This window comes from Kitasatospora sp. MAA19, assembly GCF_029894125.1.
GTDB lineage: Bacteria > Actinomycetota > Actinomycetes > Streptomycetales > Streptomycetaceae > Kitasatospora.
Genome location: NZ_JARXYZ010000003.1, coordinates 394,046 through 451,043, shown reverse-complemented (window position 1 = coordinate 451,043; position 56,998 = coordinate 394,046). Strand labels below are relative to the sequence as shown.

At 71.7% G+C, this 56,998-nt stretch carries 50 protein-coding genes and 1 tRNA gene (1 of these 51 only partly in view); 26 read left to right on the top strand and 25 right to left on the bottom strand.

The features are described 5' to 3' along the window. Positions 1–553, bottom strand: the 5' end (the start) of a protein-coding gene (locus P3T27_RS07700; RefSeq protein WP_280675598.1) for an MFS transporter. The gene continues 770 nt to the left of window position 1, outside the view; the window shows 553 of its 1,323 coding nt (coding positions 1–553); the start codon lies at positions 551–553; its stop codon lies beyond the left edge, outside the window. A gap of 149 nt (positions 554–702) precedes the next feature. Between P3T27_RS07700 and P3T27_RS07695 the strand changes: the two genes are divergently transcribed. Both P3T27_RS07695 and P3T27_RS07690 read left to right on the top strand, forming a co-directional pair. Then, positions 703–1,461: a phosphoglyceromutase gene (locus P3T27_RS07695; protein WP_280675596.1), complete on the top strand. Its 759-nt coding sequence runs from the start codon at positions 703–705 to the stop codon at positions 1,459–1,461. Positions 1,462–1,734: 273 nt separating this feature from the next. Continuing rightward, entirely contained in the window at positions 1,735–2,322 is a 588-nt protein-coding gene (locus P3T27_RS07690; protein WP_280675594.1) for a lytic polysaccharide monooxygenase, read from the top strand. 109 nt (positions 2,323–2,431) lie between these two features. On the opposite strand, the gene P3T27_RS07685 is transcribed toward P3T27_RS07690, so the two are convergent. Further along, positions 2,432–2,611, bottom strand: coding sequence for a hypothetical protein (locus P3T27_RS07685; protein ID WP_280675592.1), 180 nt, complete (start codon positions 2,609–2,611; stop codon positions 2,432–2,434). 277 nt (positions 2,612–2,888) lie between these two features. Further along, positions 2,889–3,569, bottom strand: coding sequence for a phosphate signaling complex protein PhoU (gene phoU, locus P3T27_RS07680; protein ID WP_280675590.1), 681 nt, complete (start codon positions 3,567–3,569; stop codon positions 2,889–2,891). Positions 3,570–3,876: 307 nt separating this feature from the next. Here phoU and P3T27_RS07675 point away from each other — a divergent pair, with 307 nt between their 5' ends. Both P3T27_RS07675 and P3T27_RS07670 read left to right on the top strand, forming a co-directional pair. Then, positions 3,877–5,250, top strand: a complete 1,374-nt coding sequence (locus tag P3T27_RS07675; protein WP_280675588.1) for an ATP-binding protein — start codon at positions 3,877–3,879, stop codon at positions 5,248–5,250. Between the two features lie 2 nt (positions 5,251–5,252). Continuing rightward, the gene (locus P3T27_RS07670) at positions 5,253–5,948 is read left to right on the top strand and encodes a response regulator transcription factor (protein ID WP_031069385.1); all 696 of its coding nucleotides are present in this window, start codon (positions 5,253–5,255) and stop codon (positions 5,946–5,948) included. A gap of 109 nt (positions 5,949–6,057) precedes the next feature. Here the strand turns inward: P3T27_RS07670 and P3T27_RS07665 are convergent, their stop codons facing one another. Then, a complete protein-coding gene (locus P3T27_RS07665; protein WP_280675584.1) occupies positions 6,058–6,732 on the bottom strand; it encodes a DUF461 domain-containing protein in 675 nt (224 codons plus the stop codon). Between the two features lie 427 nt (positions 6,733–7,159). On the opposite strand from P3T27_RS07665, the gene P3T27_RS07660 reads away from it, so the two are divergent. From P3T27_RS07660 to P3T27_RS07630, 7 genes are all read left to right on the top strand, one after another. Further along, positions 7,160–7,642, top strand: coding sequence for a CarD family transcriptional regulator (locus P3T27_RS07660; protein ID WP_030244332.1), 483 nt, complete (start codon positions 7,160–7,162; stop codon positions 7,640–7,642). Positions 7,643–7,930: 288 nt separating this feature from the next. Then, on the top strand, positions 7,931–8,686 hold the full coding sequence (gene ispD, locus P3T27_RS07655) for a 2-C-methyl-D-erythritol 4-phosphate cytidylyltransferase (protein ID WP_280675805.1): 756 nt from the start codon (positions 7,931–7,933) through the stop codon (positions 8,684–8,686). Beyond that, positions 8,676–9,221 (top strand): 2-C-methyl-D-erythritol 2,4-cyclodiphosphate synthase, encoded by a 546-nt coding sequence (gene ispF / locus P3T27_RS07650; RefSeq protein WP_280675582.1) that lies wholly within the window; start codon positions 8,676–8,678, stop codon positions 9,219–9,221. Before ispD ends, ispF begins: the two co-directional genes overlap by 11 nt. 213 nt (positions 9,222–9,434) lie before the next feature. Next, positions 9,435–9,830, top strand: coding sequence for a PPOX class F420-dependent oxidoreductase (locus P3T27_RS07645; RefSeq protein ID WP_280675580.1), 396 nt, complete (start codon positions 9,435–9,437; stop codon positions 9,828–9,830). Between the two features lie 112 nt (positions 9,831–9,942). Continuing rightward, the gene (gene cysS / locus P3T27_RS07640) at positions 9,943–11,352 is read left to right on the top strand and encodes a cysteine--tRNA ligase (RefSeq protein WP_280675578.1); all 1,410 of its coding nucleotides are present in this window, start codon (positions 9,943–9,945) and stop codon (positions 11,350–11,352) included. Between the two features lie 135 nt (positions 11,353–11,487). Beyond that, on the top strand, positions 11,488–12,480 hold the full coding sequence (rlmB, locus tag P3T27_RS07635) for a 23S rRNA (guanosine(2251)-2'-O)-methyltransferase RlmB (protein WP_280675576.1): 993 nt from the start codon (positions 11,488–11,490) through the stop codon (positions 12,478–12,480). Between the two features lie 351 nt (positions 12,481–12,831). Further along, entirely contained in the window at positions 12,832–14,427 is a 1,596-nt protein-coding gene (locus P3T27_RS07630; protein ID WP_280675574.1) for a DoxX family membrane protein, read from the top strand. A gap of 137 nt (positions 14,428–14,564) precedes the next feature. On the opposite strand, the gene P3T27_RS07625 is transcribed toward P3T27_RS07630, so the two are convergent. The 3 genes from P3T27_RS07625 to ugpC form a co-directional block, all read right to left on the bottom strand. Beyond that, entirely contained in the window at positions 14,565–15,347 is a 783-nt protein-coding gene (locus tag P3T27_RS07625) for a nucleotidyltransferase family protein (RefSeq protein ID WP_280675572.1), read from the bottom strand. 136 nt (positions 15,348–15,483) lie between these two features. Beyond that, a complete protein-coding gene (locus P3T27_RS07620) occupies positions 15,484–15,963 on the bottom strand; it encodes a hypothetical protein (RefSeq protein ID WP_280675570.1) in 480 nt (159 codons plus the stop codon). A gap of 182 nt (positions 15,964–16,145) precedes the next feature. After that, positions 16,146–17,237 carry a sn-glycerol-3-phosphate ABC transporter ATP-binding protein UgpC gene (gene ugpC / locus P3T27_RS07615; protein ID WP_280675568.1) on the bottom strand — a complete coding sequence of 364 codons (1,092 nt, stop codon included), beginning with the start codon at positions 17,235–17,237 and terminating at the stop codon, positions 16,146–16,148. A 284-nt stretch (positions 17,238–17,521) separates the two neighbouring features. Here ugpC and P3T27_RS07610 point away from each other — a divergent pair. Continuing rightward, positions 17,522–17,595, top strand: a tRNA-Thr gene (locus P3T27_RS07610). Positions 17,596–17,829: 234 nt separating this feature from the next. On the opposite strand, the gene P3T27_RS07605 is transcribed toward P3T27_RS07610, so the two are convergent. From P3T27_RS07605 to P3T27_RS07585, 5 genes are all read right to left on the bottom strand, one after another. Continuing rightward, positions 17,830–18,426 (bottom strand): hypothetical protein, encoded by a 597-nt coding sequence (locus P3T27_RS07605; protein ID WP_280675566.1) that lies wholly within the window; start codon positions 18,424–18,426, stop codon positions 17,830–17,832. A 220-nt stretch (positions 18,427–18,646) separates the two neighbouring features. Beyond that, positions 18,647–19,543 (bottom strand): aldo/keto reductase, encoded by an 897-nt coding sequence (locus P3T27_RS07600; protein WP_280675564.1) that lies wholly within the window; start codon positions 19,541–19,543, stop codon positions 18,647–18,649. Beyond that, positions 19,540–20,727, bottom strand: a complete 1,188-nt coding sequence (locus P3T27_RS07595) for a cupin domain-containing protein (RefSeq protein WP_280675562.1) — start codon at positions 20,725–20,727, stop codon at positions 19,540–19,542. The genes P3T27_RS07600 and P3T27_RS07595 overlap by 4 nt, the downstream gene beginning before the upstream one ends. Before the next feature lie 13 nt (positions 20,728–20,740). Beyond that, the gene (locus tag P3T27_RS07590; protein ID WP_280675560.1) at positions 20,741–20,881 is read right to left on the bottom strand and encodes a hypothetical protein; all 141 of its coding nucleotides are present in this window, start codon (positions 20,879–20,881) and stop codon (positions 20,741–20,743) included. Positions 20,882–21,062: 181 nt separating this feature from the next. After that, entirely contained in the window at positions 21,063–21,557 is a 495-nt protein-coding gene (locus P3T27_RS07585; protein ID WP_280675558.1) for an ATP-binding protein, read from the bottom strand. A 203-nt stretch (positions 21,558–21,760) separates the two neighbouring features. Between P3T27_RS07585 and P3T27_RS07580 the strand changes: the two genes are divergently transcribed. Both P3T27_RS07580 and P3T27_RS07575 read left to right on the top strand, forming a co-directional pair. Then, positions 21,761–23,074, top strand: coding sequence for a helix-turn-helix transcriptional regulator (locus P3T27_RS07580; protein ID WP_280675556.1), 1,314 nt, complete (start codon positions 21,761–21,763; stop codon positions 23,072–23,074). Next, positions 23,071–23,889: a class I SAM-dependent methyltransferase gene (locus tag P3T27_RS07575; protein ID WP_280675554.1), complete on the top strand. Its 819-nt coding sequence runs from the start codon at positions 23,071–23,073 to the stop codon at positions 23,887–23,889. Before P3T27_RS07580 ends, P3T27_RS07575 begins: the two co-directional genes overlap by 4 nt. 48 nt (positions 23,890–23,937) lie before the next feature. Here P3T27_RS07575 and P3T27_RS07570 read toward each other — a convergent pair whose 3' ends face one another. Together P3T27_RS07570 and P3T27_RS07565 are read right to left on the bottom strand one after the other, a co-directional pair. Continuing rightward, complete coding sequence (locus P3T27_RS07570; protein WP_280675552.1) at positions 23,938–25,089, bottom strand: hypothetical protein; 1,152 nt, start codon at positions 25,087–25,089, stop codon at positions 23,938–23,940. Positions 25,090–25,725: 636 nt separating this feature from the next. Then, entirely contained in the window at positions 25,726–26,511 is a 786-nt protein-coding gene (locus P3T27_RS07565) for a hypothetical protein (protein WP_280675550.1), read from the bottom strand. Between the two features lie 203 nt (positions 26,512–26,714). Between P3T27_RS07565 and P3T27_RS07560 the strand changes: the two genes are divergently transcribed. From P3T27_RS07560 to P3T27_RS07550, 3 genes are all read left to right on the top strand, one after another. Beyond that, a complete protein-coding gene (locus P3T27_RS07560; RefSeq protein WP_280675548.1) occupies positions 26,715–28,019 on the top strand; it encodes an MFS transporter in 1,305 nt (434 codons plus the stop codon). A 280-nt stretch (positions 28,020–28,299) separates the two neighbouring features. Beyond that, complete coding sequence (locus P3T27_RS07555) at positions 28,300–28,533, top strand: hypothetical protein (protein ID WP_280675546.1); 234 nt, start codon at positions 28,300–28,302, stop codon at positions 28,531–28,533. A 137-nt stretch (positions 28,534–28,670) separates the two neighbouring features. Further along, positions 28,671–29,216, top strand: coding sequence for a methylated-DNA--[protein]-cysteine S-methyltransferase (locus P3T27_RS07550; RefSeq protein WP_280675544.1), 546 nt, complete (start codon positions 28,671–28,673; stop codon positions 29,214–29,216). A 91-nt stretch (positions 29,217–29,307) separates the two neighbouring features. Here P3T27_RS07550 and P3T27_RS07545 read toward each other — a convergent pair whose 3' ends face one another. Further along, a complete protein-coding gene (locus P3T27_RS07545; protein ID WP_280675543.1) occupies positions 29,308–30,387 on the bottom strand; it encodes an ATP-grasp domain-containing protein in 1,080 nt (359 codons plus the stop codon). A 377-nt stretch (positions 30,388–30,764) separates the two neighbouring features. On the opposite strand from P3T27_RS07545, the gene P3T27_RS07540 reads away from it, so the two are divergent. Together P3T27_RS07540 and P3T27_RS07535 are read left to right on the top strand one after the other, a co-directional pair. Beyond that, positions 30,765–32,186 (top strand): family 2B encapsulin nanocompartment shell protein, encoded by a 1,422-nt coding sequence (locus P3T27_RS07540; protein ID WP_280675541.1) that lies wholly within the window; start codon positions 30,765–30,767, stop codon positions 32,184–32,186. Positions 32,187–32,473: 287 nt separating this feature from the next. Then, positions 32,474–33,523: a family 2 encapsulin nanocompartment cargo protein polyprenyl transferase gene (locus P3T27_RS07535; RefSeq protein WP_280675539.1), complete on the top strand. Its 1,050-nt coding sequence runs from the start codon at positions 32,474–32,476 to the stop codon at positions 33,521–33,523. Positions 33,524–33,701: 178 nt separating this feature from the next. Here P3T27_RS07535 and P3T27_RS07530 read toward each other — a convergent pair whose 3' ends face one another. Then, positions 33,702–34,742: an NAD-dependent epimerase/dehydratase family protein gene (locus P3T27_RS07530; RefSeq protein ID WP_280675536.1), complete on the bottom strand. Its 1,041-nt coding sequence runs from the start codon at positions 34,740–34,742 to the stop codon at positions 33,702–33,704. 261 nt (positions 34,743–35,003) lie between these two features. On the opposite strand from P3T27_RS07530, the gene P3T27_RS07525 reads away from it, so the two are divergent. Next, a complete protein-coding gene (locus P3T27_RS07525) occupies positions 35,004–36,122 on the top strand; it encodes a DUF1254 domain-containing protein (RefSeq protein ID WP_280675534.1) in 1,119 nt (372 codons plus the stop codon). Beyond that, on the top strand, positions 36,119–37,453 hold the full coding sequence (locus P3T27_RS07520) for a DUF1254 domain-containing protein (protein ID WP_280675528.1): 1,335 nt from the start codon (positions 36,119–36,121) through the stop codon (positions 37,451–37,453). The genes P3T27_RS07525 and P3T27_RS07520 overlap by 4 nt, the downstream gene beginning before the upstream one ends. A 31-nt stretch (positions 37,454–37,484) precedes the next feature. Here P3T27_RS07520 and P3T27_RS07515 read toward each other — a convergent pair whose 3' ends face one another. After that, entirely contained in the window at positions 37,485–39,398 is a 1,914-nt protein-coding gene (locus tag P3T27_RS07515) for a sigma-70 family RNA polymerase sigma factor (RefSeq protein WP_280675526.1), read from the bottom strand. Between the two features lie 148 nt (positions 39,399–39,546). Here P3T27_RS07515 and radA point away from each other — a divergent pair, with 148 nt between their 5' ends. Further along, the gene (radA, locus tag P3T27_RS07510; protein ID WP_280675524.1) at positions 39,547–41,046 is read left to right on the top strand and encodes a DNA repair protein RadA; all 1,500 of its coding nucleotides are present in this window, start codon (positions 39,547–39,549) and stop codon (positions 41,044–41,046) included. Between the two features lie 201 nt (positions 41,047–41,247). Beyond that, positions 41,248–42,306: a DNA integrity scanning diadenylate cyclase DisA gene (disA, locus tag P3T27_RS07505; RefSeq protein ID WP_063351299.1), complete on the top strand. Its 1,059-nt coding sequence runs from the start codon at positions 41,248–41,250 to the stop codon at positions 42,304–42,306. Between the two features lie 132 nt (positions 42,307–42,438). Here the strand turns inward: disA and P3T27_RS07500 are convergent, their stop codons facing one another. Next, a complete protein-coding gene (locus P3T27_RS07500; RefSeq protein WP_280675522.1) occupies positions 42,439–43,293 on the bottom strand; it encodes a hypothetical protein in 855 nt (284 codons plus the stop codon). A gap of 288 nt (positions 43,294–43,581) precedes the next feature. Here P3T27_RS07500 and P3T27_RS07495 point away from each other — a divergent pair, with 288 nt between their 5' ends. Next, positions 43,582–44,457, top strand: a complete 876-nt coding sequence (locus P3T27_RS07495) for an A/G-specific adenine glycosylase (protein WP_280675803.1) — start codon at positions 43,582–43,584, stop codon at positions 44,455–44,457. A gap of 107 nt (positions 44,458–44,564) precedes the next feature. On the opposite strand, the gene P3T27_RS07490 is transcribed toward P3T27_RS07495, so the two are convergent. Next, the gene (locus P3T27_RS07490; protein ID WP_280675520.1) at positions 44,565–46,169 is read right to left on the bottom strand and encodes an MDR family MFS transporter; all 1,605 of its coding nucleotides are present in this window, start codon (positions 46,167–46,169) and stop codon (positions 44,565–44,567) included. A 219-nt stretch (positions 46,170–46,388) separates the two neighbouring features. On the opposite strand from P3T27_RS07490, the gene P3T27_RS07485 reads away from it, so the two are divergent. Continuing rightward, positions 46,389–47,021, top strand: a complete 633-nt coding sequence (locus tag P3T27_RS07485; protein ID WP_280675518.1) for a helix-turn-helix domain-containing protein — start codon at positions 46,389–46,391, stop codon at positions 47,019–47,021. Positions 47,022–47,031: 10 nt separating this feature from the next. Here P3T27_RS07485 and P3T27_RS07480 read toward each other — a convergent pair whose 3' ends face one another. After that, entirely contained in the window at positions 47,032–47,952 is a 921-nt protein-coding gene (locus tag P3T27_RS07480; RefSeq protein WP_280675516.1) for a M23 family metallopeptidase, read from the bottom strand. 359 nt (positions 47,953–48,311) lie between these two features. Between P3T27_RS07480 and P3T27_RS07475 the strand changes: the two genes are divergently transcribed. Continuing rightward, on the top strand, positions 48,312–49,484 hold the full coding sequence (locus P3T27_RS07475; RefSeq protein WP_280675514.1) for a beta-eliminating lyase-related protein: 1,173 nt from the start codon (positions 48,312–48,314) through the stop codon (positions 49,482–49,484). Positions 49,485–49,580: 96 nt separating this feature from the next. Here P3T27_RS07475 and P3T27_RS07470 read toward each other — a convergent pair whose 3' ends face one another. From P3T27_RS07470 to P3T27_RS07450, 5 genes are all read right to left on the bottom strand, one after another. Then, positions 49,581–51,938: an immune inhibitor A domain-containing protein gene (locus P3T27_RS07470; protein WP_280675512.1), complete on the bottom strand. Its 2,358-nt coding sequence runs from the start codon at positions 51,936–51,938 to the stop codon at positions 49,581–49,583. Positions 51,939–52,280: 342 nt separating this feature from the next. Continuing rightward, the gene (locus tag P3T27_RS07465) at positions 52,281–54,800 is read right to left on the bottom strand and encodes an ATP-dependent Clp protease ATP-binding subunit (protein ID WP_280675510.1); all 2,520 of its coding nucleotides are present in this window, start codon (positions 54,798–54,800) and stop codon (positions 52,281–52,283) included. 637 nt (positions 54,801–55,437) lie between these two features. Then, complete coding sequence (locus P3T27_RS07460; protein ID WP_280675508.1) at positions 55,438–55,788, bottom strand: Lsr2 family protein; 351 nt, start codon at positions 55,786–55,788, stop codon at positions 55,438–55,440. A gap of 92 nt (positions 55,789–55,880) precedes the next feature. Next, a complete protein-coding gene (locus tag P3T27_RS07455) occupies positions 55,881–56,417 on the bottom strand; it encodes an amino-acid N-acetyltransferase (protein ID WP_280675506.1) in 537 nt (178 codons plus the stop codon). Between the two features lie 10 nt (positions 56,418–56,427). Then, positions 56,428–56,865 (bottom strand): BlaI/MecI/CopY family transcriptional regulator, encoded by a 438-nt coding sequence (locus P3T27_RS07450; RefSeq protein WP_280675801.1) that lies wholly within the window; start codon positions 56,863–56,865, stop codon positions 56,428–56,430. Positions 56,866–56,998 lie beyond the last annotated feature (133 nt).

Sequence of the window (56,998 nt, the reverse complement as noted above, 5' to 3'; positions counted from 1 at the left end):
CCGCGTCCAGCAGGAACAGCGTGAGGTAGCCCTGGGTGGCGATCAGGCCGGCGACGGCCGAGGAGAGGCCGAAGCCCAGATTGATCGCCCAGAAGTTCAGCGAGTAGGCGCGGACCCGGTCGGCGGCCGGGACGATGTCCGCGATGATCGCCGAGATGGCCGGGCGGGTGGCGTTGTTGCAGAAGCCGACCAGGAAGGCCACCACGGCGATCGCGACCTGACCGTCCGTGAAGCCGAGCGCGGCGGTGAACAGGGCGGTGCCGAGCTGGGCGCCGACCAGGGTCGGCCGGCGCCCGATCCGGTCGGTCAGCACGCCCGCGACGATCGACGAGACCGCCGCGCCGAGGCCGAACAGGGAGGCGACCAGGCCCGCGTAGGAGGCCGAGTACCCCCGGCTGCTGGTGAGGTAGAGCGCCAAGAAGGTGACCACGAAGGCGCCGAGCCGGTTGACCAGCGTCGAGACCCAGAGCCACCAGAACTGCCGTGGCAACCCGCCCGCCGTCTCCTGCACCATTCTTCGGATCCGGGGGTTGGTGACCAGCGTGAAGAGCATGTGGGGGGCTCCCGGGGGCGGGCGTTCGCTGAACGGCATGGGCAGGTCCGGTCAGCCGACGCTTGTAAGTGGTGGATAAGCGGAGCACACATTACCCACGGGTAGAAGGTCCCGACCAGCGGTTTTCGGGCCTCCACTAAGCTGGGGCCATGGCTGACACGACGTACCGACTCATCCTGCTCCGCCACGGCGAGAGCCAGTGGAACCAGAAGAACCTGTTCACCGGTTGGGTCGACGTCGACCTCAACGAGAAGGGTGAGAAGGAGGCCGCGCGCGGTGGCGAGCTCCTCGCCGCCGAGGGTCTGCTCCCCGATGTGCTGCACACCTCGCTGCTGCGTCGCGCGATCCGCACCTCGCAGATCGCCCTGGACAAGGCCGACCGCCACTGGATCCCGGTCAACCGCAGCTGGCGCCTGAACGAGCGGCACTACGGCGCGCTCCAGGGCAAGGACAAGGCCCAGACCCTGGCCGAGTTCGGCGAGGAGCAGTTCCAGCTGTGGCGCCGCTCGTACGACACCCCGCCGCCGGTGCTGGCCGATGACGCCGAGTACTCGCAGGCCGGTGACGCCCGCTACGCGGAGATTCCGAGCGAGCTGCGTCCGCGCACCGAGTGCCTGAAGGACGTCGTCGAGCGGATGCTCCCGTACTGGTACGACGCCATCGTCCCGGACCTCGCCGCCGGCAAGACCGTCCTGGTCACCGCCCACGGCAACAGCCTGCGCGCGCTGGTCAAGCACCTCGACGGCATCTCCGACGAGGCCATCGCGGGCCTGAACATCCCGACCGGCATCCCGCTGGTGTACGAGCTCGACGCCGACTTCAAGCCCGTCACCACGGGCGGCCGCTACCTCGACGCGGAGGCCGCCGCCGCCGCCATCGAGGCGGTCAAGAACCAGGGCAAGAAGTAGGCCGCTTGCCGCTACGGCCCCCCACCAGCGCTTCCGGTGCCGGTGGGGGGCCTTCGCGTGTCCACCCCACCCCTGCGTCAACTGGCCCGCCTGGCCAATGAGTTGACGGCCACGAGAATGGTTCAGACCATTGACGGGTGGCGGTGTCGGCTCCTACCGTGAGGTCACCGGACTGGCGCAGGCATGCCAAGGATCCCCCTGTCCTGGCCGCCGTACCCCACGCGCGCGTCTGCGCCCCGGCGCACTCTCCATCCACCCCCACGGAGGAGCACCATGCGCACACGCCACATCGTCGGGGCGGCGGTCGCCGCGCTCGCGATACCGCTCACCTTCGCGCTCCCGGCGCAGTCCCACGGGTACATCTCGACGCCGCCCAGCCGGGCCGCCCTGTGCGGCGCGGAGGTCGTCGCCGACTGCGGTGAGATCCAGTGGGAGCCGCAGAGCGTCGAGGGCCCGAAGGGCTTCCCGGCCGCCGGCCCGTCCGACGGCACCATCTGCGCCGGCGGGAACTCGCGCTTCGCCGAACTGGACGACCCGCGCGGCGGCGCCTGGCCGACCACGCCGGTGACGGCGGGGCAGCAGCTCACCTTCACCTGGACGTTCACCGCCCGGCACGCGACCACGAGCTTCACGTACTACCTGACCAAGCCGGGCTACGACGCCAGTCAGCCGATCACCCGGTCGAGCCTGGAGCTGACGCCGTTCCTGACCGTCCCCTACAACGGCCGTCAGGTGCCGAGCACGGTCAGCCACACCGCGACCGTCCCGAGCGGGCGGACCGGCCACCAGGTGGTCGTCTCGGTGTGGGAGATCGCCGACACCGGGAACGCCTTCTACTCCTGCACCGACGTCCAGTTCTGACGGATCCCGCCGGGCTCACGGCCGGCGGAAGACCGGGGTGCACGCCCGTCTCCCGCGGCGGCCGTGCACCCCGGAACCCCCGGGGCCGCCGCCCTCGCGGCGGCCCGGCTCAGTGGCCGCCGCAGCAGCCGCCGTCCGCGCCGCCGCACTGGCAGGGCGCGCCGGACTGGCAGCCGCAGCCGCAGCCCGGGCCACAGCCGCAGCCGGCCGCGAGGACGGGCAGCAGCTTCGGGGAGGGCGGCGCGACGGTGTCGTGTGCCGGTGTCGGTCGGGTCGGGTTGGCCTTCATCGTGCTGAACCCTCCTTGTGACGGGCACACTTCGGTGCCTACAGCTTCGAGTGAAGCCGCCGATCGGAGGGAGCGTCAACAGGCGCGCAGTGGTGGGGCGTACGGGACGTCGTGCGCCCCCACCACCCCCGTCACGGGTTTACCCGCCCTCGGAGTGAGCGGCCGCCCCTCGGAGCCCCATGCTCCGGAACTCCCGGGACTCCCGGGACTCCCGGGACTCCCGAGGCCCGGAGACCCCGAAGCCCCGACCGGGCGACCGCACCGCACCGGCGGGAGGTCACTCCGCCGCCGCGGCCTCCGAGGCGGCCACGAACTCGGCCACGTGCTCGCCCGTCACCAGGTACACCACGCGCTTGGCGACCGACACCGCGTGGTCCGCGAAGCGCTCGTAGTAGCGGCCGACCAGGGTGATGTCGACGGCCGTCTCGATGCCGTGGTGCCAGCGGTCGTCGATCAGGTGCGACAGCAGCTCGCGGTGCAGGGTGTCGATCGCGTCGTCGTCCTGCTCCATCTCCAGGGCCTTGTCGACGTCCTTGGTGGCGATCACCAGACCGGCCTTGGCCACCAGGCGCTGGGCGAGCTGGCCCATCTCCAGGACGGTGGAGTGGAGGTCGCCGGGGACGGCGGAGTCGGGGTAGCGCATCCGCGCGACCTTGGCGACGTGCCGGGCGAGGTCGCCGCAGCGCTCCAGGTCGGAGCTCATCCGCAGCGAGGTGACGACGATGCGCAGGTCGGTGGCGACCGGCTGCTGGCGGGCGAGCAGGTCGATGGCGCGGTTCTCCAGCTCGTGGTGGAGATCGTTGATCTTCTGGTCGGCGGCGATCACGCTCTCCGCCAGCGCCAGGTCCGCGTCGAGGAGTGCGGTGGTCGCCCGGCCCAGTGCCGAGCCGACCAGCCGGGCCATCTCGACCAGGCTGTCGCCGATCGCATCGAGTTCCTCGTGGTACGCGTCGCGCATGCTCTCTCCTCAGTAGCTGTGTCGGTGGCGGTGCCGACCGGCCGGCCCGTCCGACCGTCGTTCCGGTGTTCGGGTGACCGCTGCTGGTGGCGCGAATCGTACGCGCACACCTGAGGCGGCGGCCGGTGGTCCGGCCCGCCACCCACTCCCACACGGGCTGCATGGCCAACTCTGCGCCGTCCGGGCGACGGTGCACGGCCGGTGCGGTGAATCGGCGGCCACGTGGAGGTGAATTCTCGGCAACGCGCGGCCGATGCCTTGATCGGCCCCTTGGGGAGTGCCCTGGCCATGCGCTTACGCTGGCCACATGGACGTGAACGTGGCCGCCGCCGCTGCCTGCGCCATAGCCGGGCTCGGCGTCGGCCTCACGGCCTCCATCGCCTTCCGCTGGAGCGAGCGCGAGCAGGCCAGGGGCAGGCACAGTGGCACCAACAGCAGACACCACGGTCGGCAACAGGGATTGGGCGCCGGCACCCCGGAGCCCCCGCTGCCGCCGGGGGTGGACACCGTACTCTCCGTCCTCCGCTCCTGCGCGATCGTGCTGGGCGAGGGCGACGAGGTGGTCAAGGCCAGCTCCGCGGCGTACGCGATGGGCCTGGTGCGCGGCGGCGCGGTCGCCGTGGACCAGATGCTCTCGCTGGCCCGCGCCACCCGCCGGGACGGCGAGATCCGCCAGGTCGAACTGGAGGTGCCCCGCCCCGGCGTGGCCCGTGCGGGCGAGCCGCTCGCGGTCTCCGTCCGGGTCGCCCCGCTGGGCTCCCGGCTGGTGCTGGTGCTGGTCGAGGACCAGACCGAGCGCCGCCGGGTGGAGGCCGTCCGCCGGGACTTCGTGGCCAACGTCAGCCACGAGCTGAAGACCCCGGTCGGCGCCCTGTCGCTGCTCTCCGAGGCGGTCGCCGACGCGGCCGACGACCCGGAGGCGGTGCAGCGCTTCGCCGGCCGGATGCAGATCGAGGCGACCAGGCTGGCCAGCCTGGTCCAGGAGATCATCGACCTCTCCCGGGTGCAGGACGACCGGCTGATGGTGGACCCCGAGCCGGTCGCGGTGGACGAGCTGATCGCCGAGGCGATCGACCGCTGCCGCCAGCAGGCCGCCGCCAAGCAGATCCTGATCACGGCCGGCGGCATCGCCGGCCTCTACCTGCACGGCAACCGCGGCCAGCTCGCCGCGGCCCTGGGCAACCTGGTCGAGAACGCCGTCAACTACAGCACGCCCCGCACCAGGGTGGCGATCGCCACCCGCCGGATCTCCAGCGCCGCGGCGCTCGGGGAGGCGGACGGCGAGCTGATCGAGATCTCCGTCACCGACCAGGGCATCGGCATCTCCGAGAAGGACCGCGAGCGCGTCTTCGAGCGCTTCTACCGGGTCGACCCGGCCCGCTCCCGGGCGACCGGCGGAACCGGCCTCGGCCTCTCCATCGTCAAGCACGTCGCCGCCTCGCACGGCGGCACGGTCTCGGTGTGGAGCGTCGAGGGCCAGGGTTCGACCTTCACCATCCGCCTGCCGGCCGGGCAGGCGCCCGAGGCCGAGGACACCGACGACCTCGACCGTGACCGGCACGCCCAGACCCTCACCTCGGACCGGACGGCCACCACGGGCCGCGCGGACCGTTCGCTCCCCACGGGGGAGCGGGAACACCCCCTGTCAGACACAACCCCCCAGCTTGCCCCGGAGGCCTGATCGTGACCCGAGTACTGGTGGTCGAGGACGAGGAGTCGTTCAGCGACGCCCTCTCGTACATGCTTCGCAAGGAGGGCTTCGAGGTGGCCGTCGCCGCCACCGGCCCCGACGCACTGGAGCAGTTCGAACGCAACGGCGCCGACCTCGTCCTGCTCGACCTGATGCTGCCGGGCCTGCCGGGTACCGAGGTCTGCCGCCAGCTGCGGGTGCGCTCCAACGTCCCGGTGATCATGGTCACCGCCAAGGACAGCGAGATCGACAAGGTGGTCGGCCTGGAGATAGGTGCGGACGACTACGTCACCAAGCCCTACTCCACCCGTGAACTGGTCGCCCGGATCCGCGCGGTGCTGCGTCGCCGCGGCGAGGACGGCGGCGCCGGCGACAACGGCGGCGGCCCGGGCGCCCTGGAGGCGGGCCCGGTCCGGATGGACGTGGACCGGCACGTGGTGACCGTGGACGGCGCCAAGGTCGACCTGCCGCTGAAGGAGTTCGACCTGCTGGAGATGCTGCTGCGCAACGCGGGCCGGGTGCTCACCCGCATGCAGCTGATCGACCGGGTCTGGGGCGCGGACTACGTCGGCGACACCAAGACCCTGGACGTCCACGTGAAGCGCCTGCGGGCCAAGATCGAGCCGGACCCGGGCGCCCCGCGCTACCTGGTCACGGTCCGTGGCCTGGGCTACAAGTTCGAGCCGTAAACCGCGGCCGCGGACAGACGCGGAAGGCCCCCGCCGGCAGTTGCCGGAGGGGGCCTTCGCGTTGCGTCCGACGGGCCCGGGAGGGGCCCGCCGGACGCGGGGTGGCGCGTCAGTGGGCGCCGGCGGACGCAGTGGCGCCCGCGGGGGTGGTGGCGGCACCGGACGGCGTGGCCGCACCGGTGGTGGCCGGGGCGGCCGGGGTGGTGCTGCCGGTGACCGGGGCGGTCGCGGCGGGGGTGGCGCCCTTGGTGGGCACGGCGGCCGGGGTCGCCGTCGGGCCGAAGCCCTGGTAGAGGCCCTTGTTGGGGCTCACACCGGCCTGGGCGTCGACCTTCTGACCGTCCTTGAAGGTGAACGAGGCCGGGACGAAGCCGCCGACCTGGACACCGACCGAGGCGACCTTGGCGGACGGGTTGCCGGCGCCGCCGATCGCCACGGCGCCGCCGGCCGGGACGACGATGGTGGACAGCGGGGCGCCCGCCGCGTCGGTGAACGCGGCGGTGGCACCGTTTCCGACGGTGATGGACTGCAGCTCAGCCGGGGTGCTGCCGGTGTTGGAGATGTTGACGGTCACGTTGGCGGGACCGGTGTGCTCGCCCGAGGACTCGTCCCCGGTGACGACCACGATGTTGTTCAGCCGGAGGTTCGTTCCGAGGGTTGCCGCCGCGTTGTCGGGCTTGACCTGCAGCGTGTCCGGCGTGTTGCCGGCGGCGCAGGAAGACAGCGAGGCGATGGCGATGGCGGCGATGGCGGCGATGCTGCCGCGTCGAAGGCTGCGGCTCACGGCGGCGGCTTCTCCTAAGTCACGTGTCGGTAGGTCAGGTCTCAGATTATCGACCTCACTTATGCGGTCCTCACGGGGTGGTCCCCGTGTCGCACTCCTGAGGCCCGTGGGGCGGCCGTCCGGCCGCATCCGTGGCGTGTCCAGATCACTCTCGGGACAGACTTCGACCAAGATCGAATAACGATGTGGATACGGCCCGATAAACGGTGAAGGCCCAAGATCCAATCACGGTTTCGCGGGTGTTGCACAAGGTTTCGCTGAGCGCCGGAACGGCCTCCGACCTGCGGGAAGCCTCTCTCGAACATCGGTCGCAGCACGTCATGGGGGTCCTTGTCAAGCCCCGAGACCGGCCCTGACCTGCGAAAACGCCCTTCGGGTGCGCCGAAAAGCGTGTTATTCTGGAAAGCCACGGAAGGGGTCCTGTCACATGACGTTCAAGGTTGGCGACACGGTGGTCTACCCCCATCACGGGGCTGCGCTGATCGAGGCCATCGAAATTCGCCAGATCAAAGGTGTGGACAAGACCTACCTGGTGCTCAAGGTGCAGCAGGGAGACCTGACGCTCCGCGTGCCCGCCGAGAACGCGGAGTTCGTCGGCGTGCGCGATGTAGTCGGCCAGGAGGGTCTGGACCGGGTCTTCGAGGTGCTGCGCGCACCGTACACCGAAGAGCCGACCAACTGGTCCCGTCGCTACAAGGCGAACCTGGAGAAGCTCGCCTCGGGTGACGTTATCAAGGTCGCCGAGGTTGTGCGCGACCTCTGGCGTCGTGAGCGCGAGCGCGGTCTGTCGGCTGGCGAGAAGCGGATGCTCGCGAAGGCGCGCCAGATCCTCGTCAGCGAGCTCGCGCTGGCGGAGAACACCAACGAGGACAAGGCGGAGACGCTGCTCGACGAGGTGCTTGCCTCGTAGTGCAGTCGGGCTACCGCCCACCGCTCACAGCGCCCGGTGTCGGCGCGCCGCTCCCAGGACGAAGCGTCCGGGGGTGGTGCAGTGGCACTTCGGGCGCTGAGGCGTGTCCGGACGACGCCCCCGGCCCGAGCCGGTCCAGGCCCACAGGACCACTCCGCCCCGCAAGACGCCTTGCAAGACCGATTCTGCGGGTTGTGCGGCGGACGGTGGACCGTGGTTCTTCGGAAGGGGCCCGTTGCGCCCGCCGGGCACGCCAAGGCCATACCCACTTCGCCGAAGGAGTGAAACCTGAACGCCGCAGCAGCAGTCGCAGCAGCAGTGGTGCCCGCCGCCGGACGCGGTGAGCGGCTGGGGCCCGGCGCCCCGAAGGCCCTGCGGGAACTGGGCGGTGTGCCGCTCCTGGTGCACGCCGTGCGGGCGCTGGCCCGCAGCCGGGCGGTCGGCCTGGTCGTGGTCGCCGCGCCCGCCGACGGGGTGGCCGAGGTGGTCGCCCTGCTGGACAGCCACGGGCTGGACGACAAGGACATCCGGGTGGTGGCCGGTGGCGCGACCCGCCAGGAGTCGGTCCGGCTCGGCCTGGCCGCGATCCCGGCCGAGGTGGAGGTCGTCCTGGTGCACGACGCGGCCCGCCCGCTCGTCCCGGTCGAGGTGGTGGACGCCGTGGCGGCCGCCGTCCGGGCCGGAGCCGAGGCGGTGGTGCCGGCGGTGCCGCTGGCCGACACGGTGAAGCGGGTCGAGCCGAGCCCGGGTCGCCCCGAGCCGGTGCTCGACACGCCCGACCGGTCCACCCTGCGTGCGGTGCAGACCCCGCAGGGCTTCGACCGGGCCACCCTGGTCGAGGTGCACGCCAAGGCCCTGGCCGAGGAGGCCGCGGGCGCCGCCGACACGCCGTCGGTCACCGACGACGCCGGCCTGGTGGAGCGCTACGGCGGCCGGGTCGTCGTGGTGCCCGGCCACGAGGAGGCGTTCAAGGTCACCCGTCCGCTGGACCTCGTGCTCGCCGAGGCCGTACTCGCCCGCCGGAGGGCCTCCGATGCCTACTGATCCGCTGTCCACTGACGTGTCGGCCACCGAGTCGCCCGCTCCCGAGCCGTCGGCTCCCGCACTGCCGCGCATCGGCATCGGCACCGACGTGCACGCCTTCGAGGCCGGTCGCCCGCTCTGGGTGGCCGGACTGGAGTGGCCGGACGCCGAGTTCGGGCTCTCCGGGCACTCGGACGCCGACGTCGCCGCGCACGCCGCCTGCGACGCGCTGTTCTCGGCCGCCGGAATCGGCGACCTGGGCGCGCACTTCGGCACCGACCGGCCGGAGTGGGCCGGCGCGTCCGGAGTGAAGCTGCTCGGCGAGGCGGCCCGGCTGGTGCGTGCGGCGGGCTTCGAGATCGGCAACATCGCGGTCCAGGTGATCGGCGTCCGGCCGAAGATCGGCAAGCGGCGGGTCGAGGCGCAGGCCGCGCTGTCGGACGCGGCCGGTGCGCCGGTGTCGGTGTCCGGCACCACCACCGACGGCCTGGGCCTGACCGGCCGGGCCGAGGGGCTGGCCGCGATCGCCACCGCCCTGGTGTACGAACGGCGTTGAGCCCGTCGGTCCGGGGCGGGCCGGGGGCCGGCCGGGAAGGTCCGGTGCGGGGCCGGCACAGGTCCGGTGCGAGGTCGGGAATTAATCCACGGTGACGGGTGTTCAGGAGCCGGTGTCAGGGCCCGGATCGATACGGTTCGGTGCGGGCCCGGGCGCAGGCTCCGCCTGGCAGTGGCCCGACCTCCGACCCGACCGACCGGAAGAAGGTCTCCGATGACCACCCAACTCTCCGACCGCGCCAAGGCCTTGATCGACGGCAAGAGCTTCGCCGTGGTCTCCACCATCCAGCCCGACGGCAGCCCCCAGTCCTCGGTGGTCTGGGTGGAGCGCGACGGCGAGGACATCCTGTTCTCCACCGTCGAGGGCCGTCGCAAGCACCTCAACCTGCTGAAGGACCCGCGCATCTCGCTCGTGGTCAACCCGCCGGAGAGCCCGTACGAGTACCTGGAGGTGCGCGGCTCGGCCACCCTCACCACCGAGGGCGGCCGCGAGTTGATCAACCGGTTGGCCGCCAAGTACCGCGGTGAGGACGTCTACACCTTCGACGGACCGGAGGACGTGCGGGTGATCGTCCGGCTCACCCCGCGCAAGGTGGCCGGCGGCATCTGACCCCGGAGGAGCGGGTGCCTCCGACCGGACGCGGCGGGGAAACGCCCTTGTCGCGGTATTGACATTCGGGAATGTCGCGGGGCACCCCCTCCTGCCCACTACGCTTGACGCTGTGAGCATTCGCCTGTACGACACCAGCACCCGCCAGGTACGCGACTTCGTCCCGCTTGTACCGGGCTGTGTCTCGATCTACCTGTGCGGCGCTACCGTCCAGTCGGCGCCTCATATCGGGCACATCCGGTCCGGGCTCAACTTCGACATCATGCAGCGGTGGTTCGCCTACCGCGGCTACCAGGTGACCTTCGCCCGGAACGTCACCGACATCGACGACAAGGTGATCGCCAAGGAGCGCGAGCTCGGCACCCCGTGGTGGCAGATCGCCTACGAGAACGAGCGCGCCTTCAACGACGGCTACACCGCGCTCGGCTGCCTGCCGCCGACCGTCGAGCCGCGGGCCACCGGGCACATCCCCGAGATGGTCGAGATGATGCAGGGGCTCATCGCGAAGGGCCACGCCTACGCGGCGGACGGCAACGTCTACTTCGACGTGAAGTCGTACCCCGACTACCTCGCGCTCTCCAACCAGAAGCTGGCCGACCTGCGCCAGCCCTCGGCCGAGGGCGAGACCGGCAAGCGCGACCACCGCGACTTCGCGATGTGGAAGGCCGCCAAGCCGGGCGAGCCGAGCTGGGAGACCCCGTGGGGCCGCGGCCGTCCCGGCTGGCACCTGGAGTGCTCGGCGATGGCCCACAAGTACCTCGGCCCGGCCTTCGACATCCACGGCGGCGGGCTGGACCTGATCTTCCCGCACCACGAGAACGAGATCGCCCAGTCCAAGGCCTACGGCGACGACTTCGCCAACTTCTGGGTGCACAACGCCTGGGTCACCATGGCCGGCGAGAAGATGAGCAAGTCGCTGGGCAACTCGGTGCTGGTCTCCGAGATGGTCCAGCGCTGGCGGCCGATCGTGCTCCGCTACTACCTGGGCGCCCCGCACTACCGCTCGATGATCGAGTACAGCGAGGAGTCGCTGCGTGAGGCCGAGGCCGGTTTCGGCCGGATCGAGGGCTTCATCCAGCGCACCATCGAGCGCTGCGGGACGGTCGACGCCGCACCCGAGGTGCCGCCGGCCTTCGCCGAGGCGATGGACGACGACCTGGGCGTGCCGCAGGCGTTGGCCGTCGTGCACACCGCCGTCCGCCAGGGCAACAGCGCCCTGAACGCGGACGACAAGGAGAACGCGGTGGCGCGACTCGCCGAGGTCCGTGCGATGCTCGGAGTGTTGGGTCTCGACCCGCTCGACCCGCAGTGGGCCGGGACGGAGCGCGGCGAGGCTGGGACACTGAAGAGCATGCACGGTGTGGTCGACTCGCTGGTCCGCCTGGTCCTGGACCAGCGGCAGGCGGCGCGGCAGCGTAAGGACTTCGCCACCGCGGATGCCATCCGCGACCAGCTCGGCCTCGCCGGGCTGGTGATCGAGGACACCCCGTCCGGCCCGCGCTGGACGATCAACAGCCAGTAACCCCATCTGACGATCGGGGTGAGGGTGGGCCGTACCGGACCGGTGCGGCCCTCCCGCATGACGTAGCGCATGCCGTCGGCCGCCGCCGGACAGAACGGGGCGGCCGGGCATGCCGAACAGACAGGATGTACAGCCATGGCCGGCAACAGTGCGCGCAGGAACCGCCGCAACCCCGGATCGAAGAAGGGCGCGTCTGTCGGTACCGGCGGGCACAGCCGCAAGGCGCTCCAGGGCAAGGGCCCGACCCCGCCCGGGGAGGAGCGCAAGGGCCACCCGAAGCAGCGCGCCGCCAACGCCGCGATCAAGCGCGAGCGGGACGCCAAGGCCCGCGCCGGCATGCGCCGGTCCGGCGGTGGCGGGCGCGGCGGCCGCGGCGGCGCGGGTGCCGCCGAGCTGGTCTTCGGCCGCAACTCGGTGGTCGAGGCCCTGAAGGGCGACGTGCCGGCCACCGCGCTGTACGTCATGCAGTTCATCGACACCGACGACCGCGTCCGCGAGGCCTTCCAGGCCGCCAACGACCGTGGCATCCCGCTGATGGAGGCCCCGCGCCCGCAGCTGGACCAGATGACCGGCGGGCTCAACCACCAGGGCCTGGTGCTCCAGGTCCCGCCGTACGAGTACGCGCACCCCGAGGACCTGCTGGGCGAGGCCGCCGACGCCGGCCAGGACGCGCTGATCATCGCGCTGGACGGTGTCACCGACTCGCGCAACCTCGGCGCCGTGGTCCGCTCCGCCGCCGCCTTCGGCGCACACGGCGTGGTCATCCCCGAGCGCCGCGCGGCCGGCATGACCGCCGGTGCCTGGAAGACCTCCTCCGGCGCCGCCGCCCGGCTGCCCGTCGCCCGGGCCACCAACCTCACCCGCACCCTGGAGGCCTACCAGAAGGCCGGCCTGATGGTGGTCGGCCTGGCCGCCGACGGCGAGGCCGAGCTGGGCGACCTGGAGCTGCTGACCGGCCCGGTGGTGATCGTCGCGGGCAGCGAGGGCAAGGGCCTGTCCCGGCTGGTCTCGGAGACCTGCGACATGCGGGTGCGGATCCCGATGTCCGGGCTGACCGAGTCGCTGAACGCCGGTGTCGCGGCGGGCATCGTGCTGTACGAGGCCGCGCGGCTGCGGGCCAAGCGCTGACCCCTGGCGCACCGGCGGCCGCCGCAGCACGGGCCGCCGCCGGAGCGCGGGTCGCCGCCGGGGGCGCAGGCCGTTGCCGCAGCACGGGTCGCCGCCGCAGCACACGCGGTGGCCGGTGCGCAGGGGATCTTCTGAATTCTCCGCAGTCCGAGTGAAAAGCGATCGGGCCCGACCGGGCTCGATCGCTTTTCTCATGATCATTTCAAGCAGGCGCCGGACATCCACTCGGGAGAGTGTCCTAAGCGGCCGTCACCCGGTTAGACGGGCGTGGACACCAGAACACCTCGGCGCCCCCTGTTCGGCGGCGGCAGCACCGGGATAGACGCGGGCCCCGGCCTTGACACGGTCAAGGTGCCGTCCGACCCCGCGCGCCTCAGCAACACGCAGGCGAGCTTCCGGCTCCGGCTCGGCGCCCCGGTGCCGCCGCTGATCGAGGCCCCGGCCGGACTGCTGTCCACCGGTGCCGCGTTCGGCGACCCGTACGCGAACCAGGGCCTGATCCGCCGTCCGCTGGTCACCCCGCAGGTCGTCGTGCCCGCCTCCGCCGTCCCGGCGATGGCGGGGGCCGCCGGGGGCGGTGCGCCGCGCCGCAAGGGCCGGGTCACCGCCGTCACCTGGACCGGGCAGGCGCCCCCCGGGGACCTCGCGGCCACCCAGCTGCTGGAGGCCGTCCGGCTCACCGGTTCCGCCTCCGGGGGCGTCGGCCTGGCCGAGTCGGACACCCGGGTGATCCCGACCTACTCGGGTGCCCGGACCGTCCCGCGCCAGCCCCGGACGGGTGCCGGCACCGCCACCTACGCGGGCGTCGGCCCGGTCGGCGCGCCGCAGGGCTGGACCCCGAGCGGCGAGTTGCCCGAGGTCTCCGCGACGGCCGCCGAGGGTCGGCAGGCCTGGTACCCCGGACGCCGGGTCGACCTCGGCCTGGTCCTGCTGCCGCTGCGCGCCGTCCTCGGCTCGCTGTCCGTCTACGCCGGGTTCAGCAAGCTCTGCGACCCGGTGTACTTCGACGGCGGCGAGCGCGGCTCGATGATGCGCTGGCTCGCCTCGCTGCACCCCTGGAAGGTCGCCGAGCCGCTGCTGGCCTTCGCCATGGCGCACCCGGTCGGTGCCGGCCTGGCGGTGTCGTTCACCGAGATCGTGGTCGGTGTGCTGACCGTCCTCGGCCTCTGGCAGCGGCTCGCGGCCGGGGCGGCGATGCTGCTCTCCGCCGCGCTGCTGTTCACCGTCAGCTGGCGGGCCGTGCCGGTCTACGACACGCCCGACCTGATCTTCCTGGCGGCCTGGAGCCCGCTGCTGATCGCCGGCGCGCCGTTCGCCTCCCTGGACGGGCGGCTCAACCTGGAAGCCTGGCGGCGGTACGGCGCGGACGCGCCCGCCGCGCTGCGCCGACGGGTGCTGCGCCGCGGCACGGTGGTCACCACGGTCGTCGTCGGGCTGACCCTGCTGCTCGGCTCGATGCTCGGCGCGGCGGTGCGCACCGGCGCCCGGCCGCACCAGGCGCCGGCCCGTCCGGCCACCGACTACGGCACGCCGGTCTGGCCGGGCGGCGCCCCGACCGGCACCCCGGGCGGCCAGGGCTCGTCCACCTCGCCCTCGCCCGCCGCCCCGCGACCGGCCACCCCCACACCGAGCCCGACCGCTCCGCCCTCCTCCGCCCCGGCCTCCCGGCCGACCGGTCCGACGCCGAGCGGCAAGGGGCACTCCACCAAGGCGGAGAGCGGGGCCGGTGCGAGCCCGGCCGCGTCGTCCGCCGGCGCGCCGCCGGCCGGCTCCTCGCCCGCCCAGCGCAGCACCCCGGCCCCCGGCGGCTCGGGGACGGCGTCCAAGCCGAGCCCGAGCTCCGGGGCGGGCTCCGGGCTGCTCGGCGGGGTGCTGGGCAGCGCCCCGCTGGCCGACCTGTCCGGCGGCGCCCGCTCCTCCCGCCCGGGGGCGCCTACGTCCACCTGAGGGGTCTGACGGTTCGCGGACGCGGTCGGCTGGGTGCTCCATGGCGGAGCACCCGGCCGATTGCCGTTGCCGTTGCCGCTCGCTGCTGCTGCTCGTGCCTCGAGGGGTTGCCGCTTTGCCGTTTGTGCCCGGGGGCGTCACTGTGGGGCGCGGCCGGCCCCGGCGGCGAGCTCCTTGGCGGCCTCGGTGAGGTCCTTCGCGGTGTCGATGGCGCGCCAGTACACGCCCTGCGGCAGCTGGTAGCCCGCCAGCCGCTTGCTGCGCGCCAGTTGCGGGAACGTGGTGCGTTCGTGGTCGCCCACGTCCGGCAGCAGCTCGGCGAACTCCGGGCTGAAGACGTACAGCCCGGCGTTGATCAGGAACGGCGAGGGCGGTGCCTCGATGAAGTCCAGCACGTTGCCGAACTGGTCGGTCTCCACCGCCCCCCACGGGATCCGCGGCCGGGCCAGCGCGAGCGTCGCGACGGCGTCCCGCTCGTGGTGGAAGGCGGCCATATCGCGCAGGCTGAACCGGGTCCAGATGTCGCCGTTGGTGGCGTACCAGGGCTCGTCCGGGCGGGGCAGCGCCTTGGCCGCGTACTTGAGGCCGCCGCCGCGCCCGAGCGGCTCCTCCTCGACCACCGTGCGGACGCGCAGCGGCAGGTCCGCCTTGTCGAGCCACTCCTCCAGCACGTCGGCGAGGTGCCCGCAGGAGACCACCACGTCGGTGACGCCCTCGGAGGCCAGCCAGGCCAGCTGGTGGCCGAGGATCGGCGTGCCCGTTCCCGGGATCTCGACCAGCGGCTTGGGGCGGTCGTCCGTGTAGGGCCGCAGTCGCGAGCCCTGGCCGCCGGCCAGGATCACGGCCTGGGTGACGGGCGTCGTGGTCGGCCGGGGCGGCGGGGACGTGAGGTCGGCGGTGGGGCCGGAGTCAGCGGTCATGCCTGAACAATAAGGCGCCCACCGGGCCGGTCGGCCGGAGCCGCGGACGCCGGTTGGGGCCGCCGGTTGAGGTCGCGGGCTGGGGCCGTGGGGGTCGGCCGGATCCGCCGCGGGGCAGCCCGAGCCGCTGACGTCGTCAGCCGGCGATGCCCGCCGCGAACGACCCGTCGCAGACCGGGCGGGCGAACGACCGGGCCCGCTGCACGTCGCCCTGGTACTTGCGCACCGCGGCCTTGCCCAGCTCGGTGGCGAGCGAGGTGCAGTACGGCGTCAGCGACGGCTGCTCGCGCATCGAGCGCTCCAGCAGGTCCAGTGCGGCGGACGGGTTCTTCGCCCGCAGCTCGTCCAGCAGCACCACCCGCAGCGACTCCTGCGGGGCGAGCCCGTCCGAGGACGTGCCCGCGGCCGCGTTGGTGGCGGTGTTGGGGGCGGCGTTGGTGGTGGCGGAACGCCCGATCCCGGCACCGTCACCGCTGGACGCCGCCACGACCTGCTGGTCGAGGCCGGTCGGCGGGGCCCACGGCACCCGGGTCACGGCGAGGGTGCCGGTGGTCACCAGGACGACCGGCAGGGTCAGGGCGACGGTCTGGCCGATACGGCGCACAAGCTGCTTCACCCTCAGGAGAGTAGCGGTGGGTGCGGGTGGGGTCGCCCTCCGTTACACCATCGAGTGACACCGTGTCCGGTTTCGTCCCCACACCGTGTTGACGCGGGGGTGTACGGACGGAGCCCGCCGGACCGGGAGTGGTCCGACGGGCTCCGCGTGGTGGCTCGCCCGGACGACCGGGCACGCCGTGCTCAGCTGCTCAGGCGGGCACCCGAGCTGGTGGAGAACACGTGGGTCTCGTTGGCGATCGGCACGACGTGGATCGTCTCGCCGCGGGCCGGGATCTGCCGGCCGTGCACGCGGACGACCAGCTCCTTGTCCTCGCCGCCGATCTTGGTGGTGCCGTACACGAAGCCGTCCGAGCCGAGCTCCTCGACCACGTTCACGGTCACCGCGACGCCCTCGATGCCGCCCGCCGGGACGATCTCGAAGTGCTCCGGGCGGATGCCGACGGTCACCGACTTGTCGGTGCCGGCGCCGGCCAGGTCGTCACGCGAGACGTTGACCACCGAGCCGCCGAACTTCACGCCGCCGTCCACCAGCGGCACCTCGACCAGGTTCATCGCCGGCGAGCCGATGAAGCCGGCCACGAACAGGTTGGCGGGCTTGTCGTACATGTTGCGCGGGGTGTCGACCTGCTGCAGCACGCCACCCTTGAGCACCGCGACCCGGTCGCCCATGGTGAGCGCCTCGGTCTGGTCGTGGGTGACGTACACCGTGGTGATGCCCAGGCGGCGCTGCAGGCCGGCGATCTGGGTACGGGTCGAGACGCGCAGCTTGGCGTCCAGGTTCGACAGCGGCTCGTCCATCAGGAAGACCTGCGGCTGGCGCACGATCGCGCGGCCCATCGCGACACGCTGGCGCTGACCGCCCGACAGCGCCTTCGGCTTGCGGTCCAGGTACTCCGTCAGGTCGAGGATCTTCGCGGCCTCCTCGACCTTGGTGCGGATCTCCGCCTTGTTCACGCCGGCGATCTTGAGCGCGAAGCCCATGTTCTCGGCGACGGTCATGTGCGGGTACAGCGCGTAGTTCTGGAACACCATGGCGATGTCCCGGTCCTTCGGCGGCAGGTGCGTGACGTCCCGGTCGCCGATCCGGATCGAGCCGCTGTTGACGTCCTCCAGACCGGCCAGCATGCGCAGGCTGGTCGACTTGCCGCAGCCCGACGGGCCGACCAGCACGAGGAACTCGCCGTCCGCGATCTCCAGGTCCAGCGCGTCCACCGAGGGCTTGTCCGCCCCGGGGTAGACACGGGTCGCCTGCTCGTACGTGACAGAAGCCATGGTCGTACTCTCCTCCACCGGCAGGAACGTGCCGGACGATCCGAGTAAAGGGGGATTCGTTCGTCTCCATCAGCCCGCCCAGTGGTCTGAACCACCACACGAACCGACTTCCGGCGACGCTACCTGCGCTTCCGCGGCTTGTCAGCCCCCAGCCCGCCCGATTTCGGCATCGGTTCCATCACGCCCACCCCACTCCACCAACCCCCGGATATCCCCACACCCCACCACCCCGGCCCGGTAGACTGCCCCCGGTGCCGCCGTGATCCATCGCGGACGGTCACCGTGCCTCCTTAGCTCAGCTGGCCAGAGCACCGCTCTTGTAAAGCGGGGGTCGTCGGTTCGAACCCGACAGGGGGCTCTCGTTTCCACCCCGGATGAGCTGCAGCTTTGGCCTTCTGGGGGGCTTCGTCACCGGCCTCGGACTTCTCGTCCGGGGCCGTTTGCGTGAGCGGATGGCCCGGTGGGCTGGGGGAAGTTGTGGGGTAAGGAGTCCTTACCCCGGCCCACGCCCCTTGGGGCGGAGCACGTTGTCGCGTTGGATATCCCAAGGGCTACCCAACGCGCCGCCCTCGACCAGGGGGTCGAGGGCCGGTCATCTGGTGATCGCGGAGAGCCGCCTTCGCAGGGGCTTCTCCAGGTCGAGGTTGTCCCCTCGAGTAGTGGTCTGCAGCAGTTCAGTGATGACGACCAGTTCGGCGAACTGCCCGGCCGGCGTGTCGAGGATATGGGCGAGTTGGTGACGGACCTGGGCGGCGGTGTCCGGCACGAGGAGGCTGTACGAGTGCAACAGCGCCGCGTCGTACCCGGCAGGCGCGGTGCCCCAGCCTTCCCAGTCGAGGACCGTGAGGGTTGGGCCCGTGAGGTTGGCCCAGTGCAGGTCACCGTGGGCCGTCGTCCAGGTGGGCACTGCGGTGTCGATCGGGATGCCCAGGTACTGGGGCATGGCGCGGTCCAGGTATTCCTGCCGGACCGCCACCCGGTCGCTGGGAACGGTGGCAATGGCGTCGAGGGCGGTGCTGAGCCCGTCCCACCAGGCGTCGTCCAGATCGGGCGCTTCCCGGAGGATCGGCTCGTGGGTAGTGATGGTAGAGGTGGCGATTTTGTCGTACAGCTCCGCCAGGTAGCCGTGCCCGTCCTCGGTCCAGGTACGCCGCTCCCGCAGGCGCGGCCTAGGTACCGCAGGAGGCATGAGCCGTTCTGCCTCCTGCGGTCCCTCCCAGAGCTTCCCGCCGGCCCTGTCGGCCGGGGCGGACACCAGGCGGAGCCAGCGCTCGCCGGACGCCGTGGCAACCGGCCGGCTGAGGGTGCGCCCTCGCCAGCCCCATGTCTCGCGTGAGCCTATCGCCGTCGCGTCGAGCGTCGCTGCTGCTGTGGTGTGCATTCCGCGCATCCGCCTGGCGGTGTCCGGCTCAGGTTCCGAGTACATCAACGACCCTTCGGAGTACGTCCGGAGACAACGGCGGTTGGCCGACGGCTTCGGCGGCCCGCATCCAGTGTTCCGGGTTTCCCGTCGACAGGAGCACGCGCTTCACCCCTGGGGCTGAAGCAACGACTGCGAGGGCGGTCTCGGCAGGGGTCTTGCCAGGGGTGATCAGCTCGGACAGTTCCGGGGGCACCAGGCCAGGGATCTCGCCGCCGTGGAGCGGGGCGGAGGCGAACACCTCCAGTCCCGCAGCCAGGGCATCGGCCAGCGGGCCGTGTCCGTCGAGAGCCTGGGCGACGGGCGCAAGGTGGACGAGGGAGACCGGGAGCTGGATGGCCCACAGGTGATGATCCGGTCCGCCGGCCTTGGTCGCGAGTTCGATCAGCGTGGGTACGTCGAAGAGCCCGCTACTGAAGCCGCGCCAAGTCGCCACTCCGTAGGCGCTGATGATCTGTTGGCTGCACGCCTCCTCCAGGGCCAGGAAGGCGTTGGAGAGCCGGCCGGTGATCTCGCCGTCCGGGCAGGAGTGCTCGGGGTTGTGCACGAACACCAGGTCGGGTACCCGGCCGAGCATGAGCCTGCTCCGCGCGAGCTGCCAGGTGATGTAGTCCGGGGTGAGACAGTGCCCGCCCTCGGCGTCCGCCGGGGACAGGGCACCGGCTCGCACACCGATGTGCCCGGCGCCGGCCGGGACGAAGCCCACCTTGGTGGAGACGCACAGATCGGGGTAGGCAGCCAGAACCACGGCGAGCGACATCTCCGCCCGGCCGACTGCGTAGTTGGGCGCTGTGTCCACCCAGCCCGCACCACTGGAGGCGGCCATCAGCGCGGCCTCGGCTACATCGAGGCAGCGGTAGGTGCCAAGGCCCAGCCGGGCAGTCATCGTGGGCCTCCGACCGCGGCGGCCTGGCCGTCGACCAGCTCCGTCACGACAGCGGCCGCCTGGCCGAGAGTGATGTGTGCGGCCTGCGCGAGATCGGCCAGCCGGTGAGGTTCCCCGTCGGCGAGGAGCGCGAGCATCGGCTCGGCCTTGGCGGCAAACGTCCACTCCTCACCTCCGGCGGTAAACCGGACGGTGCCGTCGGGCATGGCCGCGAGCGCGGGCCGCGTGGTGACCAGGTGTACCTGCAGGTCGGCATCCGGTGGGGCCGCCGTGATGTGGGGCAGCGACGGTGCGAGCCGGGCTCGCTCGGTGGCGTCGCGAGCGGAGGAGAAGCGGGTGAGCAGGTCGTCGCTCTCCAGCTCGGTCGCGATGAGCTTGCCGATCGTGTCGAGGAAGGCGCGCTGCTCCTTGGCGGCCGCGAGGCGTGGGACATCCGCTCGGACGGCCTCGTGGGCACGCAGCATCTCCGACAGCCAGGTGATCAGATCGGCGCCGGTTGTGCTCTGCAGCCCGCACGTGACGTGCAGCGAGTGCTGGCCCTCGGAGGCGGCGACGGCGTGCCACCAGCCCCGAGGCAGATAGAGCACATCGCCGGCGGTGAGGACCAGATCGGCAAGGGGCTCTTCCGGCGGCGGCTCCGGTGTCTCGACGTCGCGGTGCATCGGCACCGTGCGGGTGGGGCCGTAGATACGCCAGCGCTTCGCGCCGTCGAGCTGGACGACAACCACGTCGTGATCGTCCCAGTGGACGCCGAAGCCTTCGATGCCGGTCCAGGAGGCGTACAGGTTGGCCTGCACGCCGGTCCGCAGCCGGCGCTCCAGCTGGCCGGCCAGAGCACCGATTCCGGGGTGCAGTTCGTCAACGGCGTCCAGGACCAGCGTGGCGCCCTCGGCGAGACGCTGGTGCAATTCGGAGGGTTGGAGCTGGTGCCAGATGGTGTTGCGCCGGGTGGTAATCGGCCGGGAGTACGTGTGCGCGGGCAGCTGCTCCCCGTTGGTGGCGAGTCGCAGGCGAGGGGGTTCGAACCGGTGGTGGGTCAGGATGGCGTTGAGGTCATCCCAGCTCATGAGTCCAGCGAGTGACGCGGCTTCACCGCGTGCGACCTTGAAGCTGCGGCCGAGCGTCTGGGCGAGGAAGTCATCCCCGCCCAGATGCTCAACCACCGAGAAGTGCTCGGCGGTCATCGTGATGCAGCCGTCAGTCGTTGGTGTCGGTACGGCCGGTGGAGCCGCCGTCCGACCCCTGCTCGCCGCGCGAGCGGGCCGCGGTGACCTTCGCACGGGCGACCAGCAGGCCGTCGCCCTCCAGGTCGGTGTTGGCCGTCAGGTTCTCGGGCATGAAGCACTCCTTCGGTTTCATGGGGCGGGCCGACTGCCCGGCCCCGTAGTGGGTGCAGCGATGGATCCGTTGCCAGGGCAAGCCGTTGGCAAGGAACCTCAGGTGCTTGTGCCGCGTGGCTGTTGACCAGCGCGGCCACCTGCATCCCCCCAAGCCCGCGTCGGGGCGGGAGGAAGTCTTGTCAGGCACTGGTCGGGACGACGTCCCGTGCCTCCGGGGCCGCGGCCCTCACCAGCACGGTGAGTCGCTCGTCGCCCGAGACGGCGGCGGTGGTGCCGACCTCGAACCAGATCCGTTTGCCAGCGGGGTCCGGCTCGGCGCCCCAGTTCGTCGCGAGCGCTGCCACCAGGAACAGCCCGCGCCCGTCGGTGGCGTCGAGATCGATCCGGCCGGCAGCCGGGAGTTCGTGGCCGACGTCCGTCACCTCGACGCGCAGCCGTTCACCGTCCCAGGACACGCACACGACGCACGGGGCGTGGGTGTGGGACACGGCGTTGGTGATCAGCTCGCTGGACAGCAACTCGACATCGCGGAGCGCGTCCTCGGCCAGCGGCAGGTCCCAACCGCGCACGGTCCGTATCACCCGCCGCCGGGCGTCCGGCACGGCCTCGGCAGTGGGTAGCACGCGAAAGCCGAACGGGGCGGGCGGAGTGGCTTGGCGAGTGGCGACGGACATGAGCGCGGACCTTTCACCGGGACGAGGTCGGCAGCGGGCCGATTCGCGCCGGGATTCACCCGGCAGGTATCTACGGAACCGTCTCCAACGCCGGTGAACCAGAGCAGAATTGAAGCGGCAACGAGGCATCCGTGCTGCAAACCTGGGCATGACCAGGCCTGTTATGGCTACAGACGAACTGACGTACTTCTGGAGGACGCGGGATGGCATCCAGGAGGTCCCGGCTGATACAGCGCAGGGAGGCTGTCGGCCACACCCAGGAATCCCTGGCTGAAGCCCTCGACGTGGACCGTACGACCGTGGGGCGATGGGAGAGCGGTAGGGGTGCCCCACAACCCTGGATGCGGCCGAAGCTCGCCCGCGCTCTGGAACTCTCGGTCGATCAGTTGGCCGACCTGCTGGCAGCACCCCCTGCAGTCGCCGAAGTAGTTCCACCGCCCAGCAGCGTCGGCGACGCCTCGACTCCCGTGCCTGCCCGGCGCACGGACCACGACAACGATCTCGTAGTGGCGGTGGCAGCCGACTCGGCAGAGTCCGCGCTCTTCCTTCGCTTCGCGAGCGCCTCCAACGTGGACGACATGCTGCTCGAACAGATCGACGCGGACATCGCGAGGCTGGCAGGGGACTACGTGAGCAAGCCGGTGTCCGAGCTCTTTCACGACATCGGAACCCTCCGGCGAGGAGTGTTCGACTTACTCCAAGGCCGCCAACACCCTTACCAGACAAGCCATCTCTACCTGCAGGCCGGACGCCTCTGTGGCCTGGCCACCCATGTCGCCCTCGACCTCGGCCAGTACGCAGCTGCGGCTACCCATTCGCGAACGGCCTGGCGCTGCGCGGAGTCAGCCGGCCACAACGGTCTCCGGGCCTGGATCCGATCCGTCCAGTCCCTGATCGCCTACTGGCAGCAGGACCACCGCCAGGCCGCCGAGCTGGCCAGAGCCGGACTGCCGTACGCGGACAGCGGGACGATCGCCGCCCGCCTGCTCAGCCTCGAAGCACGGGCCACCGCCGCGCTCGGCGACAGCGCGAGCGCGCTACGGGCCGTGGAAGCGGCCGCGGTGGCGCGGAGCACAGCAGCCGCCGTGGATCTTCCCGGCGTGTTCACGTTTCCCGAGGCCAAGCAGTGGACCTACGCCGGCACCGCCCTCCTGGCCTTGGGCAGCCGGTCGTATGTGAACCGCGCCATCGAGGCGTCCTCCAGGGCCATCGCCTTGTATCAGTCCGCACCGCGGCAGGAGCAGTCCTCCGGTGACCTGCTGGCCGCCCGCCTCGACCTCGCCAACGCCCACCTCGCCCACGGCGATCTCGACGGCGTGCAGGAGAAGCTCTCGGTGGTGCTGGACGCTGCGCCGGACCGGCGAACAGCGAGCATCTCTGCCCGACTTCGGGCCCTGAGCACTCGTCTCGCCGAGCCCGCCCACGCAGGCTCCCCGATCGTCCTGAGCCTCCGTGAGAATGTCAGAGAAGCCTGCTCCCGACCCGCACTCACGAACCCGCCGGAGCTGCCACAGTGACGAGCAACACCGCACAGCAGGACGCCGCAGTCGCCGACAAGACGATCCTCGCGAACAGGGCCTACGCCGACGGACGCCACCTGGCCGCCCGCCAGTCCATCTACCGGTGGCAACAGCCGCAGTACGACCTGCCCGGGATCGTCGTCGAGGAGCTGGCCAACACCAGCGGCACCGTCATCGACGTCGGCTGCGGCAACGGCAAGTTCGTCAGCCGTCTGCACAGGGACCGCCCAGACCTTCAGGTCGTCGGGATGGACATCTCAGCGGGCATCCTCGCCGACGTCGAGAAGCCAGTCCTGGTGGCCGACGCCCAGGCCCTGCCCTTCGCCGGCGACAGCACCGACGCCGTGTTGGCCCTGCACATGCTGTACCACGTTGGCGACATTGAGGCGACTATCGAGGAGTTGGCCCGAGTCCTCCGTCCTGGTGGCGTACTAATGGTCTCGACCAACAGCGATATGGATAAGCGAGAACTCGGTCAACTCTGGGCCAGGGCTGCAGGCGAGGTACTGGGCATCCCCGAAGGACCAGCGCGAGTCTCCCTCAGTTCACGCTTCTCGCTGGAAAAAGCTCCGAGCTACCTTCGGGCGGCGTTCAAGGAGATCCGCGTTCGGGGATTGCCAGGCACCATTGACGTGACTGACCCGGCGCCGATTATCGCGCACCTAGCTTCCTATGAAGCGTGGGCCGAGCAGTGTGGTGTCCCTTTTCATGAGACGGTCGACCGGGCCGCAGAGATCGCCGCTGGCGCCATCAAGGCGGACGGCTCATTCAAGATCACGTGCCGTGGTGGCATCCTGACTTGCAGGCGGTAAGGGGCCATGTCGGCAAAATGACATGGCGATTCCCTGGCGCCATTGCGATTATTCTGACTCATCCGGCCTCTTCCAAGGCGGAAAGAGTAGTCGTTCAAATGCTTTCTTTGCATCGCGGATGAAGTTGGCGTGGTTTTGGTAGTCGTAGTGCCACGCTTTGCCGCCTCTGCCTGTGCGGTGCCCGTATAGATTGTTCCAATCTCGACGCAGAGACTGCCAAGTGGCCCCGTCTGCTGGCTCGATAAAATGAGCCAGTCCGGTCGGGCCTGCCTGCAGTGGACGGCCTGTCCTGCCAGTCCGCCGTGGATGGTCGACGCGGGAGGCTACGTGCGGCCCGATATGTTGGGCGAGTCGGTAGTGCTTCTCTGACAGTGATTTGATAGGGCCTGAATGGAGCCGGGCCTTGAGTCGACTGTAAATGTCTGCCACTTGGTCGGGCGTGAGGAATGGATCAAGGGTCATTGTGACGCGGCTGCAAGCGGCTGTCGCGCCATGGAGAATAGATGCGGATCCCGTGTAAACGAACACCTCGGGTTGTCGTCCTGTGAGTACGAAGGTTGCCGCCTCTGATTGGCGCCACTGGTAGGTGCCCGCAATGTCCATGGAAATCTTGGCAAGATCCCCCAGGGTCCAACGAGAGTCCACCGTCAGAGCCAACTCGCGGTGGTTCGCAATGTACCAGAGATCGACGACGGGGTTTTCGCTTGGTCGGCGCGCAGTAAGAAGGGCCTCGATGTGTCGGGTTCCGTTGCTGTCGGAGGAATCGGCATTGAAGTGATCCATTATCCACTGATTCACGTCTTCCGGTGGGAGGAGTTGAAAGTCGGGGTAGTCGCCTCGCCCTGCTATCCAGGCTTCGTACTCTGGCGTGTCTTGGGGGACCAAATAGGAGCGGCGAAACCACTCCACCTTGGAGTCACTGTTTGCCCAGGCCGCGTAGATGGCAGAGAGTGCATCGATCCTCGCTGAAGCAGAAACCGTGGTTGGCCGCATCGATGGGGTTGGACCGTCCGCCCGAGTGGCAGGAGTGTGCCCGTATATGGCCATTCTCTGCTTGATGGCTGTGACAAGCTCCCGGCGGACCGCCGCACGGTCGGTGCGCTGGCTCATCGCCTCTCCGTCTCCGGCGAGGTCCTCCCACATGGCGTCGGACATCCGCCAACCCAATGCCTTCTCGACATCAGCACGGAGGTTTGTCATCTTGGCTCCCCTCAAGATGACAAACCATCCTAGGCCCGTCGACCGAAGAACGGGTGGGTAAGGAGATGTCGTGGGAATGGCCGCAGATCTGGTCTGCATGCACATGGCTGCAGGAGGGCAGTGGCTTCTCGGTGCAGTGGTTGTCACACTGGTGGCGCTCATCTGCGGCACCATCGTCATCTTGGTTCTATCGGTAGCCCGAAGCCATCGGCTTCTTGCTGTCAAGGCGCTGGCACCGGTGTTGGTGGCCCTCGTTGAACGGATCAGAAGGCAGCGTGGGGGAGCTCGCCCCAGGATTCGTGACTGATCATGGTGCTGTCGTAGGCCAGAGCGCACAACGTCGCGGGCGGACGTCCCTTCCTCGGTAGCGGGTCTGCGAGTTCTCTGCGTGAGCGGACGGGGCGGCAGGGGCCATCTGGAGGCGGATCACGTAGTCGGCCGTGTGGCGCTGACCTGCAGGTTCAGCGCCACACGACATCAGGCGTCACACCCCGTCATGATCCGAGTTCGTCTTGTAAAGCGGGGGTAGTCGGTTCGAACCCGACAGGGGGCTCTGTGTGAGGAGTGGTTGGTGGGAGTGCCCCGGGTCGGGTCAGTCCGGGGCGTTTTCGTTGGTGGGCCGGGCCGGTGGCGTCTTCAGTGGGGTGGGCGGAGCTGGCGCAGGGTCCAGCCGGGGGTGTGGGTGGTGAAGAGTTCGGCGGCGCGGCGGTAGGAGAGGCGGGCGCGGCCGGTGTGGGGGCAGCGGTCGGTGGTGGGGGTGCCGGCGGGGGCGCGGCGGTCGGTGAGGAAGAGCGGGCCGGTGGTGCGGCCGGCGGTGAGCAGGGGGAGTAGGCGGGCGGTGCCGGTCTGCCAGTGGACGGTGGTGCGGCCGGGCCGGGGGAGGGTGCGGCGGCGGGGCAGGTCGAGGTCGTCGGTGTTCAGCGCGAGGACGGTTTCGATGGCGGCGCCGGACTCGTGGAGCAGGTGCCAGAGCGCCTGTTCGCGCAGGGGTGCGCGGAGGGCGAAGAGGGCGCGGAGGTCGTCGGGGGTCAGGGGGGTGGTGGCCGGTTCGGGCCGTGAGCGGGGGTGCAGGTCGGTGGTCGGGTCGCCGTCGAGCCAGTGTTGGGCCCGCCACCAGGCCACGGCGGCGCGCAGGGTGGAGAGTTCGCGGTTGAGCGTGCGCGGGTCGGTGTCGGCGCTGCGGCGGTCGGCGGCGGCGCGCAGGCGGTGGGCGGCGTCCGGGTGGTCGAGCAGGGCGAGGGGGAGGACGGGCGGCCGGGCGCGCCGCCGTTCGGGGCCGGTGGGGGCGGGGCGGTCGGCGAGGGCCCAGGCCCAGGTGTTCAGGGCGATCCGATAGATCCGGCGGGAGCCTTCGGCGAGCCCGGAGGCGGCCAGGTAGCGCTCGACGGCAACGGCGTACTCGACCGGGGGAAGCTCTGCCATGTCGGGACTCATTCCGCAGTAAATCGGCTGGGATCGGCCACCCAGAGCATACTCATCAGGTGCAGTAAATCGCAGGTGAATGGCCATGAATGGTGATGTTTACTGCGGCAGTTGGCGCGGTCGGAAATATTGAGGCCAAAAGGCTCAACTTTTCCCCGGAAACCCTTGAACGCCACTCCCGCCCGGAGGCAGACTTGCCGCCCATGGCAGTGGATACGGAACGGATCCCGGCCCGCCGGAGGCGGCTGGGAGACCGGCTCGCCGTGCTGGGCGAGCGCGACTTCACATGGTTCTTCGTCGGCTACTCGACCTCCCTCCTCGGCTCCTCGATGGCGCCGGTGGCGGTGGCCTTCGCGGTGCTCGACGGCGGTGGCAGCGGGACCGACCTGGGGTGGGTGATGGCGGCCCGGATCCTGCCGGTGGTGCTGGTGCTGCTGGCCGGCGGGGTGATCGCGGACCGGTTCGGCAGCCGCCGGGTGATGCTGGGCTCGGACGTCGTGCGCGGGCTCGTCCAGGCGGTGTTCGCCGCGCTGCTGGTGGCCGGGCGGGCGCCGCTCTGGGCGATGGTCGTGCTGGTGGCCTTGTGGGGGCTCGGCGAAGGGCTGTTCCTGCCGGCCCTCGGGGCGATCGTGCCCGACCTGGTGAGTCGGAAGGAGCTCCTGGCGGATGCGAACTCCCTGCTGGGGCTGTCCCGTTCGGTGACCACGGTGGCCGGTCCCACGGTGGCCGGTCTGGTGACGGCGGCTCAGGGTCCGGCGGCGGTGCTGCTGGTCGACGCGGTGACGTACGGCGTCGGCGCGTTCGCCCTGGCCAGGCTCAGGCTGCCCGCGCGGGTGGCGAACGCGGACGGCGGTGAGGAGTCGATGCTCGCCGACCTGCGGGCGGGCTGGTCGGAGTTCGCCTCCCGGCCGTGGTTCTGGATCACCACGGCGCACATGGGGCTGTTCAACCTGCTGGTCTGGGCGCCCTTCCTGGTCCTCGGCCCGCTCACCGCGCGGCAGGAGCTCGGCGGCGCCCGCGCCTGGGGCCTCGTGATGGGTGTGTACGGCGTCGGTGCGGTGCTGGGCGGGCTGTTGATGCTCGGGCGCCGGCCCGGCCGACCGCTCGCGGTGGCCACCGTGGCCACGCTGGGTTGGGCGTTGCCCTCCGGCGCGCTGGCGGCCGGCGCGCCGCTGCCGTGGGTGGTTGCCGGCGCGCTGGTGGCGGGCGGCGGTTCGGCGGTCTGCGGGACGCTGTTCAGCACGACGATGCAGCACTGGGTACCGCCGGAGGTGCTCGGCCGGGTCAACTCCTTCGGGGCGCTGGGCGCGTTCGTCCTGGGACCGCTCGGGCTGGCCGCGGCCGGTCCGGTGGCCGGTCGGATCGGGGTGGAGAAGGTCCTGCTGCTCGGCGCGGTCTGGCAACTCGCCTCCTGCGCCGTGGTGTTGGCGGTTCCAGCGGTACGGAACCGCCGCTGGGAGGGGGACGGTGGCCGGGAGGGCGAACATCACGGCGAGCGGGAGCGTTGACCGGACGGGCGAGCGCCCCAGGAAGCAGGACGGGCGAGCGTCCCAGGAAGGGCGAGCGTCCCAGGGAGGGGGGCGGCCGCGGCGAGGCCCGCCCCCGACCCGCCCCCCGAACGGCTCCGGGGCGCACCCCCGGCCCCCGGTGCGGCCCACCGCGCACCGGCCCCGGCCGGCCCCGGAGCGCTGCCCCGCCCGGCCGCCGCACCCCCACAGCCCTGTGGCGGGCACGGCGGCCGGGCCGGTCGTACCGTGGAGGGTGCGGGGGTGGACGGAGGAGGTTGCCATGCCCGGTTCGCTCACCATCAGCCACCACGAGTCCGCGGTCACTCTGGACCACACGGACGCCGAGCGCCTCGCCACCGTACTGGCGGAGCTGGCGTACCTGCTGGAGATCCCGGGGCCGAACCGGATCAACGACGCCCAGCTCACCCTGCTGTGCGAGGGCCGGGCGCCGGACCGCGCCGAGCTGTCGCACTGGTCCCGGGCGCTCGCGGCCGAGCTGAAGGGGCGGCTCTGACGGTCCCGGTGCCGGGCGAGGCCGACGAGGCGCCGCGCCGCCCGCCGTACGATGGCGCGCGGGGCGGACGGGTCGCGAACGCCCTGCGGGCGCCGGGATGGCCGGCGGCCGGCCCGGCGGAGGGTGGGGGCCCGAGCGTGCCGCAGTCCTGGTCGATGTCCTGGCTGACCGTGGAGACACCGCTACCCAGCGGTCCGATGCACATCGCCGTGACGCCGCTGGGCGTGGCGGCGGCCGGGTACGGCGGCCGGGACGGCGAGCTGCCGCCGTGCACCGACGCGTCGAAGACCGCCGCTGTCCGGGAGCGGATCGGCGCCTATCTGGCGGGCCGCAGCCACGAGTTGGGCCTGCCGATCGACTGGAGCCTGAGCTCCGGGCCGCACCGCACCGTGCTGCGCACGCTCTGGCAGGAGGTGCCGTACGGCCGGACCATCACCTACGGCGAACTGGCCGCCCGTAGCGGGGTGTTCGAGGACGTGGCCGAGCCCGGCCTGGCGGCGCGGACGGTCGGCCAGATGATGGCCGCCAACCCCGTCGCCCTGCTGGTGCCCTGCCACCGGGTGGTGGCGGCGGACGGGATCGGCGGCTTCGGCGGCGGCCGGGTGGGGATCGACGTGAAGCGCTGGCTGCTCACCCTGGAGGGGGTGCTGGAGCCGACCCTCGACTGGAACGGCCCGCTGTAGCGGCAGCCCGGGCGGGCGCTGCCAGGCAAGGCCCGCGGTCGTGCCCGCCCGGGCCGCCGCTGCCACCCGAGACCGGCCATAGCGCCCCCGGCTACCGCTGCCGCACCAGGGAGACCACGCTCGGCGCCCGGCGCGGCCGCACCGGCTGGATGCCCGAGACCAGCGTGTACTCGACGCCGTGCACGTCCGGCTCCACCCCCGTGGGCTCCGGCCGTTCACCGAGCGCCAGCCGTACGGCCTCCCAGGGCAGGTTGAGGCCGCACAACCGCAGTTGGTGCAGCCCGGCGGCGGGCCGGGTGTTGACGTCGATCACCACCGGCCGCCCGGCCAGTTCGCGGAACTGGACGTTGGACAGGTACGCCATCCCGCTCGCCCGGACCAGCTGCCGGACCGGCTCCAGGTACCGCGCGTCGGTGGTGAAGCCCCGGCGCCGGCCCTCCTTGGTGCGGCCGACCACGGTGAGCGGGCGGCCGTCCCGGTCGGCGAGGCAGTCCACCGAGACCTCCGGCCCGTCCAGGTAGGGCATCACCAGCAGGTCGACCGGGTCGATCCCGGCATTCCCCGGACCCGGTCGGGCGGACAGGGCGGTGGCCACCTGCTCGACCTGGACCCGGTGGTCCCAGCCGTTCAGCCGCCGAGGCCCGTACGGCTCCCGGGTGAGCACCCGGAAGCCCGCTCCGCCCGCGCCGGTGGTGGGCTTGAGGCAGGCGGTGTGCCCGGCGGCCTCGATCCGGTCGACGGCGTCGAGCAGTTCGTCGGCGGTGCGGACCCGCCACCAGGGCGGGGTGGGCAGCCCGGCGGCGGCGATCGCGCGGTAGCCGTCGGCCTTGCTGGCGTACGTGGCGATCGCGGTGGCGGGGGGACAGAGCAGGGTGGTGCCGATCGCCTCGAACTCGGGCCTGGCGAGGGCGATGGCGAGTTGGTGGAGCTGCGGCAGGAAGACGGTTATGGAGTGCCGGGCGCAGTAGTCGAGCGCGTAGCCGACGTAGGCGTCGGCGGGCAGGTCGGCGGGTTCCAGGGTGCCGTGGTCGGCGGCGGCGAGCATCGGGGAGTCGGGGTCGGCGTGGGTCGCGTGGACCGTCACCGGGCGCGGGGCGGTGCGGAGTTGTTCGATGAAGAAGATGTTCTCGGCGTAGGTGCGGTTGAACCAGACGCGTGCGGGAGCTGTCAAGACTGCCTCCCCGGGCATGGAGTGACGGAAGGTCAGGGTCCGGTCCCGGCCGTGCTCGTCAACTGGCCTGGCGGCCCTGTGGGGTGGCACCTTAGCGGCCGGTTCCTCGGGCCTGGGCGGGAGGGGCGTCGCGCGCGAGGGTGTCCGGAGGCGACCTCGGAGGGGGCGTCGATGGGGGAGGATGGGAGGCGACGCTCCGATGAGTTCGATTAATCAGTCGAACAAATATCGATCGGGTGATCCAGTCGTACTATTTGTTCGGCTATTCCGACCACTCGAATGAGTGATTGCGGCATACCGCCGAATGGGCGCACCATGAAGCTGCAACATGAATGTGCAAGGCGACACTTTCATCGGGCATGCGAAGGGCTCCCCTTATGTCGACCGAAACCAATGCCGGTGTTCCCGCCCCGGGCGGGCAGCCCGAGATCCGGCAGCAGCAGAGTCTGAGCACGGCGGGTGCGCGCAACCTCGCCACGACCACCAAGTCCGCGCCGCAGATGCAGGGCATCAGCCCGCGCTGGCTGCTCAGGATGCTGCCCTGGGTGCAGGTTTCCGGCGGTACCTACCGGGTCAACCGCCGCCTGCGCTACTCGGTCGGCCGAGGTCGGGTGAGCTTCGTCAAGACCGGTGCCGAGGTGCGGATCGTCCCGCCGACGCTCGCCGAGGTGCCGGTGCTGCGCGGCTTCCAGGACGAGGCCGTCCTGGAGGAGCTGGCCGGGCGCTTCGTGCAGCGGGAGTTCTCCGCCGGCGATGTGCTGGTCTCGGCCGGGACGGCGATCGACGAGGTCTTCGTCATCGCGCACGGCAAGCTCGACCGGATCGGCACCGGCAAGTACGGCGAGGAGACGGTGGTCGGCACCCTCGCCGACGGCGACCACCTCGGTGACGAGGCCCTCCAGCAGGAGGACGGCGCCTGGCCGTACACCGTCCGGGCCGCCACCTCCGGCACCGTGATGGCGCTCTCCTGGCCCGCCTTCCAGGAGCTCCACGACCGCTCCGAGGCGCTGCAGCTCCAGGTCATCGAGTACCTGAACGGCTTCCAGCAGGCGCAGAACAAGCACGGCGAGGCCGCGATCGACCTCTCCGCCGGCCACCAGGGCGAGTACGAGCTGCCCGGTGCCTTCGTGGACTACGAGCTCAGGCCCCGCGAGTACGAGCTGAGCGTCGCCCAGACCATCCTCAAGGTGCACTCCCGCGTCGCCGACCTCTACAGCCAGCCGATGAACCAGACCGAGCACCAGCTCCGGCTGACCATCGAGGCGCTGCGCGAGCGCCAGGAGCACGAGCTCGTCAACAACCCCGAGTTCGGCCTGCTGGAGAACGCCGCGTACGACCAGCGGATCCAGACCCACTCCGGCCCGCCCACCCCGGACGACATGGACGAGCTGCTCAGCCGCCGCCGCAGCACCAAGATGTTCCTCGCCCACCCCAAGGCCATCGCCGCCTTCGGCCGGGAGTGCAGCAAGCGCGGCCTCGTCCCGGGCACGGTCGAGGTGGAGGGCAGGCACGTCACCGCCTGGCGCGGGGTGCCGGTCTTCCCGTGCAACAAGATCCCGGTCATCGGCGGGAGCACCACCTCGATCATCGCGATGCGCGTCGGCGAGGACAACCAGGGCGTCGTCGGCCTGCACCAGACCGGAATTCCGGACGAATACCAGCCGAGCCTTTCGGTGCGGTTCATGGGAATCGACGACAAGGCCATCATTTCCTACCTGGTCAGCGCCTACTACTCCGCCGCGATTCTGGTGCCGGATGCGGTCGGTGTCCTGGAGAACGTGGACGTCGCGCAGCGCTAGGGCCGGACGGCCACGCAGCACCGGAGCCCGACAGCCGAGCAGTGCTGGAGCCGGACGGCCACGCAGCACCAGAAACCGGGCAGTCACCAGAACCCGGCAGTCACCAGAACCCGACAGTCACCAGGACCGACCGGGCCGGTCGGAATCGAAGCCGCGCCGCCCGGCCGGGGAGCCCACACCCCGGCCGGGCGGCGTGCCGCGGCACGTCCGGAAGCCGGGCCGGCCATCCCACGGCCGGCACCTCACACCAGGCCGCCTCACGGCAGGCCGACAGGGGGAGAAGACCCATGACGAGTCCCACGCTGGAGCGGGATCACAAAGAGGGGCACGAGGCGGCGGACGTCCTCGCCCGGGCCCGCACCCTGGTCGACCCGGTCCTGCGGGCCGCCGTCGACTCGCTGCCGGGCGCGATGCGCAAGGTCGCCGGCTACCACTTCGGCTGGTGGGAGGCGGACGGCTCGCCCGCCGAGGCGCCCTCCGGCAAGGCGATCCGGCCGGCTATGGTCCTCGCCGCCACCCAGGCGCTCGGCGGTACGCCCGCCACGGCCACCGCCGCGGCCGCCGCCGTCGAGCTGGTGCACAACTTCACCCTGCTCCACGACGACGTCATCGACCGGGACGAGACGCGCCGCCACCGGCCCACCGCCTGGCGGGTGTTCGGCACCACCGAGGCCATCCTGGCCGGAGACGCCATGCACTCGCTGGCGCTGCGCCTGCTCGCCGAGGACGACCACCCGGCCGCCCGGAGCTCCGTACGCCGGCTCACCGACTGCGTGGTCGAGCTGTGTGAGGGCCAGCAGATCGACTGCGCCTTCGAGCAGCGCAGCGATGTCTCGCTCGCCGAGTGCCTGGCGATGGCGGAGGCGAAGACCGGCTCCCTGCTCGGTGCCGCCTGCGCGATGGGCGCCCTGTACGGCGGCGGGGCGGAGGAGGCCGCGCAGGCGATGGACGGCTTCGGCCGGGAGATCGGGCTGGCGTTCCAGCTGATCGACGACCTGATCGGGATCTGGGGCGATCCGGCGGTGACCGGTAAGCCGGTGGGTGCGGACCTGGTCGCCCGGAAGAAGTCGCTGCCGGTGGTCGCGGCGCTGGGCTCCGGCACCCCGGAGGGGGACCGGCTCGCCGCGCTGTACGCCCTCGAACGCCCGCTCAGTCCGGAGGAGTTGGCGCACTGCGCGGCGGCCGTCGAGGGCGCCGGCGGGCGCGGCTGGGCGCAGGGCGAGTCCTGCGAACGGATGGCCGCGGCGATGGCGCAGCTGGCCACGGCCGTTCCGGAGCCGTCTGCGGCCGACGAACTGCTGGCGCTCGCCGAGCTGGTGACCCGCCGCACCCACTGACCGGGCTCGTCGGGAGTGGGAAGTCGGCCGGCCCGACGTCCCACTCCGCAGGCGTCCGCCCCGCACCGGTGGACAGCCCTCAGGCGTCCGCCCCCGCACCTGCGGCCAGGCCGCAGGAGCCTGCCCCGTGCCTACGGCCAGGCCCCACCCGTGCCCGTCGAGCACCCGCCACCGGCCCTCAGCCGAACGCGGCCAACAGCCGCTGCTCCTTGGCCGGTTCGATGCCCTGCCGCACCTGGGCCTCCGTGCGCCCCTTCCGCCCCTCGGCGTCGGTGTCCTCGGCCGGGCCGCGGGTGCGCAGCCACTCCCAGGTGTCCCGCGCGGTCTCGGCGAACGGGCGGCAGCGCAGCCCGGCCGCCTCGGCCCGGGTGGTGTCGGCGAGCCAGACGCCCGCCATCTCGGGCAGGTCCGGTGCCCAGAGCGGGAGTTCGGTCCACGGGTCGACCTTGTCCGGCCCGTCGGCGAGCAGCGGCGCGTCCTCGACCCAGGCCAGGCGGGTGTCCGCGGCGCCGGCGATCTCCCGGCAGGTCTCCAGCCACTCCCCGAAGGTGAGCCGTCCGGGCGGCGCCGTGGTGATGTAGCGGCCCGCCGTCCGGGCGGTCAGCAGGTCGAGCCCGAAGGCGGCGAAGTCCCGGACGTCGATCACCTGCATCGTCCGCTCCGGGTCGCCAGGAGCCAGCACCTTCCCGCCGCGGGCCATCCGCTCCAGCCACCAGGGCAGCCGGCCGCCGTTCTCGTACGGTCCGATGAGCAGCCCGCTGTTGAGGACCAGCGACCGCTCGGCGCCGAAACCCTCCAGCACCGCGCGCTCGCAGCCGGCCTTGAGGTGGGTGCCGAGCGGCTGGTCGGGCGGGGTGTCGGCGGGGCAGGGGTGCAGCGGCGAGTCCTCGGCGATGGTCCGGGCGGGCCAGTCGGTGAAGGCGTGCACGGAGGAGACGAGGGTGTAGTGGTGGGCGCGTTGGCGCAGCAGCCGGGCGGAGATCGCGGCCTGGGCGGGCTGTTGGGCGGAGGTGTCGACGACGGCGTCCCAGGTGCGGCCGTCGACCAGCCGGGCGAGGTCGTCGGCGCGGTCGCGGTCGCCCCGGACAACCTCGACGCCGGCCAGGTCGTCGGCGCTGCGGCCGCGGTTGAAGGTGGTCACCTCGTGGCCTCGGGCGAGCGCCTCGGAGGCGTAGGCCCGTCCGAGGAAGGACGAACCGCCGAGCAGAAGGATCTTCATACCGGTCACCCTCTCCCGGCCGCCCCGGTCGCATGCCCGGATTCGCGCTGAGCAGAGCGGACGCCCGGTATCGGCGGCAACGTCCGGCGTCCTGGCCGACGCCCCGCGCACCGGTCGACCCGACCCCGGCTCCCGGACGGTGGACTATTCGACATGCTGACCAGCCCCACCCCGCATAGCATCCCCTATGTACTGGTATGTCCTGGATTCCGGTGCGCTCCGGCGCCGCCGGCCTTCCGTGCACTGGGGAGAGCGACGAGCATGGCCAACCCGGCACTCGTGGACCCGGCCACTATCCGCGCGACCACCGCCGAGGCCTGGGTCCGCGGCTACCCGATCCTGCAGAACTACCGCACCCTGTACGCACAGGCGCTGGACGACGCGGACCCGGGGTACGTCGGCGGCTTCGGCGTCTTCCGCCACCGCCCGCCGCCGCCCAGCCCGGCCGCTCCCGGCATCCCCACCCCCGGCATCCCCACCCCCGGCGGGGCCACCGCCGAGAGCGACACCGCGTACTCCCGGGCCTGGCTCGACCTGCGCACCGAACCGTGGGTGCTGTCCGTCCCGGCCGTGGACCGCCCCTACGTCCTCCCGCTGCACGAACTCGACACCGTGTACGCCGGGTTCATCGGCACCCGGACCACCGGCCGGGAGGCCGGCGACCACCTGGTGGCAGGCCCGGACTGGCGCGGCGAGGCCCCGCCCGGCGTCCGGGGCGTGATCCGCACCGCCACCCGGCTGGTCGGCATCCTCGGCCGCACCCGCCTCGCCGACCGCACCCCGGCGGACGTCGCCGACCTGAAGACCGCCCAGCAGCAGTACCGGCTGCGCCCGCTGCACGAGTACGCCGGCACCCCGGCGCCCGACCCCGCACCGGAGCCGGTCTGGCCGGTCTGGCGAGCCGAGGTGCTGGACACCGTCGAGTTCCTCGGCTTCCTCGACTTCCTGTTCGGCTTCTTCCCGCTCCGCGGGGCCGTCGAGCTGCCGCCCGCCGAGATCGACCTGCGCGGCCGCCTCACCGACCTCGGCATCGACGGGCGCGGCGAGTTCGAGCCCGCCACGCTGCCGATCGAGGTCCGCGCCGAGATCGAGCGCGGCATCGCCGACGGCCGCGCGCGGCTGGAGCGGGCCGCCGCCGGACCGGGCGCCCCGGCCGGGTTCTGGGGCACCCGTGAGCAGATCGGCGCGGACTTCCTCAGCCAGGCCCTGGGCGCGCGGCTGGGTCTCTACGCGCTGCCCACCGAGGAGTCCCGGCACGGCGGTTCGGCGGCGGACGGCACGAACGGCCCGGACCGCGGGGGCGCCACAGGCAGTGCGGGCACCACAGGCAGCGCGGACCACACGGAGCCCGCGACGACCGGACGAAGGACACCCCGATGAACCAGCCCGAGCTGGAGGCCCTGGCCGCCGACGCCTACGTCTACGGCTACCCGCTCGTCGCCGGCCTCACCATGGTCGAGCGCTTCGCCCGGGGCGGCCTGGGCACCCTGCCGGCGGCGTCGTTCAACCACTTCAGCCACGCCACCCGGCTGGCCGGGCCCAAGGACCACTTCGTCTCGGTCAACAACGACACCGTCTACTCGATCGCCCAGCTCGACCTCTCCGAGGGCCCGCAGGTGCTGCGGGTCCCGGACACCGCCGGGGCCTACTACGTGCTGCAGGTCGTCGGCGCCTGGACGGACAACGTCGCCTACATCGGCAGCCGCGCCACCGGCACCGGTGCGCAGACCTGGCTGATCGTCCCGCCCGGCTGGCACGGCACCCCGCCCGACCCGACCCGGGTGATCGAGGCGCCGTCCACGGTGGCCACCATCGTCGGCCGCTTCGCCTGCAACGGCCCGGACGACCTCCCCCGGGTCAAGGCCCTCCAGAAGCGCCTCACCCTGGAGCCACTGGAGCCCGGCGGGCTGGTCGCCGGACTGCCCGAGCCCGACCCCGAGGTGCCCGAGCGGCTGGCCTTCTTCGAACGGCTGCGGGTCTGGATGCAGGCCTTCCCGCCGGCCGGCCCGGACGTCGAGTACCAGCAGCGCTTCGCCCCGCTCGGCCTGCTCGACGAGGGCATCTCGCCGTACCGCGCGACCACCGCCGACTGGACCCTCACGCTGGCCAAGGGCCTGGCCGCCGGCCGCGAACGGGTCGAGGACGCCACCCGCCCGCCCGAGGAGCACCCGCCCGGCGAGTGGCGCTCGGCGCTCCACCTGTTCGACTACAACATCGACCACCTGGGCCCCGGCACCCTGGACGACCCCGAGTGGCGCATCCCCGACCGCCGCGCCGGGTACCTCAGCCGGGCCGGTGCCGCCCGGGCCGGCCTCTGGGGCAACCACGCGTACGAGGCCTCGTACGCGACGACCTACGACGACTCCGACGGCCGCCCGCTCACCGGCGCGCACAGCTACACGCTGCGGTTCGACCAGCCGCCGCCCGTCGAGGCGTTCTGGTCCGTCACGATGTACGCACTGCCGGACTACTACCTGGTGGACAACCCGATCGGGCGCTACTCGATCGGCGACCGGACCCCGGGCCTGGTGTACGGCGAGGACGGCTCGCTCACGCTGACGCTCCAGCACGAGCAGCCCGAGGACGCGGTGGCGGCAGCCAACTGGCTGCCCACGCCGGTCGGCGAGTTCCGGCCGATCATCCGGCTCTACCACCCGAAGCCGGCCGTGCTGGACGGCAGTTACCGGGTGCCGCCGATCGACCGGAGCTGACCGCCGCCCGGCGCCCACCAGCGCCACCCGCTCAGTGCGCCGCCGGGGACGCGGTGCCCGTCGGGACGGCCGTGGAGGTGCCCGAGGACGGCGGCGAGGACGGGTGCGCGGACGCCGACGAGGACGGCGACGGCGACGGTGATGCCGACGACGACGGCCCGGCGGACGAGGACGAGGACGAGGACGAGGGTGACCCCGACGGCGTCGCCGTGCCCGTGCCCGACGGGTGCGGCGTACCACCCGGCGTCGGACCCGCCGTGGCCGTCGCCGGGCCCGACGCCGTGGCCGTCGGCGACGCGCCCGACGCGCCCGACGCGCCCGGGTCGGCGGGGGAGGAGGCCGACCCGCCCCGGTTGTGCGGGCCGCCCTCCAGGGTGACCACCGCCTGCGAGGGCGGCAGCGCGATCCGCGCCGTCCAGTGCGTCGTGGGTGCGAGGTCCTCGTCCACGGTGACGATCACGGTGATCCGCTGGCCCGGCGCGAGGGTGCCGCAGTCGCGGCTGAGCCGCAGCCAGCCGGTGTCCGTCGTGGCGTGCCAACGGATCTCAGTGGTACCGGAGTTGGTGAGGGTGAGGACGGTTCGGCTGCCGTACTCGGCGGCTTCGACGGTGAGCAGCCCGGCCGGAGCCGGGTCGGCGACGCCCGGGCCGGCCCCGGGCGTGGAGGCCCGCCCGACCGTGGGGACCGGGGCGGCGACCAGGGTCGGACTGCTGATCGGGGTCGCGCCCCGGGCCGGCACCGGCACCACCGGCCCCAGGATGGTCAGCCGCGGAAAGCCGGGAAGCAACGTTTCTGCACCGGCCTCCTCGGCACTCACCGCCCCCGCACCCGCCAGCTCCATCCCCGGCATCCCCGGTGCCCCCGACAGCCCCGTGCCCGCCGGGGCACCCGCCGCCGGCCGCCGGCCGTCCGGCTGTCCCGCCTCCTCCACCCGCACCGTGGACACCGCGGCCGCCGCCCCCGGCCCGTCGCCCCGGTGCCCCGCCCACAGCGCGACCACCGGCGCCGCCAGGACGGCCGCGAGCACCCCGGTGGTCACCACCCGCCGCCGCACCGCCAGGGCCCGGCCCGCGTCCGGAGCCCGGTGCCGGGGGAAGCCGCTCTGGTCGAACCGCAGCCCCGGCTCGGCCGCCGGCACCGCCCCCGCCCGCCGCACCGCCCCGACCGCCGACGGCAGGTACGTCACCGCCCCCGCGTCCGAGGACGCCGCGGAGGACGCCACGGAGGGCACCGCGGCCGGGGCGGGCGCCGCCAGCAGCGGCAGCCCGGACCTCCCCGCCGAGCCCTCCGCCGCCTCGCCGGCCACCCGCTCCGCCGTCCCCCGGCAGGTCGGGCAGTCCACCACGTGCTGCACCAGCTCCCGACGCAGCGCCGGGCCCAGCACCCGGTCCCGCCAGGACTCCGCCCCGGCCCCGCCGAGCCGGTCCAGTTCCGGGCAGCTGCGCACACCGAGCACCAGCAGGGCCGCCCTGGTCCGGGCGACCTCCGCCCCGGCGGCGCCGAGCAGCGCCCGGGTCCGCTCGAACGGCAGGCCCAGCACCGCCGCCACCTCGTGCGGGGTCAGCCGGTGCCGGACGGACAGTTCCAGCGCCTCGCGCTGCTCCGGATCGGTGCCGGCCGCCTCCGGCCAGGCGAGCGAGGCCAGCTCGCGCCGCCGCCGGGCCGTCTCGGCCTCGGTCGGCTCCGCCGTGGTCTCCCGCCCGGCGCCGTCCGAGAGCCGCCGCAGGCAGCAGTACCGGGCCAGCGAGAACAGCCAGGCCCGGACCAGCCCGGGCTCGGCCAGCCGGGCGCCGTGCTGCCGCGCCAGCTCGCGGACCTCGCGCAGGGCGCCGGCGGCCGCGTCGTGCTCGCACAGCACCGAGAGACAGTAGGTGAACAGGCCGTCCACCTGCCGGTCGTACGCCGCGAGCACGGCGGCCGGCGGCCCTTCAGTACGCGTTGTCACCCGTCCGACGGTAGAGACGGCGGGCGGCGCACCCCGGCCGTTCGCCGCGCATGTACTTCTTTCGGGTAACAGCATCGTCCATCTGTGTGGACGCCGCCGGCGCCCGGCCCGTCCGGTCTTGTCGGACCCAGGCACTACGGTGGGCCACATGGCTGCCCGTTCCAAGACCACCGCCAAGCCGCGCCCGGCGTACCGCTGCACCGAGTGCGGCAACCAGCTGCCCAAGTGGGTCGGCCGCTGCCCGGAGTGCAACGCCTGGGGCACCGTCGAGGAGTACGGCGCGGTGCCGATCCGGACGACCGCCGCGGGCCCGGTCAGCGCGCCCGCGCGCCCGATCGCCCAGGTGGACGGCCAGGTCGCGACGGCCCGTTCGACGGGCGTGCCGGAGCTGGACCGGGTGCTCGGGGGCGGGCTGGTCCCCGGCGCGGTGGTCCTGCTGGCCGGCGAGCCCGGCGTCGGCAAGTCCACCCTGCTGCTGGACGTCGCGGCCAAGGCGGCCAGCGAGCGGCACCGCACGCTCTACGTCACCGGCGAGGAGTCGGCCGGTCAGGTCCGACTGCGCGCCGACCGGATCAACGCCCTCTCCGAGCACCTCTATCTCGCCGCCGAGTCCGACCTCGGCGCCGTGCTCGGGCACGTCGAGGCGGTCAACCCCGGCCTGCTGATCCTGGACTCGGTGCAGACCATCGCCTCCGCCGAGCTGGACGGCGCCCCCGGCGGCCCGGCCCAGGTCCGCGAGGTGGCGGCCGCGCTGATCCGGGCCTCCAAGGAGCGCGGGATGGCGACGCTGCTGGTCGGCCACGTCACCAAGGACGGCCAGATCGCCGGCCCGCGCCTGCTGGAGCACCTGGTGGACGTGGTGCTCAGCTTCGAGGGGGACCGGCACGCCCGGCTGCGGCTCATCCGCGGGGTCAAGAACCGCTACGGTGCCACCGACGAGGTCGGCTGCTTCGAACTGCACGACGAGGGCATCGTCGGCCTGGCCGATCCGTCCGGCCTCTTCCTGACCAGGCGTGACAAGCCCGTCCCCGGCACCTGCCTCACCGTCACCCTGGAGGGCAAGCGGCCGCTGGTGGCGGAGGTGCAGGCGCTGATGGTGGATTCGCAGATCCCGTCCCCGCGGCGCACCACCTCGGGCCTGGAGTCGCCCCGGATCGCGATGATCCTGGCCGTGGTCGAGCGGCACGGCGGGGTGAAGCTCGGCAAGCAGGACATCTACACCGCGACGGTGGGCGGGGTGAAGCTGAGCGAGCCGTCCGCCGATCTCGCGGTCGCGCTCGCGGTGGCCAGCTCCTCCTCGGACACCCCGCTGCCCAGCAACCTGGTGGCGATCGGCGAGGTCGGCCTGGCGGGCGAGGTACGGCGGGTGACGGGGGTGCAGCGGCGGCTCGCCGAGGCGCACCGGTTGGGCTTCACCCACGCCCTGGTGCCGCCGGATCCGGGCAAGGTGCCGCCGGGCATGAAGGTGGTCGAGGTGGCCGACATCGGCGAGGCGCTGCGGGCCATCCCGGGTCGCCGCCGGGCCGCCGCCAAGCCGCGTGCTGAGGCACCGTCGGCGCCGCCGGCCCCGCGCGCGGCCCGGGTCATCGCGCACCCGGAGGAGCTGATGGAGGGCTGGGAGCCGCTCGACTCCGACGAACTGCGCTGACCCAAGCCCTGTCGATGCCGCACGCAGTTAGACTTTCCCCAGTCTCATTGGCCAGAGGGCAGTACCGAGCGGTACTGAGCGACAGAGCAACAGACCGCGGACCGGCGCACGGCGCGAGGCGCGCGGCACGGGGTCGACCGGAGGAGTCACGTGGCAGCCAGCGACCGGGGGGCGGACAAGGCCTCCCGTGAGGAGGCCCTGCTGCGGGCCTCCCTCAGTGCCATCGCGCCCGGCACGGGGCTGCGCGACGGCCTGGAGCGGGTGCTCCGGGCCAACACCGGCGGCCTGATCGTGCTCGGTTTCGACAAGACCGTCGAGTCGATCTGCACCGGCGGTTTCGTCCTGGACGTCGAGTTCACCGCGACCCGGCTGCGCGAGCTGTGCAAGCTCGACGGCGCGGTGGTGCTGGACAAGGACATCACCAAGATCGTCCGGGCCGGCGTGCACCTGATGCCGGACTCCACCATCCCCACCGACGAGACCGGCACCCGCCACCGCACCGCCGAGCGGGTCAACCGGCAGACCGGCTTCCCGGTGGTGGCGGTCTCGCACTCGATGCGGCTGATCGCGATGTACGTCAACGGCACCCGCCGGGTGCTGGAGGACTCGACCACCGTCCTGTCCCGCGCCAACCAGGCGCTGGCCACCCTGGAGCGCTACAAGCTGCGCCTGGACGAGGTGGCCGGCACGCTGTCCGCGCTGGAGATCGAGGACCTGGTGACGGTCCGGGACGTCACCGCCGTGGCCCAGCGGCTGGAGATGGTCCGGCTGATCGCCACCGAGATCGCCGGCTACGTGCTGGAGCTCGGCATCGACGGCCGACTGCTCTCGCTCCAGCTGGACGAGCTGATCGCGGGCGTGGAGCCGGAGCGCGAACTGGTCGCCCGGGACTACTTCCCGGAGCGGGCCGCCAAGAAGGGCCGGACGGTCAACGAGGTGCTGGCCGACCTGGAGGCGCTCACCCACGCCGAGCTGCTGGACCTTCAGACGGTCGCCAAGGCGCTCGGCTACTCGGGCTCCCCGGAGTCGCTGGACTCCGCGGTCTCGCCTCGCGGCTACCGGCTGCTGGCGAAGATCCCGCGCCTGCCCAACACGGTGATAGAGCGCCTGGTCGAGCACTTCGGGGGCCTGCAGAAGCTGCTCGCCGCCAGCATCGACGACCTGCAGACGGTCGAGGGCGTCGGCGAGACCCGGGCCCGCTCGGTCCGCGAGGGCCTGTCCCGCCTTGCCGAATCGTCCATCCTGGAGCGCTACGTCTGATCCGACGCGCCACCGCGACGGCCCCGGGGAAACGCTCCCCCGGGGGCCGTCGCGCATCCCGGGCGGGCCCGGAAGACGCCGAAGCCCCCGACCGCAGCGCGGTCGGAGGCTTCGAAGCGGGTTGAGGAGGGCTCAGCTCTCCAGGCGGATCGAGGAACGCGCCGAGACCTGGCCGCCGGAGAGGCCGGTGAGGTCGGCGACCACCAGGTAGGTGCCCGCCGCGGGGGGCGTCGGGTCGGCGGTGGCGCACTGCGGCTTGCTGCGGCTGCGGTCCCAGGTGAAGGTCTCGGTCAGCCCGTTGTTGGCCGGGATCTGCACCCAGCTGCTGCCGCGGTCGGCCGGGCAGTCGCCGGAGGACCAGACCCGGTCGCCGTTGCTGGCGGTCACGGTGATCGCCGAGGCCGTCCGGCCCAGGTCCACCCGGCAGTTGGCGCCGGAGGCGTTCTTCACGGTGAGCGAGAGCCGCGGCTTGTCCTTGGGCTGGTACGAATTCTGTGCGCTGGCCAGTTCCAGGGTGACCTGGGAGGAGACGCAGACCGGAAGCGCCATCACCTCGGGCGTGTTCACCACCGGGGCGCCGCCGGAACCACCGGAGCCACCCGCGCCACCCGAACCGCCGGCCGCCGCGCCGTTGCCCGTGCCACCGCCGGTGGCGGGAGCCGGGTTGGGGGCGCCGCCGGTGCCGCCGGTGCTGAGGCTGACCTCGCCGCCGCCGGATCCGGCCACCGGGCCTCCGCCGGGGCGCGCCGCGGGGCCGCTCGGGGACGCGCCGGGCGTGATGGACTGGGCGGGGGTCGGGGTCTGGGACTGGGGCGGAACGGCCTGCGCGGCCTTGCCTTGTGAGCCGCCGTCACCGCCTCCGCCCTGATCGGTCATCAGCCAGGCGATCAGGGCGACGACCGCCGCGACGGCGGCGAGCACGACGACGCGCCGACGCCAGTAGATCGAGGCCGGCAGCGGTCCCACGGGTTGACGCAGAGAGGGCACGCCCAAACTCTACGAGACTGTGTGTGCTGCATGACTCACCAACACCGCACAGTCGCCCCTTCCTTCACATGATCCGCCATTTGCGCCGTTCGAGGGAGCCTCGAAACGGTGATTTCGGCAGATCCACCGGCCGGTTCGCGGGCCGATCCGCCGGAAGATCCGGAGCATGCTCCTCCGATTCGTCCGGGTCCATCGGCATGGGAGGATCGGAGGGCCATGGCTGCCATCACCGTCACCCCCGCCCCCGTCTCCCCGGCAGGCGCCCGGCCGGACGCCGTCCGGCCGCCGATGCCCCTGCCGCTGCTGCACGCGACCGTCCTCGACTGGTACGAGGCCGGAAAGCGCGACCTCCCCTGGCGGACGCCCGAGGCCACGCCCTGGGCGATCATGGTGAGCGAGTTCATGCTCCAGCAGACCCCGGTGAAGCGGGTGCTGCCCGCCTGGGAGGCGTGGCTGACCCGCTGGCCCACCCCGGCCGACCTCGCGGCCGACGCGCCCGGAGAGGCCGTCCGGATGTGGGGCCGGCTCGGCTACCCGCGCCGTGCGCTGCGGCTGCACGCCGCCGCGGTGGCGATCACCGCGGACCACGGCGGCGAGGTGCCGGACGACCACGCCACCCTGCTGTCACTGCCCGGGGTGGGGGAGTACACGGCCGCCGCCGTCGCCTCCTTCGCCTTCCGCCAGCGGCACGTGGTGCTGGACACCAACGTCCGCCGGGTGTTCGCCCGCGCGGTGTCCGGCGTCGAGTACCCGGCCCAGGCCACCACCGCCGCCGAGCGCCGGACGGCGACCGCGCTGCTGCCCGACGACGCCGAGACCGCGGCCACCTGGGCGGTCGGCGTGATGGAGCTGGGCGCGCTGGTCTGCACCGCGCGCGGCCCGGAGTGCGGGGACTGCCCGCTGTTCGCCCACTGCGCCTGGCAGCGGGCCGGCCGCCCGCCGTACGAGGGCCCGGCCCGGCGCGGCCAGTCCTACGAGGGGACGGACCGCCAGGTGCGCGGCAAGCTGCTCGCGGTGCTGCGGGAGGCGCACGACCCGGTGCCGCAGGCCCGGCTGGACGCGGTCTGGCCGGACGCGGTGCAGCGGGCCCGGGCACTGGACGGCCTGGTCGCGGACGGCCTGGTGGAGCCCGTCGAACAGGGCGTCTACCGGCTGCCCCAGTAGCCGGACCGCCCCGGTAGCCGCACTGCCCCGACAACCGGCGACGGTACGACGAAGGCGCCCCCGGAAGCGGTCTTCCGGGGGCGCCGTACGTCAGCGGAAGCGCCGGGTCAGACGGCCGCCGCCTCCAGCGAGGCCTCGGCCGACTTGTCCGCCTTGCCCGCGCCGGCACCGCGCAGCGGCACCTCGCGCATGAACACCGCCGCGGCGATCGCGACCACGGCCACGCCCGCGCCCCACAGGAACACGGTGTGCATGCCGTTGGACACCGCGTGGTGGTAGGCGTCCTGGATGTTCTCGGGGAGCTTGCGCAGGTCGGCCGGACTCATCTGGCCCGGGTCCTTCATGCCGCCGCCGCCCGCCGCCGCGTGGTCGCCGAGCCGCTCCTTCATGGTGTCGGTGACCCGGTTGTTGAACAGGGCGCCGAACAGCGCGACACCGAAGGAACCGCCGATGGTGCGGAACAGGGTGGCGGTCGAGCTGGCCACGCCCATGTCCTTGAGCTCGACGCTGTTCTGCGCGACCAGCATGGTGATCTGCATCAGGAAGCCCATGCCGGCGCCGAGCACGACCATCCAGCAGGCGGAGGTGAAGCTGCTGGTCGTGGTGCCCATGGTGGAGAGCAGCACCATGCCGACGGCCATCACGATGGTGCCGATGATCGGGTAGATCCGGTACTTGCCGGTCTTGGTGACGGCCTGGCCGACCACCAGCGAGACGACCAGCATGCCGAACATCATCGGCATCAGCAGCAGGCCGGAGTTGGTGGCCGAGGCGCCCTGGACGACCTGCTGGTAGAGCGGCAGGAACACGGTCGCGCCGAACATCACGAAGCCGACGATGAAGCCGATCACCGAGACCAGGGTGAAGTTCAGGTTCTTGAACAGGCTCAGCGGCAGCATCGGCTCCTGCACCCGCTGCTCGACGTAGCAGAAGGCGATCAGCGTCGCGGCGGCGAGCGCGGCGAGGCCCAGGATCTGCTTGGAGCCCCAGTCGTACTGCTGGCCGCCCCAGGTGGTGATCAGGACGAGCGAGGTGATGCCGGTGGTGAGCAGGATGGCGCCCAGGTAGTCGATCCGGGCCTTGTTGCGGACCTTCGGCAGCTTCAGGGTGACGACGACCACGGCGAGCGCGATCACGCCGAGCGGCAGGTTGATGTAGAAGGTCCAGTGCCAGCTCAGGTGGTCGGTGATGAAGCCGCCGACCAGCGGGCCGCCGATGGTGGCGAGCGCCATGACCGCGGCGAACATGCCCTGGTACTTGCCGCGGTCGCGCGGCGGGACCAGCGCGCCCATGATCGACATGACGCCGACCATCAGGCCGCCGGCGCCCAGGCCCTGGAGGGCGCGGAAGCCGATCAGCTCGTTCATGTTCTGCGACAGGCCGGACAGCGCCGAGCCCACCAGGAAGATCACGATCGAGGTGAGGAAGGTGCCCTTGCGGCCGTAGAGGTCGCCGAGCTTGCCCCAGATCGGGGTGGAGGCGGCGGTGGCCAGGGTGTACGAGGTGACCACCCAGGACAGGTGCTCGGCGCCGCCGAGGTCGCCGACGATGGTCGGCATCGCGGTGCCGACGATCAGGTTGTCGAGCATGGCCAGCAGCATGGTGACGACCAGGCCGACCATGACGAGGCGGATTTCGCGGGGTGACCGCGGCTGCTCCTCCTCGGCTGTCTTCTCCTCCGGTACCGGGCCGGTGGTCTTGGACTCTGACATGAGGTGGTGTCTCCCGGAGGGGTGTTTCGGACGGGCGGAGGCCGCGCGATGATGCACTTACTTGTCGCCCGGCTAGTTTGCGGGCCGTCGGCACGGTAAGTTGTTTCCTAGCCGGTCGTCAAGCCAGTTTCCCGCCCGGCTGCCTGGGCAGGGAGAATGGGCCCGGGGCGGACGCCACCGGGGTCCGCAGCAGTCATCGACGCAGTCATGAGGCAGGCCATGGGCACTCCGCACAGCCCCCGCAGCGACACGCGGGCTCGCATCATCGAGGTGTCCCTGGAGCTCTTCTCCGAGCAGGGCTACGAGCAGACCTCGCTGCGGGAGATCGCCGACCGCCTCGGTGTCACCAAGGCCGCGCTCTACTACCACTTCAAGACCAAGGACGACATCGTCCTGGGCATCGTCGAGCGGATGGCCGCGCCGATCGACGAGACCATCGAGTGGGGCCGGCAGCAGTCCTGGAGCCCCGGCATGCGCGACGAGCTGATCCGCCGCTTCGCGGACGGGATGGCCGAGCGGGCCCCGCTGCTGCGCTTCTTCCACGAGAACCAGCCCGCGCTGCGCGACTCCCCGGCCGGGCTGGCGTTCCGGAACCGCATGGTCACGATGATCCAGCTGGTGCACGGGCCGGAGGCGGACTTCCGGGAGCGGCTGCGCGCCACGATGGCGCTGTTCACCGTCCACTCGGCGATGTTCCTGCTCAAGCAGGACACCTCGGGCTGCGGCCACGGTGACAGCGTCTGGGGCGAGCCGTTGCAGGCGGCCACCCTGGCGGAGGCGATCGGGGCGGCCCGGGAGGTCGCGCTGGAGATCGGCGGCCGGATCAGCCACCCGGCCCCCGCCCACTCCTGAGCGGACGGGCTCAGAAGTCGGTGACGCCGTGCCCCGCGAGGTACGCGATCGGGTTGACCACCGCGCCGTAGCGGTTGCTGGTGCGGATCTCGAAGTGCAGGTGGGGCCCGGTCGAGTTGCCGGTGCTCCCGGACCGCCCGATCTGCTCGCCCGCCGACACCTGGTCGCCCCTCGAGACGCCGAGCGAGGACAGGTGCGCGTACTGCGCGTAGTGCCCGTCCGCCAGTCGCAGCACCACCTCCTTGCCGTACGAGCCGTCCCAGCCGGCCGACACCACGGTCGCGTTCCCGACCGCCAGCAGCGGCGTGCCCGGGTCGACCGCGAAGTCCACCCCGGTGTGGTACCCGGCCGCGTACTCGGAGTTGGGCACCCCGTACGGATTGCTGGTCGGCGCGTCCGGCACCGGGGCCGACCACTCGGGCGCCGGTGCGGGTGCGGGGGCCGGCTGCGCCTCGGGCTCCGGCGCGGGGGCCCCGGGCGGCGCGGCGGCGGTCGGCAGCTCGACCGGCAGCAGGTTGGCGGCCACCGCCACGAACTCCTGCGCCGAGTCGCCGTCGTTCGGGAGCCGGTACGGGCTCGGCCCCGCCACCTGGACCATCCCCGGGCTGGGCACGGCGGCCTGCGGCGCGGTGAAGGCCGAACTGCCGGGGGTGGTGGGCAGGACGGTCTGCGCCGAGGCGCGGCCCGGCGCGGCCACCAGCAGGGCGCCGGCGAGCAGCGCCGCGGCCGCTCCGGCGGAGACCACCGCGCGGTCGCGCTCGGCCTGCGGCAGGCCACCGGGCAGCGGGTGCCGGGGCGTGGCGAGCACGCGCAGCGGCGCGGCGTGGGTGCGGACGGCATGGCCGAGCCGGGGCTGCCAGGCCGCCGCCCGGGCCGCCGTGCGGGCGGCGAGTCGGTGCAGGGCCGACCTCGCGGGCGGGACAGGGGACATCGGTAGCCGTACCTCACGGTCGTACGAGGGCAGCACGAAGGGCCCGTTCGGGCGCGTGCTGAGCGGGGGACCACTCAGGTGTAACCGTCACCGAGCGGACGCCCAAACGGCGTGACCTACTACGGCGTGTAGTCAGTGTCGCGCCGGAGATTCAAGCTGACGGAGTAACGATCACGAAATCCGATCGCCCGCCACCGGCTCGGGGGGCCGCCCGCCCCGGTGGCCCGGCTACTACCGCCGGTCGTACCTCGCCGGGCCGGTGTGACCAGTGCCACGGCCCGCCGGGGTTTGGCCCGGCCGCCCGGCTTTCCGCCGTCCGCCCCGCTGACCTGGCGGGCCCGCTGCGGGACCATCGACGCATGTATGGCAACAGGAGTGAAGACCTCGACGGCAATGACCGCCCGAACCTGCCGGACCGCCGCTTCGCCGCCCTGCGCGGCTGCGAGCGGATCCTGTCCGGCGACCGGCCGCAGAGCATGCGCGAACGCCTCGCCGCCCTCGCGGGGGAGGGCGGCGACCACGACCTGGACCAGCGCCCGGACCACTACGGCGACGGCGTGGTCCGCACCCTGGAACGCCGGGTCGCCGAACTGCTCGGCGCCGAGGACGCGGCCTTCTTCCCCACCGGCACGATGGCCCAGCAGGTCGCCCTGCGGATCCACGCCGAGGCGGCCGGGCTGCGCACCGTCGCCACCCACCCGCAGGCCCACACCGACCAGCACGAGCGGCACGCGCTCGGCGTGCTGACCGGCCTGCGCAGCGTCTGGCCGACCACGGCCCCGCGCCAGCCCACCGCCGCGGAGCTGCGTTCCTTCGACGAGCCGTACGCCGCGCTCAGCCTGGAGCTGCCGCTGCGCGAGGCCGGGTTCGTGCTGCCCGACTGGGCGGAGCTGGCGGCCCTGTCCGGGGTGGTCCGGGAGGAGTGCGGCGCCGCCCTGCACCTGGACGGCGCGCGGATCTGGGAGTCGGTGTTCCGCCTCGGCCACTCGCTGCCGGAGATCACCGCGCTGGCCGACTCGGTCTACGTCTCCTTCTACAAGACGCTCGGCGGCATCAGCGGCGCCGCGCTGGCCGGCTCGGGGGGCTTCGTCCGCACCGCCAAGGCCTGGCGGCACCGGTACGGCGGCCAGCTCTACCAGCAGTGGCCGGCGGCACTCGCCGCGCTGGCCGGTCTGGACGGCCAACTCCCGCTGCTGGAGCGGTACGTGGCGCACGCCAGGACGGTCGCCGAGGCGCTGGAGGCGGCCTTCGCGGCGGTGCCCGGCGCCCGGGTGCACCCGGCCCCGCCGCACACCCACCAGTTCCAGGTCTGGCTGCCGTACGCCGCCGAGGAGTTGGACGAGGCCGGGCTCGGGCTGGCCGAGGAGACCGGGGTCGGCCTGTTCGGCGGCTGGCGAGAGCGCGACCTGCCGGGCCTGGCGATGACCGAGGTCACGGTGACCGCGTCCGCGCTGGACTGGACGGCGGCCGACGTCGTCGAGGCGGCCGCCGCCTTCCTGGACCGGTTGCCCGCCCGCGGCGCCAAGGCCTGACGAAGCGGCCGGCCCGCCCCCGCGCGATGCGGGGACGGGCCGGCCGTGGCGGGTCGGAACCGCCTGGTCACAGGTTGATCGTCAGTGCTCGACCGATCAGTTGTCGACCGGGCGGACCCGGATCCAGGTCTCCAGGTAGTTCGAGGACTCGTTCTCGACCTCGATGCTGGTACCCGTCTTCGGGACGATCACGCTGCTGTACGGGTTGTCGCTGGACCAGTACTCCTTCAGGTCCGAGAACTCGTCGACGCCCTTGGCCTTCGGGATGACCGTCTCGACGCCGTTCTTGTGCAGCGACAGCGCGCTGACCTTGCGCGAGCCGAAGGTCGAGTCGTAGCCCTGCATGCGCGGACGCATCAGGGTGCCGTCGCTCCACTTCAGCGGGGTCGGGTGCGAGTCGATCGGCAGGATCAGACCGTGGCCCTTGTGGGCGCTGACGTTGTTGTTGGGCTGCGACTCGTCCCAGAACCAGATCAGCAGACCGGGCTGGTACGGGTAGTACTCGACCCACTTCGGCCGGCTGTTGCCCCAGCCGAAGTTGTACGGGCCGGTCTTCAGGGTCTGGTCGAAGGAGACGTACTGGCGGTTCTCCGCGATGTAGTACTGCCCGTAGTCCTTGGTGTAGCTGCCGGCGAAGCGGGTGAAGCCCTTGGCCACCCAGCCGTTGTCACCGTTCTCGACGTCGTCGCTGAAGATCGTCGAACCGTCGGCGGTCACCGAGATGTCGTCGACGGCGAAGCCGCGGTAGTGCAGGCCCGAGTCGGTGGTGTTGTGGAAGCGGACCTTGACGGCCTTGCCGGCGTAGGCGTCCAGCGGGAAGGACAGGTCGCCCCAGGCGGCGGTGAGGCCGGACAGGGCCGCGCGGCCGCTGGCATCCTTCGGGAGCGGCTGGCCGTTCCAGGTGCCGTCCAGGGCGGTCCAGTTGCTGCCGCCGTCGGTGGAGACCTCGGCGAAGGCGTAGTCGAAGTTCGCCTCCAGCTCGTACCAGGCCTTGGCGTTCAGGCTGGCCTTGGTCTTGCCGGTCAGGTCGACGTCCCGGGTGAGCGTGACGTTCAGGTTGTCGGCACTGCCGCTCCACCACTCGCTCTTGCCCGAGGCGGGCTTGTTGATGTCGGTGGGGATGGTCTTCTTCGGCAGCTCGACGACCAGCGCCTGCGGGAGGCTGCTGTTGTACTCGACCGGGCCGATGTGGTGGGTCGACTCGGTGCCGGCCTTGGCCTTGTCGAACTTCAGCCAGCCGAGCTTGAGCTTGCTCCAGGCGTCGAGGTCGTTCGGCATGTCGCCGATGGCGCCCTTGCCCTCGCCGAGCCAGGAACCGGAGGACATCAGCGACCAGAAGCCGACCGAGTTGTCGACGCCCGTGCCGGCGGTGTCGTAGAGGTCCGGCAGACCGAGGTCGTGGCCGTACTCGTGGGCGAAGACGCCGAGGCCGCCGTTCTCCGGCTGCATCGTGTAGTCGCCGATCCAGAGGCCGGAGTCGCCGACCTGGACGCCGCCGAGCTTGTTGTCGGCCGGGCCCGCCTGGCCGTTCAGGTTGCCGTAGGCGTACGAGCGGTGCGCCCACAGGGCCTTGCTGCCCTGCTTGCCGCCGCCGGCCGACTTGTCCTCACCGGCGTGCACGATCTGGAAGTGGTCGATGTACCCGTCGGGCTGGTTGAAGTTCCCGTCGTTGTGCGAACCGTAGCGGTCCCACTGGTCGTACGACGCCAGGGTGGCCTTGACCTGCTCCTTGGTCTGCCCCTTGGCCAGCTGGTCCTTGTACCAGATGTCCACGGCGTCGCGGATCAGGTCCTGGGCGCTGTCGCAGACGTTGGAGCCGCAGTAGTCCGAGCCGTACCGGGCCTCGTTCCACGGCACCCGCACCCAGTCCGAGACCACGCCGTCGACCGAGTAGCGGCCCGAGGACTGCTTCTCGTAGAAGGTCTTCAGCGAGGGCTTGTCCTTGGCGAAGTACAGGTCCTGGAAGTGCTGCTGGTTGTAGTCGGCCTGCCAGGCGGTCGAGTTGTCGTTGGCGCGGTCCGGCTTCTCGATCTCGTCGTGCTTCGGGCCGGGCTCACCGCCGTACATGACCTTGCCGTCGGCGGTCTTGGTGGTGTTGTCCACCTGGTCGCCGAAGTCGACCAGGATGGTGAAGATCTTGTCCGTGCGCTCGCGGCCGAGCTCCACGTACTTGTCCTTGCCCAGCTTGATGCTGGTGCTGCCGTTGTGGTTCTCGACCTGGGCGGTGCCGGCGATCAGCTGTTCGGTGGCGGCCTTCTGCTCGGCCTCGACCTTCTCGGTCAGCGGGCCCGGCAGGTTGTGCTCGATGTTGGCGGACTGGACGGCGTCGGCCGGGTCCCGGGGCGCGGGAGCCGAGCCTGCCGCGACGGCGGTGGCCGGGAACAGGCCCGCGCCGAGCGTGACTATGACCGCTGCGGCTGTGGCAGCCCCAGCGGTTCTCCTGATGTTCTTCAACGTTGTGACGTCCTCCCCGACCGGGGCCAGCTCTTGGCCAAAGCCCGGCAAACCAAAATGAAAGACAGGTGGACGTCATTTGATACAAGCGTGGACAGAAAAGATAGACCTTGACCATGACATGGCCACGGCGCTATCCTCCGCAACTCCCCATCAGCTGACCATATGTCAACAGGATGTCCGTTAAAGCTTGCTGAGAAATGGGACGTACCCATACCAGCCAGCCTCCGACGGCACCCGCCCCCGCCTGCGGGAACCCCGGATCGGGGCGACCGGAACGCACCGAGCCCCCGGCGCGGACGCCGGGGGCTCGGTGGCTGTGAAGTTGTCTGTTAAATGTTGCTACTTCGTCAGGTCCGGACCGGACGAGGCAACCGCGGCCGGGGTGTCCGCGACGGCCGACTTCTCCTCACCGCGGAAGGTGAACTTGGCCTCCTTGCCCTCACCCTCGACGTCGACGACGACGATGTGGCCGGCCCGCAGCTCGCCGAAGAGGATCTTCTCGGAGAGGTGGTCCTCGATCTCGCGCTGGATCGTGCGGCGCAGCGGACGGGCACCCAGGATCGGGTCGTAGCCGCGCTTGGCCAGCAGCTTCTTGGCCTCGACGCTGAGCTCCAGGCCCATGTCCCGGTCCTTGAGCCGCTCGTCCACCTTGTCGATCATCAGGTCGACGATCTGGATGATGTCGTCCTCGGACAGCTGGTGGAACACCACGATGTCGTCGACGCGGTTCAGGAACTCGGGGCGGAAGTGCTGCTTGAGCTCGTCGCCGACCTTCGCCTTCATCCGCTCGTACCCGCTCTGGGTGTCACCCGTGGCCGCGAAGCCCAGGTTGAAGCCCTTGGAGATGTCCCGGGTGCCGAGGTTGGTCGTCATGATGATGACGGTGTTCTTGAAGTCGACCACGCGGCCCTGGGAGTCGGTCAGGCGACCGTCCTCCAGGATCTGCAGCAGCGAGTTGAAGATGTCCGGGTGGGCCTTCTCGACCTCGTCGAAGAGGACGACCGAGAACGGCTTGCGGCGGACCTTCTCGGTCAGCTGGCCGCCCTCCTCGTAGCCCACGTAGCCGGGGGGCGAACCGAAGAGCCGCGAGACGGTGTGCTTCTCGGAGAACTCGGACATGTCGAGCGCGATCAGCGCGTCCTCGTCCCCGAAGAGGAACTCGGCGAGCGTCTTGGACAGCTCGGTCTTACCGACACCGGACGGGCCGGCGAAGATGAACGAGCCGCCGGGGCGCTTCGGGTCCTTGAGGCCCGCACGGGTGCGCCGGATGGCCTGGGAGAGCGCCTTGATGGCGTCCTTCTGGCCGATGACGCGCTTGTGCAGCTCGTCCTCCATGCGCAGCAGACGCGAGGTCTCCTCCTCGGTCAGCTTGAAGACCGGGATGCCGGTGGCGGTGGCCAGGACCTCGGCGATGAGCTCCTCGTTGACCTCCGCGACGACGTCCATGTCGCCGGCCTTCCACTCCTTCTCGCGCTTGGCCTTGGCCTGCAGGAGCTGCTTCTCGTCGTCGCGCAGGGACGCGGCCTTCTCGAAGTCCTGCGCGTCGATCGCGCTCTCCTTCTCGCGGCGCACGTCGGCGATCTTCTCGTCGAACTCGCGCAGGTCCGGCGGCGCGGTCATCCGACGGATCCGCATTCGCGAGCCGGCCTCGTCGATCAGGTCGATCGCCTTGTCCGGCAGGAAGCGGTCCGAGATGTACCGGTCGGCCAGGGTGGCGGCGGCGACCAGCGCGGCGTCCGTGATGGAGACCCGGTGGTGGGCCTCGTAGCGGTCGCGCAGACCCTTGAGGATCTCGATGGTGTGCGGCAGCGACGGCTCGGCGACCTGGATCGGCTGGAAGCGGCGCTCCAGCGCGGCGTCCTTCTCCAGGTGCTTGCGGTACTCGTCCAGGGTGGTGGCACCGATGGTCTGCAGCTCGCCGCGGGCCAGCATGGGCTTGAGGATGCTGGCGGCGTCGATGGCGCCCTCGGCGGCGCCCGCGCCGACCAGGGTGTGCAGCTCGTCGATGAACAGGATGATGTCGCCGCGGGTGCGGATCTCCTTGAGCACCTTCTTCAGGCGCTCCTCGAAGTCACCGCGGTAGCGCGAGCCGGCCACCAGGGCGCCCAGGTCCAGCGTGTAGAGCTGCTTGTCCTTGAGCGTCTCCGGGACCTCGCCCTTGACGATCGCCTGCGCCAGGCCCTCGACCACGGCGGTCTTGCCCACACCGGGCTCGCCGATCAGGACCGGGTTGTTCTTGGTGCGGCGGGACAGCACCTGCATGACCCGCTCGATCTCCTTCTCGCGCCCGATGACCGGGTCGAGCTTGGCCTCGCGGGCGGCCTGGGTGAGGTTGCGGCCGAACTGGTCCAGGACCAGCGAGGTCGACGGGGTGCCCTCGGCGGGACCGCCGGCCGTGGCCGACTCCTTGCCGCCGCCGGTCTGGTAGCCGGAGAGCAGCTGGATGACCTGCTGGCGCACCCGGTTGAGGTCGGCACCCAGCTTGACCAGGACCTGGGCGGCGACGCCCTCGCCCTCGCGGATCAGGCCGAGCAGGATGTGCTCGGTGCCGATGTAGTTGTGGCCGAGCTGCAGCGCCTCCCGGAGCGACAGCTCCAGGACCTTCTTCGCCCGGGGGGTGAAGGGAATGTGACCGGACGGGGCCTGCTGGCCCTGGCCGATGATCTCCTCGACCTGCTGGCGTACGGCCTCAAGAGAAATCCCGAGGCTCTCCAGGGCCTTTGCGGCGACGCCCTCGCCCTCGTGGATCAGACCCAGGAGGATGTGCTCGGTGCCGATGTAGTTGTGGTTGAGCATCCGGGCTTCTTCCTGAGCCAGGACGACAACCCGCCGCGCGCGGTCGGTGAACCTCTCGAACATCGTTTATCGCTCCTCAGAGCGGTCGGGCAGTTCGGGGTCGGTCCCCGCCCTGTCCTTCCGCATGCTAGTCCCGCTCAGCGGCGCGGCCCACGGATTCACTCCCCGGTACGGGAGCGAGATGCTGCGCGACCAGCCGACACCAATCCCAACCTGATGCTGGGAAACGGTGTTCCCACAGGTGGCCCGGATGCACCGGATACCGCTACGCCATCGGCGAACAAGAACCGCCGGGACGGAGCCGGGCCGTCTCCGGCCGGTCACGCATACTGCCCCTGGACAGGTCGACGAACCCGTCCACCTGCATTCATACCCGGTATCGGGGCGGTTCTCGCGCAGTTTCCGCGGTGGCGGTGTTCGCCTGGCGAGAAGTCGCGCCGCGGGGACGGCCGTTCAGTGCGGCCGGTGCGGCCGGTACGCCACCCGGTGGTGTCGGCGTTACCGCTCCGCCTCTACAGCGTTGCACGGGTTGTGATTGTTCCGCCGCCCGGACGCCCCCCGGTCCCGGCGGCCCCGCGCCCCTGCGGGTGCGCGCCGCGGGGCGCGGAGGAGAGTCCTCCGCGCCCCGCGCGTGTGTCGTCGGCGCCCTGTGCGGCCGCCGTGGCCCCGCGCCCGCTCCGGCGTTCCGGTGGCGCCGGGGTCAGGACGCGTTGGCGTCCTCGTAGGCCTGGCGCACGTTGCTCGGCACCCGGCCGCGGTCGTTGACCTCCATGCCCTGCTCCTTGGCCCACGCGCGGATCTTCGCGGTGTCCGGCGCGCTGCCCGAGGGGCGCGGCGCGGTGCCGCGGCCCGGGCGCCGGGCGCCTGCGAGCCGGCCGCTCTGCTTGCGGCCCTTCTCCACGTACGGCGCCAGCAGACCGCGAAGCTTGTCCGCGTTGGCGCTCTTCAGGTCGATCTCGTAGGCAACGCCGTCGAGCGCGAACGTCACCGTCTCGTCCGCCGAACCGCCGTCGAGATCGTCTTCAAGAATGACCTGCACCCTCTGTGCCACGGGCTTCCCTTTCCGCTAAACGACCCATTGCCTAAGGAAAGGAAAGCGCCTTTCTCCGGAAAACACAAACCCTTGACCGGCGCGGGAGCGGTTCAGAGGTGCAGCAGCATGCGCGAGTTGCCCAGTGTGTTGGGCTTCACCCGCTCCAGGTCAAGGAACTCCGCGACACCTTCATCGTACGAGCGGAGAAGTTCCTCATAGACATCCGTAGCGATCGCCGCCGGGTCTGTCGTACCATCATCGGTTTCCTGAAGCTCACCGATCTCGACGAAACCGTGTTTCGCGAAGAACGGCACCTCGAACGTCAAGCAGAAAATCCGACGGACGCCGAGCCAGCGCGCCGTCTGCAGCAGCTTGTCCAGCAGCAGATGCCCGACCCCGAAGCCCCGGCAGGACGGGTCGACCGCGAGCGTGCGGACCTCGGCGAGGTCCTCCCACATCACGTGCAGGGCGCCGCAGGCCACCACCGTGCCGGTGTCGTCGCGTTCCGCGACCCAGAACTCCTGGACGGATTCGAACAGTGTGACTGTGGGCTTGTCGAGCAGAATGCCGTCGCGTGCGTAGGCGTCGATGAGCCCGCGCACGGCCCGCACGTCCGTGGTCCGCGCACGGCGGATGGTGACCTCCATGGCGGGGACGTTATCGCGTCGCGCCCGGCGCGGTCTCCCCGGTATCCGGCCCCGGCTCCGCGGAATCGGCGGGCGGCGGATCGGGCGGGAACAGAGCGGAGACCCGCAAGGCGTCCCGGAGTGCCTCGCGCTGCCCGGGGGACATCAGGCCGAAGAAGTGCACCAGGGCCGCCGCCGGATTGTCACTGGTGGCCCACGCGTCGTTCATCAGCGCCGCGGTGTACGCCTCGCGGGACGAGACCGGTTCATATCGATAGGCCCGGCCGACCCGCTCACGGCGCAGCCAGCCCTTTCTGTGGAGCTTGTCCAGGACGGTCATCACGGTGGTGTACGCGATTTCGCGTTCCGACCGCAGATCCAGGAGAACCTCGCGAACCGTCACCGGTCGGTTCCACCGCCACACCCGGGTCATGATGGCGTTCTCAAGTTCGCCGAGTTGCCGGACCATAGTGCGGCCAGGATAGGGAGTGAATGGGGCAAATCTTGTGAAGTGCGCCAAACCGGCGCGCCGCCACCCCCGGAATCGGGAATGGCGGCGCACCGTTCGTTCGGGCGGCTGACGGCGTCAGTCGCGGGTTCGC

Coding starts and splice junctions, on each gene's coding strand:
- P3T27_RS07450 (WP_280675801.1), bottom strand. CDS start 56,865: ATGGTCCGGCAACTCGGCGAACTTGAGAACGCCATCATGACCCGGGTG.
- P3T27_RS07495 (WP_280675803.1), top strand. CDS start 43,582: ATGCCCCTGCCGCTGCTGCACGCGACCGTCCTCGACTGGTACGAGGCC.
- rlmB (WP_280675576.1), top strand. CDS start 11,488: ATGGCCGGCAACAGTGCGCGCAGGAACCGCCGCAACCCCGGATCGAAG.
- P3T27_RS07660 (WP_030244332.1), top strand. CDS start 7,160: ATGACGTTCAAGGTTGGCGACACGGTGGTCTACCCCCATCACGGGGCT.
- P3T27_RS07625 (WP_280675572.1), bottom strand. CDS start 15,347: ATGACCGCTGACTCCGGCCCCACCGCCGACCTCACGTCCCCGCCGCCC.
- phoU (WP_280675590.1), bottom strand. CDS start 3,569: ATGCGCGACGCGTACCACGAGGAACTCGATGCGATCGGCGACAGCCTG.
- P3T27_RS07570 (WP_280675552.1), bottom strand. CDS start 25,089: ATGACAAACCTCCGTGCTGATGTCGAGAAGGCATTGGGTTGGCGGATG.
- radA (WP_280675524.1), top strand. CDS start 39,547: ATGGCTGCCCGTTCCAAGACCACCGCCAAGCCGCGCCCGGCGTACCGC.
- P3T27_RS07540 (WP_280675541.1), top strand. CDS start 30,765: ATGTCGACCGAAACCAATGCCGGTGTTCCCGCCCCGGGCGGGCAGCCC.
- P3T27_RS07675 (WP_280675588.1), top strand. CDS start 3,877: ATGGACGTGAACGTGGCCGCCGCCGCTGCCTGCGCCATAGCCGGGCTC.
- P3T27_RS07590 (WP_280675560.1), bottom strand. CDS start 20,881: ATGCCCGAGAACCTGACGGCCAACACCGACCTGGAGGGCGACGGCCTG.
- P3T27_RS07555 (WP_280675546.1), top strand. CDS start 28,300: ATGCCCGGTTCGCTCACCATCAGCCACCACGAGTCCGCGGTCACTCTG.
- P3T27_RS07595 (WP_280675562.1), bottom strand. CDS start 20,727: ATGACCGCCGAGCACTTCTCGGTGGTTGAGCATCTGGGCGGGGATGAC.
- P3T27_RS07465 (WP_280675510.1), bottom strand. CDS start 54,800: ATGTTCGAGAGGTTCACCGACCGCGCGCGGCGGGTTGTCGTCCTGGCT.
- P3T27_RS07535 (WP_280675539.1), top strand. CDS start 32,474: ATGACGAGTCCCACGCTGGAGCGGGATCACAAAGAGGGGCACGAGGCG.
- P3T27_RS07585 (WP_280675558.1), bottom strand. CDS start 21,557: ATGTCCGTCGCCACTCGCCAAGCCACTCCGCCCGCCCCGTTCGGCTTT.
- P3T27_RS07560 (WP_280675548.1), top strand. CDS start 26,715: ATGGCAGTGGATACGGAACGGATCCCGGCCCGCCGGAGGCGGCTGGGA.
- P3T27_RS07605 (WP_280675566.1), bottom strand. CDS start 18,426: ATGCCTCCTGCGGTACCTAGGCCGCGCCTGCGGGAGCGGCGTACCTGG.
- P3T27_RS07490 (WP_280675520.1), bottom strand. CDS start 46,169: ATGTCAGAGTCCAAGACCACCGGCCCGGTACCGGAGGAGAAGACAGCC.
- P3T27_RS07485 (WP_280675518.1), top strand. CDS start 46,389: ATGGGCACTCCGCACAGCCCCCGCAGCGACACGCGGGCTCGCATCATC.
- P3T27_RS07580 (WP_280675556.1), top strand. CDS start 21,761: ATGGCATCCAGGAGGTCCCGGCTGATACAGCGCAGGGAGGCTGTCGGC.
- P3T27_RS07455 (WP_280675506.1), bottom strand. CDS start 56,417: ATGGAGGTCACCATCCGCCGTGCGCGGACCACGGACGTGCGGGCCGTG.
- ispF (WP_280675582.1), top strand. CDS start 8,676: ATGCCTACTGATCCGCTGTCCACTGACGTGTCGGCCACCGAGTCGCCC.
- P3T27_RS07645 (WP_280675580.1), top strand. CDS start 9,435: ATGACCACCCAACTCTCCGACCGCGCCAAGGCCTTGATCGACGGCAAG.
- ugpC (WP_280675568.1), bottom strand. CDS start 17,237: ATGGCTTCTGTCACGTACGAGCAGGCGACCCGTGTCTACCCCGGGGCG.
- P3T27_RS07475 (WP_280675514.1), top strand. CDS start 48,312: ATGTATGGCAACAGGAGTGAAGACCTCGACGGCAATGACCGCCCGAAC.
- P3T27_RS07690 (WP_280675594.1), top strand. CDS start 1,735: ATGCGCACACGCCACATCGTCGGGGCGGCGGTCGCCGCGCTCGCGATA.
- P3T27_RS07525 (WP_280675534.1), top strand. CDS start 35,004: ATGGCCAACCCGGCACTCGTGGACCCGGCCACTATCCGCGCGACCACC.
- P3T27_RS07565 (WP_280675550.1), bottom strand. CDS start 26,511: ATGGCAGAGCTTCCCCCGGTCGAGTACGCCGTTGCCGTCGAGCGCTAC.
- P3T27_RS07480 (WP_280675516.1), bottom strand. CDS start 47,952: ATGTCCCCTGTCCCGCCCGCGAGGTCGGCCCTGCACCGACTCGCCGCC.
- P3T27_RS07685 (WP_280675592.1), bottom strand. CDS start 2,611: ATGAAGGCCAACCCGACCCGACCGACACCGGCACACGACACCGTCGCG.
- P3T27_RS07530 (WP_280675536.1), bottom strand. CDS start 34,742: ATGAAGATCCTTCTGCTCGGCGGTTCGTCCTTCCTCGGACGGGCCTAC.
- P3T27_RS07520 (WP_280675528.1), top strand. CDS start 36,119: ATGAACCAGCCCGAGCTGGAGGCCCTGGCCGCCGACGCCTACGTCTAC.
- P3T27_RS07695 (WP_280675596.1), top strand. CDS start 703: ATGGCTGACACGACGTACCGACTCATCCTGCTCCGCCACGGCGAGAGC.
- P3T27_RS07600 (WP_280675564.1), bottom strand. CDS start 19,543: ATGACTGCCCGGCTGGGCCTTGGCACCTACCGCTGCCTCGATGTAGCC.